The organism is Arthrobacter sp. A2-55, from assembly GCF_025548615.1.
Classification (GTDB): domain Bacteria; phylum Actinomycetota; class Actinomycetes; order Actinomycetales; family Micrococcaceae; genus Specibacter; species Specibacter silviterrae.
This window is the reverse complement of the sequence record NZ_JAJLOZ010000011.1, coordinates 1-56,230: the sequence shown is the minus strand read 5'-3', so window position 1 is coordinate 56,230 and position 56,230 is coordinate 1. Positions and strand designations below refer to the sequence as shown.

At 67.7% G+C, this 56,230-nt stretch carries 50 protein-coding genes (1 of these 50 cut by a window edge); 21 read left to right on the top strand and 29 right to left on the bottom strand.

From position 1 onward, the window contains the following. A protein-coding gene (locus tag LPN03_RS05200; RefSeq protein WP_262453383.1) for a demethylmenaquinone methyltransferase crosses the window boundary here: on the bottom strand, positions 1 to 701 show its 5' portion. 25 nt of this gene lie to the left of the window's left edge; 701 of the gene's 726 nt are visible here — the first part of the coding sequence; the start codon lies at positions 699 to 701; its stop codon lies off the left edge, out of view. A gap of 112 nt (positions 702 to 813) precedes the next feature. On the opposite strand from LPN03_RS05200, the gene LPN03_RS05195 reads away from it, so the two are divergent. The 4 genes from LPN03_RS05195 (at position 814) to LPN03_RS05180 (ending at position 5,021) form a co-directional block, all read left to right on the top strand. Continuing rightward, positions 814 to 2,151 (top strand): isochorismate synthase MenF, encoded by a 1,338-nt coding sequence (locus tag LPN03_RS05195; protein WP_165182071.1) that lies wholly within the window; start codon positions 814 to 816, stop codon positions 2,149 to 2,151. A 156-nt stretch (positions 2,152 to 2,307) separates the two neighbouring features. Next, complete coding sequence (locus LPN03_RS05190) at positions 2,308 to 3,243, top strand: ABC transporter substrate-binding protein (protein ID WP_262453382.1); 936 nt, start codon at positions 2,308 to 2,310, stop codon at positions 3,241 to 3,243. A 51-nt stretch (positions 3,244 to 3,294) separates the two neighbouring features. Then, a complete protein-coding gene (locus tag LPN03_RS05185; RefSeq protein WP_262453381.1) occupies positions 3,295 to 4,221 on the top strand; it encodes an amino acid ABC transporter permease in 927 nt (308 codons plus the stop codon). Further along, positions 4,218 to 5,021 carry an amino acid ABC transporter ATP-binding protein gene (locus tag LPN03_RS05180; protein WP_165182069.1) on the top strand — a complete coding sequence of 268 codons (804 nt, stop codon included), beginning with the start codon at positions 4,218 to 4,220 and terminating at the stop codon, positions 5,019 to 5,021. The genes LPN03_RS05185 and LPN03_RS05180 overlap by 4 nt, the downstream gene beginning before the upstream one ends. Here the strand turns inward: LPN03_RS05180 and menD are convergent. Both menD and LPN03_RS05170 read right to left on the bottom strand, forming a co-directional pair. Beyond that, entirely contained in the window at positions 5,005 to 6,810 is a 1,806-nt protein-coding gene (gene menD, locus LPN03_RS05175; RefSeq protein ID WP_262453394.1) for a 2-succinyl-5-enolpyruvyl-6-hydroxy-3-cyclohexene-1-carboxylic-acid synthase, read from the bottom strand. The genes LPN03_RS05180 and menD overlap by 17 nt on opposite strands. A 41-nt stretch (positions 6,811 to 6,851) precedes the next feature. Next, the gene (locus LPN03_RS05170) at positions 6,852 to 7,817 is read right to left on the bottom strand and encodes an o-succinylbenzoate synthase (RefSeq protein ID WP_262453380.1); all 966 of its coding nucleotides are present in this window, start codon (positions 7,815 to 7,817) and stop codon (positions 6,852 to 6,854) included. A gap of 56 nt (positions 7,818 to 7,873) precedes the next feature. Between LPN03_RS05170 and LPN03_RS05165 the strand changes: the two genes are divergently transcribed. Next, positions 7,874 to 8,761, top strand: coding sequence for a phosphatase PAP2 family protein (locus LPN03_RS05165; protein ID WP_262453379.1), 888 nt, complete (start codon positions 7,874 to 7,876; stop codon positions 8,759 to 8,761). Between the two features lie 11 nt (positions 8,762 to 8,772). On the opposite strand, the gene LPN03_RS05160 is transcribed toward LPN03_RS05165, so the two are convergent. The 3 genes from LPN03_RS05160 to LPN03_RS05150 all read right to left on the bottom strand — a co-directional run bounded on the left by LPN03_RS05160 (position 8,773) and on the right by LPN03_RS05150 (position 11,919). Beyond that, positions 8,773 to 9,909: a serine hydrolase domain-containing protein gene (locus tag LPN03_RS05160; protein ID WP_262453378.1), complete on the bottom strand. Its 1,137-nt coding sequence runs from the start codon at positions 9,907 to 9,909 to the stop codon at positions 8,773 to 8,775. A gap of 85 nt (positions 9,910 to 9,994) precedes the next feature. Continuing rightward, positions 9,995 to 11,191, bottom strand: a complete 1,197-nt coding sequence (locus LPN03_RS05155; protein ID WP_410468563.1) for an MFS transporter — start codon at positions 11,189 to 11,191, stop codon at positions 9,995 to 9,997. After that, positions 11,188 to 11,919, bottom strand: coding sequence for an MBL fold metallo-hydrolase (locus LPN03_RS05150; RefSeq protein ID WP_262453376.1), 732 nt, complete (start codon positions 11,917 to 11,919; stop codon positions 11,188 to 11,190). The genes LPN03_RS05155 and LPN03_RS05150 overlap by 4 nt, the downstream gene beginning before the upstream one ends. Positions 11,920 to 12,025: 106 nt before the next feature. Here LPN03_RS05150 and LPN03_RS05145 point away from each other — a divergent pair, with 106 nt between their 5' ends. Both LPN03_RS05145 and LPN03_RS05140 read left to right on the top strand, forming a co-directional pair. After that, positions 12,026 to 13,729, top strand: a complete 1,704-nt coding sequence (locus LPN03_RS05145; protein WP_262453375.1) for an MFS transporter — start codon at positions 12,026 to 12,028, stop codon at positions 13,727 to 13,729. Beyond that, positions 13,726 to 14,187, top strand: coding sequence for a DUF3817 domain-containing protein (locus LPN03_RS05140; protein ID WP_262453374.1), 462 nt, complete (start codon positions 13,726 to 13,728; stop codon positions 14,185 to 14,187). Before LPN03_RS05145 ends, LPN03_RS05140 begins: the two co-directional genes overlap by 4 nt. Before the next feature lie 41 nt (positions 14,188 to 14,228). Here the strand turns inward: LPN03_RS05140 and LPN03_RS05135 are convergent, their stop codons facing one another. The 4 genes from LPN03_RS05135 to LPN03_RS05120 form a co-directional block, all read right to left on the bottom strand. Continuing rightward, positions 14,229 to 16,253 carry an ABC1 kinase family protein gene (locus LPN03_RS05135; RefSeq protein ID WP_262453373.1) on the bottom strand — a complete coding sequence of 675 codons (2,025 nt, stop codon included), beginning with the start codon at positions 16,251 to 16,253 and terminating at the stop codon, positions 14,229 to 14,231. A gap of 79 nt (positions 16,254 to 16,332) precedes the next feature. Further along, complete coding sequence (locus LPN03_RS05130) at positions 16,333 to 17,763, bottom strand: dihydrolipoamide acetyltransferase family protein (protein ID WP_262453372.1); 1,431 nt, start codon at positions 17,761 to 17,763, stop codon at positions 16,333 to 16,335. Continuing rightward, complete coding sequence (locus LPN03_RS05125) at positions 17,760 to 18,845, bottom strand: alpha-ketoacid dehydrogenase subunit beta (protein ID WP_410468562.1); 1,086 nt, start codon at positions 18,843 to 18,845, stop codon at positions 17,760 to 17,762. The genes LPN03_RS05130 and LPN03_RS05125 overlap by 4 nt, the downstream gene beginning before the upstream one ends. Further along, entirely contained in the window at positions 18,842 to 19,999 is a 1,158-nt protein-coding gene (locus tag LPN03_RS05120) for a thiamine pyrophosphate-dependent dehydrogenase E1 component subunit alpha (protein ID WP_262453371.1), read from the bottom strand. The genes LPN03_RS05125 and LPN03_RS05120 overlap by 4 nt, the downstream gene beginning before the upstream one ends. A 230-nt stretch (positions 20,000 to 20,229) precedes the next feature. On the opposite strand from LPN03_RS05120, the gene LPN03_RS05115 reads away from it, so the two are divergent. The 3 genes from LPN03_RS05115 to LPN03_RS05105 all read left to right on the top strand — a co-directional run bounded on the left by LPN03_RS05115 (position 20,230) and on the right by LPN03_RS05105 (position 23,294). Then, positions 20,230 to 20,682: an Lrp/AsnC family transcriptional regulator gene (locus tag LPN03_RS05115; RefSeq protein WP_262453370.1), complete on the top strand. Its 453-nt coding sequence runs from the start codon at positions 20,230 to 20,232 to the stop codon at positions 20,680 to 20,682. Positions 20,683 to 20,821: 139 nt separating this feature from the next. Further along, positions 20,822 to 22,489, top strand: coding sequence for an APC family permease (locus LPN03_RS05110; protein WP_262453369.1), 1,668 nt, complete (start codon positions 20,822 to 20,824; stop codon positions 22,487 to 22,489). 31 nt (positions 22,490 to 22,520) lie between these two features. After that, the gene (locus tag LPN03_RS05105; protein WP_262453368.1) at positions 22,521 to 23,294 is read left to right on the top strand and encodes an isocitrate lyase/phosphoenolpyruvate mutase family protein; all 774 of its coding nucleotides are present in this window, start codon (positions 22,521 to 22,523) and stop codon (positions 23,292 to 23,294) included. Positions 23,295 to 23,302: 8 nt separating this feature from the next. Here the strand turns inward: LPN03_RS05105 and LPN03_RS05100 are convergent, their stop codons facing one another. Genes LPN03_RS05100 through LPN03_RS05090 form a run of 3 tightly spaced genes read right to left on the bottom strand, consistent with a single transcriptional unit; the run spans position 23,303 to position 26,447 of the window. Further along, positions 23,303 to 24,244, bottom strand: a complete 942-nt coding sequence (locus LPN03_RS05100; RefSeq protein ID WP_165182054.1) for a diacylglycerol/lipid kinase family protein — start codon at positions 24,242 to 24,244, stop codon at positions 23,303 to 23,305. Further along, positions 24,241 to 25,797, bottom strand: coding sequence for a glycerol-3-phosphate dehydrogenase/oxidase (locus tag LPN03_RS05095; protein ID WP_262453367.1), 1,557 nt, complete (start codon positions 25,795 to 25,797; stop codon positions 24,241 to 24,243). The genes LPN03_RS05100 and LPN03_RS05095 overlap by 4 nt, the downstream gene beginning before the upstream one ends. Before the next feature lie 2 nt (positions 25,798 to 25,799). Further along, entirely contained in the window at positions 25,800 to 26,447 is a 648-nt protein-coding gene (locus LPN03_RS05090; RefSeq protein WP_262453366.1) for a TetR/AcrR family transcriptional regulator, read from the bottom strand. 17 nt (positions 26,448 to 26,464) lie between these two features. On the opposite strand from LPN03_RS05090, the gene LPN03_RS05085 reads away from it, so the two are divergent. Both LPN03_RS05085 and LPN03_RS05080 read left to right on the top strand, forming a co-directional pair. Further along, the gene (locus tag LPN03_RS05085; RefSeq protein WP_262453365.1) at positions 26,465 to 28,141 is read left to right on the top strand and encodes an FAD-binding oxidoreductase; all 1,677 of its coding nucleotides are present in this window, start codon (positions 26,465 to 26,467) and stop codon (positions 28,139 to 28,141) included. Then, on the top strand, positions 28,138 to 28,971 hold the full coding sequence (locus LPN03_RS05080) for an SDR family oxidoreductase (protein WP_262453364.1): 834 nt from the start codon (positions 28,138 to 28,140) through the stop codon (positions 28,969 to 28,971). The genes LPN03_RS05085 and LPN03_RS05080 overlap by 4 nt, the downstream gene beginning before the upstream one ends. A 6-nt stretch (positions 28,972 to 28,977) precedes the next feature. Here the strand turns inward: LPN03_RS05080 and LPN03_RS05075 are convergent, their stop codons facing one another. From LPN03_RS05075 to paaA, 6 genes are all read right to left on the bottom strand, one after another. After that, positions 28,978 to 29,760, bottom strand: coding sequence for an enoyl-CoA hydratase/isomerase family protein (locus tag LPN03_RS05075; protein ID WP_262453363.1), 783 nt, complete (start codon positions 29,758 to 29,760; stop codon positions 28,978 to 28,980). Positions 29,761 to 29,935: 175 nt separating this feature from the next. Beyond that, positions 29,936 to 31,147 (bottom strand): 1,2-phenylacetyl-CoA epoxidase subunit PaaE, encoded by a 1,212-nt coding sequence (gene paaE, locus LPN03_RS05070; protein ID WP_165182048.1) that lies wholly within the window; start codon positions 31,145 to 31,147, stop codon positions 29,936 to 29,938. Next, positions 31,147 to 31,707 (bottom strand): 1,2-phenylacetyl-CoA epoxidase subunit PaaD, encoded by a 561-nt coding sequence (gene paaD / locus LPN03_RS05065; RefSeq protein WP_262453362.1) that lies wholly within the window; start codon positions 31,705 to 31,707, stop codon positions 31,147 to 31,149. Before paaD ends, paaE begins: the two co-directional genes overlap by 1 nt. Then, positions 31,704 to 32,558: a 1,2-phenylacetyl-CoA epoxidase subunit PaaC gene (gene paaC, locus LPN03_RS05060; RefSeq protein WP_262453392.1), complete on the bottom strand. Its 855-nt coding sequence runs from the start codon at positions 32,556 to 32,558 to the stop codon at positions 31,704 to 31,706. Before paaC ends, paaD begins: the two co-directional genes overlap by 4 nt. Positions 32,559 to 32,566: 8 nt before the next feature. Next, positions 32,567 to 32,899, bottom strand: coding sequence for a 1,2-phenylacetyl-CoA epoxidase subunit PaaB (gene paaB, locus LPN03_RS05055; protein WP_262453361.1), 333 nt, complete (start codon positions 32,897 to 32,899; stop codon positions 32,567 to 32,569). A 2-nt stretch (positions 32,900 to 32,901) separates the two neighbouring features. Further along, on the bottom strand, positions 32,902 to 33,930 hold the full coding sequence (gene paaA / locus LPN03_RS05050; RefSeq protein ID WP_262453360.1) for a 1,2-phenylacetyl-CoA epoxidase subunit PaaA: 1,029 nt from the start codon (positions 33,928 to 33,930) through the stop codon (positions 32,902 to 32,904). Between the two features lie 159 nt (positions 33,931 to 34,089). Here paaA and paaI point away from each other — a divergent pair, with 159 nt between their 5' ends. From paaI to LPN03_RS05020, 6 genes are all read left to right on the top strand, one after another. Next, positions 34,090 to 34,527 (top strand): hydroxyphenylacetyl-CoA thioesterase PaaI, encoded by a 438-nt coding sequence (gene paaI / locus LPN03_RS05045; RefSeq protein ID WP_262453359.1) that lies wholly within the window; start codon positions 34,090 to 34,092, stop codon positions 34,525 to 34,527. Between the two features lie 14 nt (positions 34,528 to 34,541). Further along, positions 34,542 to 35,876, top strand: a complete 1,335-nt coding sequence (gene paaK, locus LPN03_RS05040) for a phenylacetate--CoA ligase PaaK (RefSeq protein WP_262453358.1) — start codon at positions 34,542 to 34,544, stop codon at positions 35,874 to 35,876. A 35-nt stretch (positions 35,877 to 35,911) separates the two neighbouring features. Next, on the top strand, positions 35,912 to 36,526 hold the full coding sequence (locus LPN03_RS05035; protein ID WP_165182042.1) for a TetR/AcrR family transcriptional regulator: 615 nt from the start codon (positions 35,912 to 35,914) through the stop codon (positions 36,524 to 36,526). A gap of 126 nt (positions 36,527 to 36,652) precedes the next feature. Then, positions 36,653 to 37,636, top strand: coding sequence for a 13E12 repeat family protein (locus LPN03_RS05030; protein ID WP_262453357.1), 984 nt, complete (start codon positions 36,653 to 36,655; stop codon positions 37,634 to 37,636). A gap of 497 nt (positions 37,637 to 38,133) precedes the next feature. Next, a complete protein-coding gene (locus LPN03_RS05025; RefSeq protein WP_262453356.1) occupies positions 38,134 to 38,796 on the top strand; it encodes an HNH endonuclease signature motif containing protein in 663 nt (220 codons plus the stop codon). Between the two features lie 98 nt (positions 38,797 to 38,894). Then, entirely contained in the window at positions 38,895 to 39,659 is a 765-nt protein-coding gene (locus tag LPN03_RS05020) for a DUF427 domain-containing protein (RefSeq protein ID WP_165182040.1), read from the top strand. A gap of 133 nt (positions 39,660 to 39,792) precedes the next feature. Here the strand turns inward: LPN03_RS05020 and paaZ are convergent, their stop codons facing one another. From paaZ to LPN03_RS05000, 4 genes are read right to left on the bottom strand one after another with little or no spacing between them, the layout of a single operon-like run. After that, positions 39,793 to 41,934 carry a phenylacetic acid degradation bifunctional protein PaaZ gene (gene paaZ / locus LPN03_RS05015; RefSeq protein WP_410468561.1) on the bottom strand — a complete coding sequence of 714 codons (2,142 nt, stop codon included), beginning with the start codon at positions 41,932 to 41,934 and terminating at the stop codon, positions 39,793 to 39,795. A 30-nt stretch (positions 41,935 to 41,964) separates the two neighbouring features. Then, the gene (locus LPN03_RS05010; RefSeq protein ID WP_262453354.1) at positions 41,965 to 42,855 is read right to left on the bottom strand and encodes a 3-hydroxyacyl-CoA dehydrogenase family protein; all 891 of its coding nucleotides are present in this window, start codon (positions 42,853 to 42,855) and stop codon (positions 41,965 to 41,967) included. Then, positions 42,852 to 43,649 (bottom strand): enoyl-CoA hydratase/isomerase family protein, encoded by a 798-nt coding sequence (locus tag LPN03_RS05005; protein WP_262453353.1) that lies wholly within the window; start codon positions 43,647 to 43,649, stop codon positions 42,852 to 42,854. Before LPN03_RS05005 ends, LPN03_RS05010 begins: the two co-directional genes overlap by 4 nt. Continuing rightward, entirely contained in the window at positions 43,646 to 44,875 is a 1,230-nt protein-coding gene (locus tag LPN03_RS05000) for a thiolase family protein (RefSeq protein ID WP_262453352.1), read from the bottom strand. The genes LPN03_RS05005 and LPN03_RS05000 overlap by 4 nt, the downstream gene beginning before the upstream one ends. A 178-nt stretch (positions 44,876 to 45,053) precedes the next feature. Between LPN03_RS05000 and LPN03_RS04995 the strand changes: the two genes are divergently transcribed. Further along, complete coding sequence (locus LPN03_RS04995; protein WP_262453351.1) at positions 45,054 to 47,252, top strand: S9 family peptidase; 2,199 nt, start codon at positions 45,054 to 45,056, stop codon at positions 47,250 to 47,252. 6 nt (positions 47,253 to 47,258) lie between these two features. Here LPN03_RS04995 and LPN03_RS04990 read toward each other — a convergent pair whose 3' ends face one another. Genes LPN03_RS04990 through pta form a run of 3 tightly spaced genes read right to left on the bottom strand, consistent with a single transcriptional unit; the run spans position 47,259 to position 51,094 of the window. Continuing rightward, on the bottom strand, positions 47,259 to 47,822 hold the full coding sequence (locus LPN03_RS04990) for a GNAT family N-acetyltransferase (protein WP_262453350.1): 564 nt from the start codon (positions 47,820 to 47,822) through the stop codon (positions 47,259 to 47,261). 9 nt (positions 47,823 to 47,831) lie between these two features. Beyond that, the gene (locus tag LPN03_RS04985; RefSeq protein WP_165182033.1) at positions 47,832 to 48,974 is read right to left on the bottom strand and encodes an acetate/propionate family kinase; all 1,143 of its coding nucleotides are present in this window, start codon (positions 48,972 to 48,974) and stop codon (positions 47,832 to 47,834) included. Beyond that, complete coding sequence (gene pta, locus LPN03_RS04980) at positions 48,974 to 51,094, bottom strand: phosphate acetyltransferase (RefSeq protein ID WP_262453349.1); 2,121 nt, start codon at positions 51,092 to 51,094, stop codon at positions 48,974 to 48,976. The genes LPN03_RS04985 and pta overlap by 1 nt, the downstream gene beginning before the upstream one ends. A 128-nt stretch (positions 51,095 to 51,222) precedes the next feature. Here pta and LPN03_RS04975 point away from each other — a divergent pair, with 128 nt between their 5' ends. Next, positions 51,223 to 51,927, top strand: coding sequence for a nicotinamide mononucleotide transporter (locus LPN03_RS04975; protein WP_262453348.1), 705 nt, complete (start codon positions 51,223 to 51,225; stop codon positions 51,925 to 51,927). A 131-nt stretch (positions 51,928 to 52,058) separates the two neighbouring features. Continuing rightward, on the top strand, positions 52,059 to 52,946 hold the full coding sequence (locus tag LPN03_RS04970) for a serine protein kinase RIO (protein ID WP_262453347.1): 888 nt from the start codon (positions 52,059 to 52,061) through the stop codon (positions 52,944 to 52,946). 13 nt (positions 52,947 to 52,959) lie between these two features. Here the strand turns inward: LPN03_RS04970 and LPN03_RS04965 are convergent, their stop codons facing one another. The 3 genes from LPN03_RS04965 to LPN03_RS04955 all read right to left on the bottom strand — a co-directional run bounded on the left by LPN03_RS04965 (position 52,960) and on the right by LPN03_RS04955 (position 56,143). Further along, on the bottom strand, positions 52,960 to 53,265 hold the full coding sequence (locus LPN03_RS04965; RefSeq protein ID WP_262453346.1) for a hypothetical protein: 306 nt from the start codon (positions 53,263 to 53,265) through the stop codon (positions 52,960 to 52,962). Between the two features lie 10 nt (positions 53,266 to 53,275). After that, positions 53,276 to 54,931 carry an ATP-binding cassette domain-containing protein gene (locus tag LPN03_RS04960; RefSeq protein ID WP_262453345.1) on the bottom strand — a complete coding sequence of 552 codons (1,656 nt, stop codon included), beginning with the start codon at positions 54,929 to 54,931 and terminating at the stop codon, positions 53,276 to 53,278. Positions 54,932 to 55,126: 195 nt separating this feature from the next. Then, on the bottom strand, positions 55,127 to 56,143 hold the full coding sequence (locus LPN03_RS04955; RefSeq protein WP_262453344.1) for an NAD-dependent epimerase/dehydratase family protein: 1,017 nt from the start codon (positions 56,141 to 56,143) through the stop codon (positions 55,127 to 55,129). Between the last annotated feature and the right edge of the window lie 87 nt (positions 56,144 to 56,230).

Sequence of the window (56,230 nt, the reverse complement as noted above, 5' to 3'; positions counted from 1 at the left end):
GGGGCGGCGGAAGGCTTCACAGCGCGGTGCACTGCCACAATGCCGCCACTCAAATTCCTGTAGGCAACAGCGTCCCAGCCGGATTCTGTGAGCCAGGCCGAGAGGTTGTCCTGGTCCGGCCAGGCACGGATGGACTCCGCCAGATACACGTAGGCGTCCGGGTTGGAAGCAGTTTTCCGGGCCACGGCCGGCAGGGCGCGCATCAGGTATTCGGTGTAAACGGTGCGGAACGGGGCAAAGGTGGGGTGGGAGAATTCTGCCACCACCAGCTTGCCGCCCGGCTTGGTGACGCGCAGCATCTCCCGCAGCGCCTTCTTCGGGTCGATGACGTTGCGCAGGCCAAAGGAAATGGTGCTGGCGTCAAAGGAGTTGTCCGCGAAGGGCAGGCTGGTGGCGTCGCCGGCAATGAAGTCAATGTCCGGGCGGCGGCGCTTGCCCACCCTGAGCATGCCCACGGAGAAGTCGCAGGCCACCACATGAATGCCGGCGTCGGCGTACGGTTCGCTGGAGGTTCCGGTTCCCGCCGCGAGATCCAGCACGCGCTGGCCGGCCGATGCGCCGACGGCGTCAAAGACTATCCGGCGCCAGCGGCGCGTCTGCCCCATCGACAGGATGTCGTTGACAATGTCGTATTTGGGGGCCACGTCGTCAAACATGGCTGCCACTTCTGCCGGACGCTTCTCAAGGGATGCACGGTTCACCCCCTAAGTGTCTCAAACTTTGCCCGTGTTCGTGCATCGGGCCTGGGTACCTGTGGGCCATCCCACGGCCCGCCAACGCCGGGCTGCCCCAAGCGAGTAATCTTGATCCATCATGACTGCATCCCCCGGCACGCCCGCGCTGCGCACCCTGACCACGGCCCTGGACGCCGCTGCACTGGGTGAATATTCCGCCACCTCTCCCGCCGAACTGCTCCGCACCGACGCGTTTTGCTGGCTGCGACGCGGTGAGGGCCTGCTCGGTTTTGGCGAAATTGCCAGCTTTTCCGGCACGGGCCCGGAACGCTTTGCCGACGCCGAAGAGTGGTGGAAGCAGGTGCTCGCCCAAGCCCAGGTCCAGGACCCCGTCCGCATCCCAGGCACAGGGGCCCTGGCTTTCGGCTCCTTTGCCTTCTCCAAAACCAGCTCCCACCCATCCGTACTGGTCATCCCGGCACTGGTGGTGGGATTCCGCGACGGCACGGCCTGGCTCACCCAGCTGACGGTTGACGGCACCGCGCCCACCTCCGCTTCCGCACACGCGCTGCTGTGTGCGGCACTGGCGTCCGGCGAGTCCGCCTTCCAAGCCACAGGCACGACGCCGGAGGGCGCCTCCGCCGGTTCGCTCACCTCAGGCGCGCTCAGCGAGGAGGAGTGGAAGGAATCCGTCACCGCGGGTGTCAGGGCCATTGCCGAAGGCGGCCTGGACAAGGTGGTTTTGGCCCGCGATGTGGTGGCCACGTTCGCCGAACCGCTGCGGCGTGTCTCAATCCTGCAACGATTGACGGCACTGTACGGGGAATGCTGGACGTACGGGGTGCGCGGGCTGGTGGGCGCCACGCCGGAAATTTTGATCAAGGTGGACGGCACCACGGCCCAGGCCCGGGTGTTGGCCGGCACCCTGGACCGGGAGGACGAGCCGGCCGGCTCCGTGGACTTCGCCGCCACCGTTTTGGGCGGCTCCGACAAGCAGCGGCAGGAGCATGATTTTGCCGTCCGGTCCCTGACCCGGCAACTGGCCCCGTTCGCCACCGACCTGTCCTTCCCGGCTGTTCCGTTCATCCTTGAACTGCCAAACGTGTGGCACCTGGCCTCCGACGTGACGGCCGAGCTGGCAGGCATTGACGGCCACCTGCCCACGTCCCTGGCCCTCGTGGAGGCCCTGCACCCCACGGCAGCCGTGTGCGGCACCCCCCGGGACAACGCCGGGAAGTTGATTCTGGAACTGGAGAAAATGGACCGCGGCCCCTACGCCGGTCCCGTTGGCTGGCTGGATGGTGCCGGCAATGGCGAGTGGGGAATCGCCCTGCGCGGAGCAGTGCTGGAATCGCCCCACCAGGCACGGCTCTACGCCGGAGCGGGCATTGTGGAGGCGTCAGACCCCGAGGCCGAATTGGCGGAGACATGGGCGAAGTTCCGTCCCATGCTCCAAGCCCTGGGACTGCACGGCTAACAGAGTCCGGAATTACAGACAGCGTCCTTCCCCGACCCCTTGCAAAGCGGCCGAAAAAGTTGTTCAATAGTGAAACATCGTTTACCGTGATGCAAATCACAGGGCGCTACACTAGATTCCATCGCTCTGCTCCAGCCAAGAAACAAAGGGTAAAACATGCAAATTTCAACTAGGCTGACCGTTCGCCTGGCTACTGTCGCCGCCGTCGCCGCATTGGCGATGACAGGCTGCACCACCGCATCCCAGGACGGAGGCTCAGGGTCCTCCAACGGCGCGTCCGCCCCGGCAACCTTTGACCCCAGCACCGTGGCCAAGGATGATGCACTTATTGCCCTGCTCCCGGCAGCCCTGAAGGACAAGGCCACCATTGACGTTGGCTCCGACACGTCCTATGAGCCGGCCGAATTCCTGGACAAGGACGGCCAAACCCCCATCGGCTACGACGTCGACCTGGCCAAGGCCATCGCCGCCACGCTGGGCAAGAAGGCCGTGGTCCACACAGCCGACTTCTCCTCCATCCTGCCAAAGCTCGGCACTGTGTACGATCTGGGAATTTCCTCCTTCACGATCAACCCGGAGCGTTCCAAGGCCGTGAACTTCGTCAGCTACTTCAACGCCGGCGTGCTGTGGGCGGTTCAGAAGGGCAACCCCAAGGGCATCACCATGGACAACCTCTGCGGCAAGAAGGTGGGCGTCCAGACGGGAACGGTTGAGGAAGATCCCGACGTCAAGGACCGCTCGGCCAAGTGCGTGGCGGCCGGCAAGCCCGCCATCACCATTGTTTCGCTGAAGAACCAGACGGATGTCACCACCCGCCTGGTGGGCGGCACCATCGACGCCATGAGCGCCGACTCCCCCATCATCAAGAATGCCCTGGCCAAGACCAACGGGCAGCTTGAGACCTTGGGTGCCGTTTATGACTCCGCACAGCAGGGCATTGCCATTGCCAAGACGGACACAGTGTTCGCCGGAGTCGTTGAAAAGGTCATGAACAAGCTGATCCAGGACGGCACATACACCAAGATCCTCACGAACTGGAACAACACGGACGGCGCCCTGCCCAAGGCCGTGCTGAACCCGACGGCGGGCTAACCGTTGAGCCGTCTCCTCACGCGCCGGCCTTCCCATCACGCGGGTGTCGACGTGGAACTGATTGATGCAGTTCCCGTTCGCCACCCGTGGCGGTGGGTTGGGGCCGCCGTCATCCTGCTGGTGTTGGTGCTGGTCATCCAGTCGATGACCACCAACCCCAAGTTCTACTGGGGCACCTTCCGGACCTACCTCTTCGACGTGCTGGTGATCCAGGGCGTGGGGTGGACCCTGATCCTGACGGTCACCTCCATGGTCATTGCCATTGTGCTGGCCATCCTCCTGGCGTTCATGCGCCAGTCGGACAATCCCTTGTTCAGGTACGTTTCCTGGGTCTGGGTCTGGTTCTTCCGCGGCACTCCCGTTTACACCCAGCTCCTCTTTTGGGGCTCCGTGGGCGCCTTGTATCCAAAGATCATTGTGGGGGTCCCTTTCGGACCTGAGCTGTTTTCCTGGGACACGGCCACTGTCATCAACGCCACCGTTGCCGCCATCGTGGGCCTGGGCCTGAATGAATCGGCATACCTCGCGGAGATCTTCCGTGCCGGGCTCAAGTCCGTGGACAACGGCCAGATGGAAGCTGCCGAGGCGCTGGGCATGCGCCGCTCAAAGGTCATGTGGCGGATCATCCTGCCACAGGCCATGCGGGTCATCATCCCGCCCACGGGCAATGAAACCATCGGCATGCTCAAGACCACCTCGCTGGTCTTGGCTGTCCCGTTCACCCTGGACCTGACGTTCGTCACCAACGCATTGGCGAGCAGGACGTTCCTGCCCATCCCGCTGCTGATGGTGGCCGCATTCTGGTACCTCGTCATCACCTCGGTGCTGATGGTGGGCCAGTACTACATTGAGCGCCACTTCGGCAAGGGCGTGGACAACGTCACAAAGGCACCCGTCAAGGCCACGGCGGCCGTGGCCGCAGCGCACGCAAAACCGGTGGAAACGTCCGGTGGAACCACGGAAGGCGGCCAGTCATGACCGAGACCGCACCATTGAAAGAGCAGGCCACGGCCCGGACCAAGCCGCTCGTGGAAATCCAGGGCGTGCACAAGCTCTTCGGCGACCACCATGTCCTCAAGGGCATTGACATGACCGTCCGGCAGGGCGAAGTCTCCGTCATCATCGGTCCGTCCGGTTCCGGCAAGTCGACGCTGCTGCGCTGCATCAACCTGTTGGAGACCATCAGCGCCGGCCGGATCTACGTCCATGACGACCTCATCGGCTACCACGAGGTCAACGGCAAATTGCACGACCTGAACGCCAAGCAAATCGCGGCCCAGCGCCGGGAAATTGGCATGGTGTTCCAGCGCTTCAACTTGTTCCCGCACAAGACCGCGCTGCAGAACGTGATTGAGGCACCCACGCAGGTCAAGCGCCAGTCCAAGTCGGCGGCAAAGTTGAAAGCGCTGGAACTGTTGGAGATGGTGGGCCTGTCCGACCGCGCCAACTTCTACCCGTCACAGCTTTCCGGCGGCCAGCAGCAGCGCGTTGCCATTGCCCGGGCCCTGGCCATGGAGCCGGAACTGATGCTCTTCGACGAGCCCACTTCCGCCCTTGACCCGGAGCTGGTCGGTGACGTCCTGGAGGTCATGAAGAACCTGGCCAAGTCCGGCATGACGATGATCGTGGTCACCCACGAGATCGGCTTTGCCCGCGAAGTGGGCGACACCCTGACGTTCATGGACGGCGGGGTGGTGGTGGAGAGCGGCAATCCGCGCGACATCATCGCCAACCCGCAGCACCACCGGACCCAGGAATTCCTCAGCCGCGTCCTTTAGCCGCCCCGCGGTTCAGGGCTGCACGGATGTTTTCGTGCAGCCCGCGCAGGCCCTCCCGGGTGGCCGCGACCTCAATGAGGCTGCGGCCGCGCACGGGAGGGGCCAGCGCGGCGGCGAGCTCCGCCGCCGTGCGCACAAGCGTGTGGCGCCACCCGAAGGCTCCGGCCAGCGCCCCCAGCTCCGCCGTGTGGGGCGTGCCAAAGAAGCGCTCGACGGCGGCCGCATAGTTGGGTGCCGCAGCCAGCCTCCCGTGTTCCAGGACGGAGAAGATGCCGCCGCCGCCGTCGTTCAGGACGATGAGCTGGATGTCCGGCTCCTGCTCCCCCGCACCCAACAGCAGCGCACCGGCGTCGTGCAAGAACGTGACATCGCCCAGCAGCACCCGGGTGGGCGATCCCGAGGCCAGGGCTATGCCCATGGCGGTGGCAATGGTGCCGTCGATCCCGGCCAGGCCGCGGTTGGCATGGACACCGGGCTGGGCGTCAGCGTCCAGCCCGGGGCGTCCCGCCAAATCCACGTCGCGAATGGGGTTTGACGAGCCCAGCATGAGGTTGCCGGCCCGGCCCAGGCCGGCGTCGCCCCGCACGGAATCTTCCTGGGCCCGGGCCCAGACGGCGCGGGCCACGGCAGGACCGGACAGCGTTCCAGGGTGGGCCGAGTCCAGCGCTGAATCCAAGGCAGGGTCCAAGGCTGAGTCCAGGGCGCTTTCCGCCCCGGCTGCCTCATCCTGCCAGGCCGCCAGCCAGCCGTCCGGGCCGCAGCCGGCAAAACCTACCAATTGGCCCCATTGCGTGAGCACCAGTTCCGGGCGGCGGCCGGCCTCAAACCAGGCCACCGGGCGGGGAACATAGAGCGCCCGCTCCAGGTCCGGCCGGGCCAGCAGCTGGGCAACGGGCCTGGACAGCGTGGGGCGGCCAAACACCACCACGCGTTCAATCGGCGCCGCGGAATCCGGGCCGAAGTGGTCCAGCAGCAGCCGGTACGGGCCGATGGCATTGGGGCCGAATCGGGCGTTTGAGGAGGGCTCGGCCAGCAGCGGCAGGCCCAGGGTGCGGGCAAAGTGTTCCGCCCCCGGACCGGCCCCGTGCCCGGCCAGGACCACGGTGCGGTGCCTGGCGGCGGGCAGGGCGATGGCCGGAAAGACTTCCACTGATCGAGCCTGGAGCCCCGTTGATCGAGCCTGTCGAGATCCAGGGGTTTCGCCAGGCTCAACCAGCGGCGCAGGATCAACCACCGGCGCCAAATGTTCCCATTCGGAACCGTCAAGGGCGGGCGTCAGCGGGTCGCGGAAGGCCAAATTTACCTGGGCGGGTCCGGCCGGAATGCCCTCCAGGCGTCCCTTGGCCGCACTGAGCGCCGTGTCGATGGCGCTGGTGGGGTCAACCCCGGCGGCAACGTCAGTGGCAAAGCGCACATGCTCGCCAAAAAGGTCCAGTTGAACTGTGGTTTGGTTGGCACCGGTGCCCCGCAGTTCCTCGGGGCGGTCGGCCGAAAGCACCAGCAGCGGCGTGCCGGAATGGTTGGCCTCCATGACGGCGGGCATCAGGTTCCCCACGGCCGTGCCGGAGGTGGTCAGCACGGCGGCCGGCGCCCCGGAGCCCTGCGCCAATCCGAGTGCCGTGAACCCTGCAACGCGCTCGTCAATCCGGACATAGGCGGTGAGCCGACCGTCCGCTTCGGCCTCGGCGAGCGCATATACGAGGGGCGCACTGCGGGATCCGGGGGCCACCACCACGTGGCGCACCCCGCCGCGTTCCAGTGCATCCACCACGTACCGGGCAGCGTCCATTGAATTCAGTAACGTCACGCCACCACTCTAGCCATGCCGGGCTACAGCAGGGCAAAGCAGCGGCGGAGGCGGGCCAGCCACCAGTCGCGGCGTTCGGGCGCGGCGGCGAAGCGCTCCAGGAGGGACGGGTCCGCGGCGACATCGCGCACCGAGATGCCACCAGACGCGGCAACCAGGCTGTCGGCGGCCACGTCGGCGGCCATCAGGGAGACAGTGCCGAGGCCGCAGGCGTACGGGAGGTCCGGCAGGGACGCTGCCAGCGCCAGTCCGGCGCGGATGCCCACGGAGGAGTCCAGGGCGGAACTGACCACGGCCGGGAGCCCGGCCTCCGCCACGATGTCCAGCGCACGGCGCACGCCGCCCAGGGGCGCCGCCTTGACCACCAGGAGGTCGGCCGCCCCGGCGCGGGCCACGGCAAGCGGGTCGGCGGCCTTCCTGACGCTCTCATCCGCCGCAATCAGCACCGAGCCTTCCATGGCGCGGCGCACCGCGGCCAGTTCAGGCACGGTGGCCACCGGCTGCTCGGCGTATTCCAGCCCGAACACGGACATCGCCGCCAGCGCCTGCACGGCCTGGTCCACGTCCCAGCCGCCATTCGCGTCAACGCGGATCCGCGCATGCGGCAGCTGCTGCCTCACGGATGCCACGCGCGCCATGTCATCACGCAATGACTGGCCGGCCTCAGCCACCTTGACCTTCACGGTGTGCACGGCGTCAAAGGCGCCGAGCACGTTCGCTACCTCGTCGGCGGAGACGGCCGGGACCGTGGCATTGACGGGTATCCAGCCGCGCACCGGGGCGGGGTACCCGTCCCAGCCCGCTTCCACGGCCGATGCCAGCCACCTGGCCGATTCGCCGTCGTCGTACTCCAGAAAGGGGCCAAACTCGGCCCAGCCCGCGGGCCCCTCAAGCAGCAGCACCTCACGCTCCAGCACGCCTCGGAACTTCACCCGCATGGGCAGCGTGACGACATGGGCGCAGGCGAGCAGTTCTTCCAGGGACGGCATGTGAACACTGTAGCGCCGCCAGCTTCCTCCCAAGAATCCATGGGATCCTAGTCTGGATGAACACCCACCACGGAAGCCACCTCTCCCTCCGCGCGCCCCTGTCCGCAGCCCCCTTCATGGTGGCCGCCCTCATGTGCCTGGCTGGATTGGTGGCAACGTACGGTTTCTTTGTCAAGAGCACCACGGGGCAGTACATTGACGAATCCGCGCTGGTGGAGGCCGCCGTGGCCCGCCGGATCATTGGGGTGCCCACGTCCCAGATCCTGGATTACCTGCCCGTCACCTCGGTGGTGATTGCCGCCGTCGTGGTTCTTTTCGTCACCCTGGCGCGCCGCCGCTGGAAGGCCGCCGGGATTGCCCTGGTTGCCATGGGCGCGGCGAACCTGAGCACCCAGCTGATCAAGGTGTGGCTGCCGAACCGGCCGGACGTGGGGGTGACAACGCTGGCCCTGAATTCGCTCCCTTCCGGGCACAGCACGCTGGCGGCCAGTGCTGCCGCGGCCGTGTTTCTGGTGGTGTCCCCGCGCTGGCGCCCGGCCGCAGCATTTGTGGGCGGCAGCTACGCGATCATTGCCGGCGTGTCCACGCTGATCAACCAGTGGCACCGCCCTGCCGACGTGCTGGCCGCCTTCTTCGTGGTCTCGGTCTGGACGCTGGCGGCCGCCGTGCTGGTGCTGCGTTCAGGCACGAAGTGGAATGTGTGGCTGGGTTCGGGCCAACACTGGGCGTCGAGCCTGTGGTGGAGCGCCGCGGCAGGTGCCCTCGCGCTGCTTGCCGCGCTGGCCACGGGACTGATTCTGCACTCCGTGGTTCCCGATCCCGCCGCCAGCACCACCAGTTTCTTCCTGGCCGGGGTGGGGCAGATTGTGTGCGTGGGCTACGGCCTGGCCCTGGCCGCCACGCTGTTCCTGACCTTCCAGGTTCGACGCCGGCCTTCCCGTTAGGTTGTCAGGGCCTAGCTTCCCAGGGCCGCAGCCAGGGGCTCCCAGAAGTAATTGAAGTTATCCTGCGGTCCGCCCATGGCGCGCTGGGTGAACAGCACGCCAATGAAGTCCGCCGACGGGTTGACGTAAGCAGCGGTGCCGGTGCCGGTGCCGCCCGTCCAGCCGTAGCCGCCGGGTGCCGTCCACGGATCGCGGCCGTCCGTGGTGACGGCCACCTGCCAGCCCCAGGAGGTGCCCGGGCCCGCCACTTCCTCCATGCCTACGCGCTGCGCATCGGTGAGCTGGTCGCCGGTCATGGCGCGTCGCTGTTCGTCCGGCAGCAGCGTGCCGTCCGCCAGCGCGGCCAGGAACGCCAGGTAGTCGGGCACGGTGGAGACCAGCCCGCCGCCGAGGGACTCAAATGCCGGTTCCCGCGCGAAGGCGCCGTCCGGAGGGTCCAGGACCTCCAGGCCTGCGCGGCCGGGGCGGTAGGCGGTGGGCAGTTCGTCCGGGTCCGCGAAGAAGGCCGTGTCCTTCAGGCCCAGCGGGCCGGTGATGCGTTCGGTGAGAATTTGGTGCAGCGGGGCCTGGCCCGCGCGGGCCAGCAGCACGGAAAGGATGTCACTGCCCGTGTGGTATTTCCACCTCTCCCCCGGCTGGTGCTCCAGGGGAAGCCGGGCAACGCGGTGCATGAATTCACCGGGCTCCAGGTCAGGCGGAATGGCCCCGGTGAGGATCCCCGATTCTGCGATGGCGCGGGCCAGTGGCGTGTCTGCGAAGACGGCGCCCAGTCCGTGGGTCAGGGTCAGCAGGTGGCGGACGGTGATGTCGTGCGTGGCGGCAACCGTGCTGTCGAGCGGGGCATCGGGGCGGGTAAGCACGCGGGGGTAGGCCAGCTCCGGCAGCCACACGTCCGTGGGGTCATCGGGTGCCAGTGTGCCATCGGCAATCATGGACGCGGCGATGGCCCCGGCCACGGGTTTGCTCAGCGAGGCAATGCGAAACGGCGTGTCAGTGCGCATGTGCTCCGGCCGTCCCAGCGTGCGCACGCCGCTTGCAAAGTACTCCGTGGTCCCCTGGTGCCGGATGCCTGCCACCATTCCGGGCGCCCAACCCTCCTCCACCTTGTCCCGCAGGGCCTGCCACACCGCTTCGAATTGTGCGCTCATGGTTCCATGATTCGCGGCCCGGGCCGGGGCGTCAACAGCTTTTTGAGGTTGGGCGGCGGTCTTCCTGCAGGCTTCGGGCGGCGGCTCAGCGGGCCACGGGTTTGTTGCGTGGAATCCAGTAACCCAGCACGGCCGCCGCAGCCAGCCCCAGCAATCCCGTGGCGGCGATGCCGAAGGACAGCGTCACGGCTGCCGTCAGCCCGGCGAGGATGGCGGGGCCGCTGGACCCTCCGGAATCTGACAGGAAACGCCAGATTCCCAGGAATTGGGCGCGGCCGTTGCGCGGGGAGTAGTCGGCCCCCATGGTCATGATGAGCCCCGACCCTATGCCGTTGCCGAAGCCGATGAGCATGGCAACCAGCAGCAGTGAAACGGCGCCCGTGGTCAGCGGCATGAGCAGCAGGGAGACACCCATGAGGACCATGGACGGGACGGCCACGGCAATGCGGCCCTTTTTGTCCATGACCCTCCCCGCCGGGTAAAACACCAGCATGTCGACGGCGCCGGACAGTCCGTAGATCAGGGACGTCACGGCCGGGTTGAGCCCCAGGTTGTCCGCCCAGAGGGGCACCACCACCTGGCGGGAGGAACGGACGGAACTGACCAGCAACACCCCTATCCCCACGGTCAGGAACACCTTGCGGTGCGTGGCGAGCAGGTACTTCAAGGTGGGTTGGGGCCCCTTGGGTGCCGCACCATCCCCGCTGACCAGGTCCGGCAGGCCCCAGGCCACCGCCCCGGCCCCGGCCACGCAGACGGCTGCCACCCAGTACGCGCCGGTCAGGCCCACCAGGTGGATGACCAGCGCTCCGATGAACGGGCCGGCAAACAGCCCTATCCTGCCCACCCCGCCGAGAGTGGACATGGCCCGGGCGCGCAGCGTGGGCGGCACTGCCTCCGTCAGGTAGCTCTGGCGGGCCAGGTTGAACACGGCAGCGGCAGCACCGATCAGGAACACGCCCAGGCCAAAGAACCAGAGATTGCCGGAGAAGACGCACAGCAGCATGGCCAGCAGGCTCAGCAGGGCGGCCCCCACCATGCCTCGGCGTTCGCCATACCTGGCCGTGATGATGGACGCCGGGATGTTGCTGACCAGCGAGCCTATGCCGATCAGCGACACCACCAGGGCGGCACCGGCCAGGGATGCGCCCATGTCCCTGGCGCTCAGCGGGATGACGGGCAGGATGGCACCCTCGCCGATGCCAAACAACAACGATGGCCCAAACGCCGGAATGGCGATGGACCACAGGCTGAAGTCACCGGGATTTGCTGATTTGCTCACTGCCCCCACTCTAGACCCGGGCGGGCGGGACCCGGCCCGGCCTCCATGGAGTCAGCCATGTGCGCCGCAAATGCCGCCGTGACCGGTTTCCCGTGCCCGGGGACCATCTGCGGATACTCCGCACCCATGCCGGAAAGGGTCCGCAACACCCGTATCCACCCTGCCCGGTCCGCATCCCCAAATTGTGGTTCTGCACCTTCCTCCAGCACGTCCCCGGCAAAGAGCACCCCCTCCACACCCACCATGAGGTCCCCGCCGGTGTGGGCCGGGCCCATCGTGAAGAGGGTTGCGGACACCCCGCCCAGTTCCAGCACCGCGGGATCAGCGCCCACCAGGCGGGTGGGCGGCACCAACTCCGTCAGCGGGCCCTCCCCGGCCGCCATTCCAGGCTCGACGCCGGCCGCCTCCTGCCGCTGCGCCTCCCCCGTCGCAGCCATGCCACGCGCGGCGGCGGCGTGCGCCCAAAACTGGGTGGCGCCGTCGTTCTTGAATACGGCGTTGCCGAAGAAGTGGTCCCAATGGGCGTGGGTGTTCACCACCACCAGCGGCAGCGGCGTCACGCGGCGGACGGCGGCGAGCAGCTCGGCGCCGTGGCGGGGGCCGCAGCCGGTGTCGATCACCAGTGCGCGCCGAAGCCCCACCACAAGGCCCGTGTTGACCAGCGCCCGGTCGGCGGTGGCCGCGGTGACAAGGATGCCGCCGCGCAGTTCCTGCCATTCCTGTCCCATGGGCCCTCCCGTGTTGATGGTCCAAGCCTAGGGCCGGCGGGCAGCGGGGCGCTGAATCAACCGTTTGATTGATGCTGACATTCCGTCACCAAACTAGCCTTAAAGCATGGAAAAGCAGGGTGGCGTGACAACAACGGGCAAGCGGACCCGGAACAAATGGGCGGGACTGGGCGTCCTGGCCGGCGGCCTGTCCATGATCGTCATCGACGGCACCATCGTGGGCGTGTCCCTGCCCACGATCATCAGCGATCTGCACCTGGACCTGAATGACGCACAGTGGGTCAACAGCCTGTACTCGGTGGTGCTGGCAGCACTGCTGCTGACCAGCGGCCGTCTAGGCGACAAGTTTGGCAGGCGGAAGCTGTTCATCATCGGCGTGGTCCTGTTCATGGCCGGCAGCATCCTGGCCGCTCTCTCACACGGGGCCGCCGGGCTGATCCTCAGCCGCCTGGTCCAGGGTGTGGGCGGCGCGGCCGTGCTGCCCGCGACGCTTTCCAGCGTCAATTCGACCTTCTTTGGCAAGGACAGAACCACGGCGTTTGCCGTGTGGGGCGCCGTCATCTCCGGCATGGCCGCCATAGGCCCGCTGCTGGGCGGGTGGCTGACGTCGTCGTTCGCGTGGCAGTGGATCTTCATCGTCAACGTGCCGCTGGGCCTGCTGGTCCTGGCCGGAGCCGTGCTGTTCGTGCCGGAAACCCAATCGCCCGGGGACCGTGCCGGAATGGACGTGCCCGGCCTGCTGCTCAGCGCCGTCGGCTTCGGACTGCTGGTCTTCGCATTGATCGAGGGGCCAACTCTGGGCTGGTGGAATGCCGGCGCCGCCCGGGACCTCGGCCCCATCCATTGGCCGGCGGACGCAGCGATCTCCATCGTGCCGCTGGCCCTGGCCACCGGCCTCGTTGCGCTGGCAGGCTTCATCCTGTGGGAACGGCACCGCGCCGCGGCCCAACGCTCCGCCATCCTTGACTTGTCGCTGTTCAAGGTCGGGACATTCTCCTGGGGCAACGCCGTGGCCGCCATGGTGGCGATCGGCGAGTTCGGCCTGCTGCTGGTCCTGCCCCTGTACCTCATCAACATCCTGGGGCTGGGCACCCTGGAGGCGGGCTTCGTGCTCGCGGCCATGGCGCTCGGGGCGTTTTTCTCCGGCGCCTCCGCCCGCCACCTCGCGGCGCGGATGGGCCCGCCCAATGTTGTCATCCTCGGCCTGGCGCTGGAAACTGCCGGCCTGCTGGTCCTTGGTTTGTCCATCACGGCCACAACCTCAATCTGGCTCATCGCGGCGCTGCTGGTGGTCTACGGGCTGGGCCTGGGGCTGGCCTCGGCACAGCTCACGGGCACCGTCCTGGCCGACATCCCCACCAGCGTCTCCGGCCAGGGCTCGGCCACGCAAAGCACGGTCCGCCAGCTCGGCGCCGCCCTCGGCTCAGCCATCATGGGCAGCCTGCTGGCACATTTCGCCTTCACCCGCGCCGGCGGCCTGTTGGGCGGTGTCGCCGGACTGCCGGAGGGGCAGGCCACCACCCTGGCCGGCCAGTTGCGCGACTCAGCCGGCGGCGTGGTCCCCCAGCTTGCACGGCTCGGCAGCCACGGCCCGCTGGGCGCGGCCGGCCCTACCGCTGTGGACGCCCTCTCGAGCGGCTTCGCCCAGGCTGTCGGCGCCTCCGTGCTCGGCGCAGCCGCCTTCCTGTTCATCGGCCTGGTAGGCTCCGTGTTCGTTGCCCGCGCGGCACGGACGGCCGCCGCCCGCCCCGAACTTCCCCCACACCTTGCCCCACACAACCCACAACCCGAAATGGACCACACCGCGTGAGCCCCCGCACTTTTTACCGATCCCTCGCCACCGCAGAAGCCATCACCTGGACCCTGCTGATCGCCGGCATGGTGGCCAAGTACGGCTTCACGGCGGGCCCGCTGCCTGTGGCCGTTGCCGGCACCATCCACGGAATTGTCTTTGTCGCCTACATCCTCTGCGCGGTGATGGTCGGAACCAACCAGCACTGGTCCAAGCGGAAGATCGCCGCTGCCATGGCCACGGCGTTCCTGCCCTACGCCACGATCCCCTTTGACCGGCACCTGGAAAGGCACGGCAGGCTCGACGGCGGTTGGCGCACCGCCGCGACGGCGGACCCCCGCGACCACACCCTGCGCAGCAAGGCGCTGCGCGTGCTGCTCAACCGGCCCGTGCTGCTGGTGCCCGGCTTTGCCGTGGTTGTGGCCGCCATCGTCACGGCACTGCTGGTGGTGGGGCCTCCGGGCGGCCGCAGCTGACCCTTCGCCGTTCACGCCTCACGGGCCGGTGCGCGCCAGACTCAGCCGCCGCCGTCGCGCTTGAACACCAGCATCAGGGCGCGCATGCCCAGCACAAAGCCGCCAAAGAGCAGGGCAAAGCCAAACACCTGGTACAGCCGGACCTGGCCCGTCAGCAGCGGGCCGCCGTTGCTGGTGATCAGCATGATGGCACCAACCACGGCGGCGCCGGCCAGGACCGCCACGACCAGCTGCTGGAACAGCCCCGTGAGATAGCGGCGGTCGGCGGGGTGGGCAAGCACGCGCACATTCATGGAAAAACGGCCGTGTTCCAGGTCCTCGCTGATCTTGTTGACGCGGCGCGGAAGGCGGTTGAGCATCGGCAGCAGCGACATCAGCTGCTGCTCGATTTCGTCCTTGGCGCTGCCAAAGGTGACCTTTGCCGAAACCAGCCGGCTGCCTTCGGCCCGGGCGGCCGCCACCAGGTCCATGCCGGGATCGATCAGCAGCAGGGTGCCCTCGACGGCGGCCAGGGCACGGAAAGCTGCGCCGATTTGGGCGGGGACGGTGAACCTGTGCGCAATGACCAGGCCAAACAGCAGCCCAAACATTTGCTGGCTGCCGCCGGCCCGGAAGCCCTGCCTGAAGCGGGTGAGCAGGGCACCCAGCTCACGTTCAACTTTCCTCACGTCCAGGTCCTCGGGCCTGTCCAGGAGCTCAACAAGGGCGTCGGTGGCCGCCGCGGCGTCGTTCTTGTCGATGGCGTACAGCATCATGGCCAGGGCGGACGCGGTGGCCGGGTCGAGGCGGCCGACGGCACCAAAGTCGAGCAGGCCCAGCGTCCCCTCGGGGGAGATGAAGATGTTGCCGGCGTGCAGGTCCGCGTGGAAGACCCCGTCGGTGATGATTTGCTGCAGTGTGGCGCCGAGCAGGGTCGCGGCCAGCTCGCTGCGCCTTGCGGCGGGGAGGGAAGTCAACAAGGCACCGGCTGAGCCGACGGGCAGCCCGGGCAGCCGGTCCATGACCAGCAGCCTCTCCCCGGAAATCTCCGCGTGGGGGTGTGGGACAGTGACTTTAAACGAGCCGGCATTAAGCGAGTGCTCGATGCTGCGCATGTTCTCCAGCTCGACCGTGTAGTCCAGTTCCTCTTCGAGCGAGCCGGCAAAGCCCTTGGCGAGCGCGTGCACGCCCAGGGACTTCCCCCACGGTGTGGTCTTGTTCAGCCATGCGGCAAGCCTGATGATGATGTCCGAGTCAAGGTCGACCTGTTCCAGGGCGCCGGGGCGCTGGACCTTGATGACCACCGGTGTGCCGTCCAACAACACGGCCGGGTGGACCTGGGCCACGGATGCCGCCGCCAAGGGTGTGGTGTCCACCTCCGCGAACACCTCGGACAGGGGACGCCCGAGCCGTTCGGCGATGGCCGCCTCGATCGATTCCCACGGCTCCGGTGTGGCCTTGGTCTGCAGCGTTTCCAGCTCACGGATGTAAACCCCGGGCAGCAGGTCCCGCCGGGTGGAGAGCATCTGGCCCAGCTTGACGAAGGTGACGCCGGCCTCGTTGAGCGCGTCACGCAGGGCCCTGGCCGTCTTCGCATCCCGTTCCACAGCGTCGCCCCGGCCAAATCCGCGCAGCCTCGAGCCGAGGCCGTGCCTGACGGCGATGGAGATGATTTCGCTGTACCGCCGGGCGCGCCGCCGCCGCGCCTTCCACCCCGTGAAGACCGCGGCGGGCCCGGGCAGGGATCCCGTGGGGAACCCTGCCTCGATGAACACGAGCGCGGCCACGCCCAGCGCAAAGATCCAGCCAACGGCCAGTACCAGGAAAATGGCCGCCACCGGGGCCGTTACGTTCAGGCCGTTTGTGTTTTGGCCTGTTGCGGCACGGAAGAGATACTGCACGGTGACGCCCATCGCGGCGCTCATGACAAACCCGACGGCAATGGACCGCGGCCATCCGATGGGAACGCCCACCACGCGGCGAACCACGGTGGCGGCGAGCCAGGACTGCAGCAACAGGAATAACAGGCCGGCAATGGCCAGCAGGACAACTACCGCAATGTCCAGGATGGCCATCAGCGACGGCACTCGGGGCGATGGGGGCGGACAGCGGTCATGGTGGCTCCCTACGGCGTCGAAATGATGTCTTCACTGTAGCGCCAAGGCCCTACAGATCCGCGAGCGCCCCCGCCGGGTTTTCCATGGAGTCGGCGATGAAGCGCAGGAAGCCTGCGGCCACTGCCCCGTCACAGACGCGGTGGTCAAAGGCGAGGGTCAGCTCGGTCAGCTTGCGCACGCACAGCTGCCCGTCCACCACCCACGGCTTGTCCGTGATGCGCCCGATTCCCAGCATGGCGGCTTCCGGGTAGTTGATGATGGCGGCCGAACCGTCCACGCCAAACACGCCGTAGTTGTTGATGGTGAAGGTGCCCCCGGACAGTTCCGCCGGGCCGGCCTTGCCCTCGCGTGCCTTGCCGGTCACGGCCCTGATGGCCGAATCCAGTTCACGGGCACTGCGGCCCTGGGCGCCGCGGAGCACCGGCACCATCAGGCCGCGGTCGGTCTGCGCGGCGAAGCCAAGGTTGATGCCGTCAAATTCGACAACTGTGTCCGTGCCGTTCTCGCTGACCAGTTGCGTGTTCAGCTGGGGGAAACGTGCCAGGCCCGCCGTGGCAAACCGCGCCACGAAGGCCAGCAGGCTGGGCGCGGAGCCGTCCTTGGCCTTCAGCCCGGCCCGCAGTTCCACGAGCGCCGTGGCGTCCACATCCACCCATACGGTGGCTTCCGGAATCTCCCGGCGGCTGCGGGCCAGCGCGGTGGCGGCAGCCTTTTTCACGCCTGTCAGGGCGGTGCGCGAGAGCACTTGCAACCCGGTCCGGGAATCCACGGCAAGCCCAGCGGCAGGTACCTCAAGCGGTGCGGGAGCGGCAGGCGCCTCAAGCGGTGCGGAGGCAGCAGGCGCCGAAGCGGCAGGCGCCGAAGCAAGGGCCAGAGCCGCCTCCACGTCGCGGCGCCGGATCAGCCCGTCCGCCCCGCTGCCCTGAATCTCGGCCAGGGACAGGCCCGAATCGTGGGCCATCTTCCGCACCAGGGGCGACACCACCAGGGGGGCCGTGGCGCGCGCCGTCGGCACGGTGGCAGCAGCGCTCCCAACCGCCGCGCGCTGGTTGATCCTGTGCAGCCGGGAGGGCCGTGTGCGCCCGGCACCGCCATGCCCCGACGTTCCGTAGCCGATCAGGACGTTTCCTGACCCGCCCACATTCTCGGCCACAGGTGCCGGGGCCTGAGGTGTCGAAGCGTCGAGTGCCGCTGGCGCCCCGGCTGCTGGTGCCCCGACTGCGGGCGCCGGGGCTGCACCCGGGAGAGCCACCGAAATCAGCGGCTTGCCCACCACCAGGGTGTCCCCTTCGGCGCCGTGCAGCGTGTCCACGACGCCTTCGAACGGCGAGGGGACCTCGACCACTGACTTCGCGGTCTCAACTTCGGCAATGGGCTGGTCAACGTGGACGGTGTCGCCCACGGCCACCAGCCAGGTGACCAGTTCAGCTTCAACCAGCCCCTCGCCGAGGTCCGGCAGCATGAAGACCTGCAGGCTCATGATTCCTCCCACTGGAGTTCCTCGACGGTGTCCAGGATCCTGTCCACGCCGGGCAGGTAGTACTTTTCCAGCCGGGGTGCCGGGAACGGGATGTCGAAGCCGGTGACCCTCAGCACGGGCGCGGCCAGCGAGTGGAAGCAGCGTTCCTGGATGCGGGCCACAATCTCGGAGGCCATGGATGCAAAGCCCGGGGCTTCCGCGATGACCACGGCCCGCCCGGTGGAGCGGACGGCGGCGCAGGCGGTTTCGTCGTCGAACGGCACCAGGGAGCGCACGTCCACCACCTGCAGGGAGCGGCCTTCGGCGGCAGCCGTTTCAGCGGCGGCGAGCGCTGCCGCCATGGACGGGCCGTAGGCAATGAGCGTGGCGTCGGAGCCTTCGCGGGCGATGACTGCACGGCCAATGGTGCTGGGGGCCGTGCTGCCGGCGCCGTACCGGGCGCGCAGGGCATCCACGTCCACGGTGTCCTTGGAGAAGTACAGCTTCTTGGGCTCCAGGAAGATGACGGGGTCCGGTGAGGCGATGGCGTCCCGGAGCATGGTGTAGGCATCCGTGACGGTCGACGGCGTCAGGACCGTCAGGCCGGGCGTGTGGACGTAGTAGGCCTCGGAGGAATCGCAGTGGTGCTCCACTCCGCCAATGCCGCCCGCGTAGGGGATGCGAATGACGATGGGAAGGCGGACCTTTCCCTTGGTGCGGTTACCCATCTTGGCCACGTGGCTGGTGATCTGCTCAAACGCCGGGTAGGCAAAGGCATCGAACTGCATCTCGACCACAGGCTTCATGCCGTTGATGGCCATGCCCGTGGCCATCCCGATGATCCCGGATTCTGCCAGCGGGGTGTCAAAGCAGCGGTCCTCGCCGAAACGCCGGGTCAGCCCGTCGGTCACCCGGAACACGCCGCCCAGCGTGCCCACGTCCTCGCCAAACACCAGCACGGAAGGGTCCACGGCCATGGAGTCGGCCATGGCCAGGGTCAGCGCCTTGGCAAAGGTGAGGGTTTGCACGCCGGAGAGTTCCGGCTCGGCGGCAGGGCTTGCGGTGCCGGATTGGGGCTGGGGCTTGTGCGCCATGGTGGTCATCGAAGCGCTCCTTCCAGGGACTGGCCGGCGGAGAGCTCGTCCACCAGCAGGCGGGCCTGCTCACGCAGCTGCGGAGTCGGCTCGGAGTAGACAAAGGAAAACAGTTCCGCCGGGTCCGGGACGGTTTCGGTGTTCAGGCCGTCGCGCAGGGTCTTGGCGACGGCTTCGGCGTCTGCGGCGAAACGTTCGGAGTCGGCGGGCGCCAGGTGCCCGGCGTCGTGCAGGTACTTTTGCAGCCGCAGCAGGGGATCCTTCGGGACCCACTGGGCCACTTCCGCTGCGGTGCGGTAGCGGGTGGCGTCGTCGGCGTTGGTGTGCGACTCCATCCGGTAGGTGTGCGCCTCCACGAGCGAGGGCCCGCCGCCATTGCGGGCGCGTTCGACGGCGTGCCCCACCACAGCGAGCAGGGCCGCGAGGTCGTTGCCGTCCACGCGCTCCCCGGGCATGCCGTAGCCAACGGCCTTGTGGGCCAGCGAGGGCGCCACGGACTGGCGGATGAGGGGCACGGAGATGGCGTACTGGTTGTTTTGGATCAGGAACACGACGGGCACGTGGAACACTGCGGCGAAGTTCAGGGCTTCGTGGAAGTCGCCCTCACTGCTGGCGCCGTCGCCGCACAGGGTCAGTACCACCGTGTCCTCGCCGCGCAGCTTGGCGGCATGGGCCACGCCCACGGCGTGCAGCAACTGGGTGGCAAGGGGCGTGGTGGGCAGGCCTGTGTTGTATTGGTGCGGGTCAAAGCCGCTGTGCCAGTCCCCGCGCAGGGATTCGAAGGCTTCCATGGGATCCACCCCGCGGCCCAGGATGGCCACGGTGTCGCGGTAGGTGGGAAAGAGCCAGTCGCTGCCGCGCAGGGACATGTCGGCGGCCACCTGGCACGCTTCCTGCCCGGTGGAGGAGGGATACACCGCCATCCGCCCCTGCCGGACCAGCGCGTTCGCTTGTTCATTCACGCGCCGCCCCATGACCAGGCGGCCGTAGCCCTCCACCAGCGTTGCCGGCCCGGGCAGCGGGTAGGGCTCCTTGTAGCCGTCGTTGCCAGTGGCGCTGCCGTCGGCCGCAATCAGCTGGACCGGCTCCTCAGAGGGCAGCAGATAGCCTTCGGCGCGGCCGGCGTTGCCGGGGTATTCCATAAATTCCGGGTGGTTCGTCATTGAATTCCCACTCCTTCCGGGAGGTGCGCTTAGGCAAAGATGTTCCGTTATTCAAGTATGGATTCCTGGATCGTTTTGTATCCACAAGGCCGCCAAACTCTGGAATAATGCGATCAATTGCCGTATTCTGAAAGACAAAACAGCACTGTGATGTGCATTACCTGCCACTGTTGTCTTATGGCGGGCACCCGCCCCGGCGCGCACCCCACTTCACCCACCCAAGGAGCCCCATGCCGGAGAACGCCCCGGTCCCCCTCGATGACGTGGACAGGAAGATCATTGCCGAGCTCACCCGTGACGGCCGCCTGTCCGTGACCACGGTGGCGGAGAACGTGCACATCTCCCGCGCCCACGCCTATGCGCGTATTTCCCGGCTTACGTCCACCGGGGTGCTGACCAAGTTCACTGCCCTGGTGGACCCCGTCAAGGCAGGGCTGAAGTCCTCGGCCTACGTAACCCTGAAGGTCAGCCAGCATTCCTGGCGCGAACTCAAGGAGGAACTGCGCGCCATCCCCGAAGTGCAGCACATTGCCCTGGTGGGTGGGGACTTCGACGTGATCCTGCTGGTGCGGGCCGAGGACAACACGGGCCTGCGCCGGGTGATCTTTGACCAGCTCCAGTCCATGGCCGGCGTGCAGGACACCCAGACCTTCCTCATCTTTGAGGACCTGGACGCGCGGTAGGCGGGCCGCGCGGGGCCCCCACTCATTAGTACACGCGCGCGATTAGACCATGAATATGCCATGAATCACATTTTTCCCATTGACCTTTATTCCGCCCGAGCGCATTCTGGTTCGGGGACACTGAGAATGGGAGCAAGCCATGGCAACTCTGAAGACACCTGTTCCACCAACCCGCGCCAGGCCGGGCCTAAAACGTGAGATCGGATTCATCGGGCTCCTGTGGGCCTCCACCGGCTCCATCATCGGCTCGGGATGGCTATTCGGGGCCAAGGACGCCCTGCAGATTGCGGGCCCCGCCGCCATGATTTCCTGGGTCATTGGCGGCGTTTGCATTTTAATCCTGGCCCTTCCGCACGCGGAGCTTGGTGGCATGTATCCCGTGTCCGGCGGCACGGCTCGCTTCCCGCACTACGCCTTTGGCGGCGCCGTCGGGGCATCGTTTGGCTGGTTCTCCTGGGTGCAGGCGGCCACCGTGGCGCCCATTGAGGTCCAGGCCATGATCAACTACGCCGGGCACTATTCCTTTGCGAAGTCCTGGCTGGTCATTAAGCAGACCGCAGCCGGTCCGCAACCAACCTTGACCGGCAACGGCCTCACGGTCGCCATCCTCCTCATGGCGTTCGTGACCGCCATCAACTTCCTGAGCATCAAGAAATTGGCCACCGTCAACAGTGCCGCGACCTGGTGGAAGGTTGGCGTGCCGCTGCTGACCATCTTCATGCTGGCGGTGTTCAATTTCCACCCCGGCAACATCACGGCCGCCAACGGTTTTGACCCGGACGGCGTCAAGGGCATCCTGTCCGCCGTCTCCACCGGCGGCATCGTCTTTGCGCTGTTGGGATTTGAGCAGGCGGACCAGCTGGCCGGGGAAAGCAAGAACCCGAAACGGGACATTCCCCGGGCAGTCATCGGTTCCACCATCATCGGCGTGATCATCTACCTGCTGGTCCAGTTTGCGTTCCTGGTGGCACTGCCCGCCTCCCAGATCGGCACCACCTGGACCAACGGCCTGTACACCGCCATGACGGGTCCATTTGCCGACATCGCCACCTTGGTGGGCTTTGGCTGGCTGGCCTCCATCCTCTACATTGACGCCCTCATCTCCCCCGGTGGGACCGCACTGATTTACGTCACGGCGTCGTCCCGGGTTTCCTATGGGCTCAGCCGCAACGGCTACGTGCCGGTGGTCTTTGAGAAGACGAACAAGGCGGGGGTCCCCTGGGTGGGGCTGATTGCCGCATTCGTCATTGGCTGCGTCTGCTTCCTGCCGTTCCCCACCTGGCAGTCGATTGTCGGGCTGATCACCAGTGCCAGCGTGCTGATGTACGCCGGCGCACCCCTGGCCCTGGGAGTTTTCCGGAGCCGGTTGCCGAACGAGGACCGGCCCTACCGGCTGCCGGCTGCCACCGTCATGTCGCCCCTGGCCTTCATCGTGGCGAACCTGCTGATCCTGTGGACCGGCTGGAACACGGACTGGAAGCTGGGCGTCGCCATCCTTATCGGCTACGTCATCCTGGTCGGCAACAGGGTGTTCGGGCTGAACCCCACCAAGCCGCAAATGGACTGGAGGGCCGCCCAATGGCTGCCCGTCTACCTGGTGAGCATGGGCCTGATCGTGTACCTGAGCGACTTCGGCCCGCTGGCCCACCCATGGTTCCCGCTGTACTGGGACATCGTGGCCACGGCCGTCTTCAGCGCCATCATTTACATCTGGGCAGTGCACGTGGCATTGACCACGGAGGAGATCAACAACATGGTCAACACCGTGGTTGTGGAGGAGGAGGACACCGTCCCCCACACCCCCTGACGCCGCACCCAATGAGGGCTAGGCTCGATCCATGAGCACAGCAAGCAAAGCCACCGAACTCCTCCGGCTCCACCAGGCCCCGGAAATCCTGCAACTGGCCAATGTGTGGGACGTGATCAGCACCAGGGTGATCTCGGACCTGCCCGGCACCAAGGCCCTGGCCACCGCCAGCCATTCCATCGCGGCCTCCTACGGTTATGAGGATGGCGAGCACATTCCCGTCGCCACCATGATCGAGGCCGTGGGCCGCATAGCCGCCGCAACGGAACTGCCCGTCACGGCGGACCTGGAACGCGGTTACGGCAACCCCGCTGAGACCATCCGCAGGGCCATCGGCGTGGGCATTGTGGGTGCCAATATCGAGGACCAAATGATCCCGCTGCCCCAGGCGGTCGCCCGCATGGAGCAGGCCGCCCGGGCCGGCTCCGCCGAGGGGATCGACTTTGTCCTCAACGCCCGCACCGATGCTTTCCTGCGTGGCGCCGACCGCGATCCGAGGGAGGTCCTGGAGGCCGCCGTCGAACGCGGCCGCGCCTACCTTGAGGTCGGCGCCAGCTGCATCTTTGTCCCCGGCAAGCTCGACGAACCCACGGTGAAGTCACTGGTGGCCGGGATCGGGCGCGGCAAGGTGAGCGTCATCAACGTCCCCGGCTCACTCACGCCGTCCAAGCTTCAGGAACTGGGCGTGGCAAGGATTTCCTACGGCCCGTGGATCCAGCGGGTGGCCCTGACCGCCATTGCCGACGCCGCCACGCAGCTGATGAACGACGGCGTCCTGCCGGAGGGAACCCGCCCGCTGAACTGACGCCACGCCTAGCCAAGGACAGGCGAGCCCGGCGGAACCAGCACCTTGACGGCGCGGGGCGCCAGTTCGACGACGGCCGGCAGGGCCGCCACCTTCTCGCCGTCGGCATAGATGGCCAGGGGCCGGTTGGCGCTGATCTCCACCCGCTGGCCGCGCACGAAGCTGACGTTCGGCTGGCGCAGGTGGCTGCCCCGGTAGGACCGCACAAACGTGGCTGCGACGCCCAGGGCCGACGCCCGGCCCAGGGAAACCACGTCGAGCAGGCCGTCGTCGGCTAGGGCCCGGGGGCAGATGCCCAGCCCGCCGCCATACTGGCCCACGTTTCCGACGGCGACAAACCAGCCCGGGAACGTTGTCTCGATGCCGTCCACGGCCAGCGTGAACGTCACATCCTTCCAGTCGAGCAGGGCCTTAATCCCGCCATAGAGGTAGACGAATGGGCCCAGGTTCAGCCGGGCGCTGTTGCCGTACTCGTTGGCAAGACCGTCAAAGCCCACATTGGCCACCCCGAAATACGGGCGCCCGTTGACCAGCCCGAGGTCGAGCTCGCGGACCACCAGGCTGCCCATGCCCCGGACCGCCTTGACGGGGTCAAGGTCCAGGCCCAGCCGGCGGACTGTGTCGTTGCCCCGGCCGCCTGCCAGGGGAAGGACGACGGCGGCCGATTCGCATGCGCCCGCCGCGGCCGCACCGAGGAAGCCGTCCCCGCCAAGCACGGCCACCAGGCTGCCGGGGGCGGCCGCCCGCGCCTGGGCCGTGGCATCCGCCAGGCTCCGGGTGACGGACACCGTGGGGGCCCATCCCGCGGCCCGCAGTGCAGCTGCCGTCCGGTCCAGGTGCCGCAGCCCGCGGCCATGTCCGGACGTCGGATTGACCAGCAGCAGCGCACCCCCTCCCGACGGAAGGCCGCCGGAGACCGCGCCTGGGACCGCGCCGGCTGCGGCGCTCACTGTGCAGCCCCGAAAGTGCCTGCGCGGGCCAGAATTTCCGCGGCCCGCCCGCGCGCCTTGGCGGCTTCCGCGGGCACAAAGGAAAGCCGCGTGCGCCGCTCCAGCAGGTCCTCCACGCTGCTTGCGCCCTCAGCAAGGATGCCAAACAATAGTTCGGCGCCCGTAGTGTCGCAGCCGGAAAACAATGGCTCCGCCAGCAGCGGATCCAGCCGTTGGAATTCCTGGACACTGGCGGCTTCAGTGCCGTATTTCTCCACCAGCCTGGCCGGGGCGTCCACGGCTGCCAGCTCCGGCGCAAGGGCAGCCCCCACCAAAGGCAGCGTCCTGGTGCGGGACGGGGCGAAGACGCCCAGCCTCGCCGACGCCGCATCCACCGCGTCCTGGGCCATGCGCCGGTACGTGGTCAGCTTCCCGCCCACCACCGTGATGGGCGCACCCGGAACGTTCAGGACCAGGTGCCGGCGCGAGATGTCGGCGGTGCCGCCATCTCCATGGCCGTGCGCCCCTTCCGCGAGGGGCCGCAACCCCGCAAAGGAACCCACCACGTCGCCGCGCGACAGCGGCACGGCCAAGGTGGTGTTGACAATGTCCAGGAGGAAGCCGACGTCGCGCTCGGGAACCGCAGGGTGGTGCCCATCCGCACCACGGTCCTCCTCATCCGTAATCCCGATGTACACCAGGCCACCGGGCTGCGGCAGGACGAATACATAGCGGCCAAAGTGCCCCGGCACCGGCACGGTGTGTGCAGCCTGCGGGTAGCCCAGCCGCTCCGCGCCGACCACCAGGTGCGTGCCCCGGCTGGGGGTCACCGACAACTCCGGCTCAAAGCCGGCCGCCCACACGCCCGTCGCGTTGACCACCACGCGCGCATTGACCGTGACGCCGGCACCCGTCCGGGTGTCCACGGCATGGACCGCCGTGGCCGTCAGGGCGCTGGCGTTCACGTCCCGCAGCACATGCGCCCCGAGCCCGGCCGCCGTCCGGATCACGCCAAACACCAGCCGTGCATCGTCAACCACCTGTCCGTCCCAGTACAGAATCCCGCGGCGCACCAACTCCATGTCAAGGGCGGGAGCCAGCGCCGCCACGTCCCGGCGGGCCAGCAGCCGGGGCCGCGGCAGCACAGCGGAGCCCAGCCCCGAGAACCGGCGGAGCACGTCATAGAGGACCGTTCCGAACGCCTCCGCGGCAGGCTCCCAGGCAGGATTGCCGCGGGTGACCGGAATGACGAACCCCAGCCGGCGGACCAGGTGCGGGGCGATCCGCTCCATGAGCCAGCGCCGCTCCACGGCGGATTCCCAGGCCACGCCGAAGTTCATCGACGCCAGGTAGCGCATGCCCCCGTGGATAAGCTTTGAGCTGTAGCCGCTGGTGCCGGAGGCGAAGTCCCCGCCTTCCACCAGCGCCACGCTCAGGCCGCGGCTCACGGCATCCAGCGCCACGCCGGCGCCGGTGATGCCGCCGCCCACCACGGCCACGTCCACCGGGTGCCCGGCCAGATGGTCCAGGGAACTCCGGCGCGTGGTGTCATTGATCCACGTGGGGTTGGCCACGGTCACTCCCCTCCGGCCCGAACGGCGCCGTCAGCCGTGGCGCCCGACGGCGTCAGGAACCGTTCCAGCATCTTTCCCAGTTCAGCGACGGTGCCCTCGAACGAGCCCGACTTCAGCAAAACCCGGGAGGAGAGCGCCACGCCCTGGACAGCCAGCAGCACCGTGGTGGCTGTGCCGGCCGAGGCCTCAATGCTGCCGTCGGCGGCGCCGGCGTCCAGCAGTGCCTGCAGCCTGTCCAGGACAATCTGCTGGCTGGCGCCGAAGCGGTCGGTCACGTAGGGGATCAGGAATTCGGGGTCGCGCTCGGCTATGGAGGCGATCAGCTCCGAGGTGGCGAACACCCGCACGCTTTCCACCGCGAAGTGCACCAGCTGGCGGCGGGCAGTGCCTGAGGCCGGGTGGCCCGCCGCCGGGTGGCCCGCCACCGGGCGGCCCGCCACCCCTGCGTAGCGGCGAAACTCCTCGGTGAGCGCGGCCAGCACCGCGTTGTCCACCGAGCCCATCCGCCGGTAAAACGTCATGCGGGAGATGCCCGCCCTCTCGGCAATGTCATTCGCAGTGGTCCGCCGGACGCCGTGGACCACCACGGCCTCCCGCGTGGCCGCCAGCAGCCTGTCATCAGCCGGCGTGCTGGTACGTTGTGACTTCATGTGTCACACTGTATCTCATGGTGACCCACCTCACAGAGGAAATCCCCCAGTCGGTCTGGTACGGCTGGGGCGACCCTTCCCGCGCCCGGCCGCTGAGCGCCTCCGCCCTCGAGTTCCTGCGCCGCACGCTGGGGCTGGCAAGCGTCGAGGCCAATCACCCGCCCACGGCCCTCGCCGATGTCCGACTGTCCGCACCCGCACTGGATGAATCCGTGCTGGCGGAATTGCGCGACATTGTGGGGCCCGGGCACGTGTCGACGGAGGCGGCGGAACGCATCCTCCACGCTGGCGGCAAGAGCACCCAGGACCTGCTGCGGCGCCGCAGCGGGGATGCCCTCGGCGCCCCGGACGCCGTCGTCTACCCGGGCGGCAGCGAGGAAGTGGGCGCCGTCCTGGCCCTGTGCGTGAAGCGCAAAGTGGCGGTGGTGCCATTTGGCGGCGGGACCTCCGTGGTGGGCGGGGTGGAACCGCTGCGCGGGCAGTTTTCCGGCACCCTCACCCTGGACCTGCGGCGCCTGGACCGGCTGCTCCACGTGGACCCGGCCTCCCGCACCGCCACCTTCGAGGCCGGGATCCGCGGCCCGGCCATCGAGGCCGCGCTGGCCCCGCACGGCTTCACGCTGGGGCACTTTCCGCAAAGCCACCAGGAGGCCACGCTGGGCGGCTACGTGGCCACGCGGTCCGCCGGACAGGCCTCCACCGGCTACGGACGCCTGGACCAGCTGGTCAAGGCCGCCCACCTCGAAACGCCCGCGGGCCCGTTCGACGCCGGCTCCCTGGCGCCGGGATCGGCCGCCGGGCCCAAACTGCTCGACGTGGTGCTGGGCAGCGAAGGCACACTGGGTGTGATTACGCAGGCCACCGTCAAGGTGGTCCCCGCACCGCAGGCCAAGGTGTACGGCGCATGGTCCTTCCCCACCTTTGAGGCAGGGGCGGAGGCCCTGCGCAAGCTCCGGCAGGACGGCGCCCGGGGCGACATGCCGCAGGTGTGCCGGCTCAGCGATACGGATGAAACTGCGTCGACCTGCAGGCTGGGCGGGGCGAAGACCGGCGCACTGTCCCGCTGCCTCGCCGTCCGCGGCCAGAAGACGCCGGCGCTGGCACTGTTTGTGTGGGAAGGTGATGCGGGCCGGGCACGCGCCCGCAAGCGGCGCAGTGCCCGGATCCTGCGGCAGGCCGGCGGCATTGCCCTGGGGCCGCTGCCCGGGAAGTCATGGGAACACGGGCGGTTCAGCGGGCCGTACCTGCGCGACGAGCTGCTGACCCGGGGCGTCTACGTGGAGACGCTGGAGACTGCCGCCACCTGGGGGCGCCTCGAAAACACTTACCGCAGCGTTCGGGGTGCCATCCTCGGCGCGCTCCAGGCCAGGGGCGCCGCCGCGTACGTCCAGACGCACATCTCGCACGTCTATTCCGACGGCGCCTCCCTCTACTTCACCTTCCTCGCCGGGCTGGAGGAGGACGGGCTGGCCCAAAACGCCCGCGTCAAGGCGGCGGCCAGCAACGCCATCGTTGCCGCGGGCGCCACCATCACCCACCACCACGCCGTCGGCCTGGACCACGCACCCTACCTCCGCGCTGAAATCGGGGACCTGGGCGTCCAGGTGCTGCGCAGCATCAAGGACACCCTGGACCCCGAAGGCATCATGAACCCCGGCAAGCTCATCCCCTCTCCGTCGTCAGGAACCCCATGACCGAGACCCTCGCATCCCTCGCTGGAACCACCGTCCTCATCACCGGCGCCGCCATGGGCATGGGGAAGATGTACGCCCAGCTCGCCGTAGCGGACCGTGCCGCCCATGTGGTGCTGTGGGACATCAACGGTGAACTGCTGGAGGCGGCCGCGGCGGAGCTTGCCGGCCGCGGCTCCGAGATCCACTCATATGTGGTGGATGTGGGCAAGCTTGAGGCGATCGAGGCTGCCGCAGAAAGAGTGCGCACGGAAGTCGGCACGCCGGACATCCTCATCAACAACGCCGGAATAGTGCGGGGCAAGTACTTCTGGGAACACGACCAGCGTGCGGACATTGCCGCCACGATGGCCATCAACACGCTGGCCCTGATGCACATCACCCGCGAGTTCCTGCCCGCCATGATCGCGGGCGGGCGGCCCTCGCGCATAGTCAACGTGGCCTCCGCCGCAGGGCTGCTCGCCAACCCGCGCATGAGTGTCTACTCGTCCTCCAAGTGGGCCGTGATCGGCTGGAGCGATTCGCTCCGGCTGGAACTGGCGCAGACCGGCCACCGCCACATCAGGGTGACCACCTTCTGCCCGTCCTACATCAAGACCGGCATGTTTGAAGGCGCCCGCGGGCCGCTGCTGACCCCGCTCTTGGAGCCTGCGGACGTGACGAAGCGCGTGTGGCAGGCCATGAAGGAGGGCACTCCCATCCTCATGATGCCGTGGACCGTCAAGCTGAGCACGGCCCTGCGCGGCGTGCTGCCCCTGGCCGCCTGGGACCTGGTGGCCGGGCGCGCCTTCGGCGTCTACAAGTCCATGGAGCACTTCACGGGACGGAAGTAGGGGCGGCTACTTCCCGGTGAAGCCCGGCTTGCGCTTGGCAGTGAAGGCGGCGAAACCTTCGGCGTAGTCTGCTGTTTTGGACAGTTCGGCCTGCGCCGCATTTTCAAGCACGACGGCGTCCCACAGTCCCAGCCTGCGGTCGCGGATTTGTGCCACGAGGGTTTTGCTGGCAATGAATGCCCGGGTGGGCCCGCCGGCCGCCTTGGCCGCCGCCGCCCGGGTGAATTCCAGCAGTTCCTCCGCCGGCTTCGCCCGGCTGAACAGCCCGGACGCCACCGCCTCGGCACCGCTGATGAGCTCGGCCGTGTAGATCAGGTCCAGCGCGCGGTGGGTGCCGAGCCTTTCGGTGAACAGCCAGTGGCCGCCGGAATCCAGCGTGGCGCCAAGGTTCGCAAAGGGCGATCCGATCTTTGCGTTCTCTGCCACGTACACCACGTCCGTGGCAACCAGCAGGCCCAGCCCCACCCCCAGGCAGGCGCCGTGCGCGGCGGCAAACGTGGGGGCGGGGAATGCTGCCATCTTCTTCATGAGCGGGGCCAGGAGCCCGTCGAGGTAGCCGCTGACGTCATCGGTGGCTGCCTCCACGCCTGCAATGTCGCGCCCGGCGCAAAACGCCCGGCCCTCACCCCTCAGGAGCAGCGCCCGCACGGCGCCTGTTGCTGCGCCTTCCGCCGCCTCGTCATAGGCAGCCGACAGCTCCCCCAGCGCGGCCTCGTTGAGCGAGTTCAGCTTCTCCGGCGCGTTCAGGACAATCTCGGCCACTCCGCCGGCAATGGAAAGCTCAATCACGGTTGCTCCTCGGTTGGTGGCGATGATTCCTCGTTGTCGGCGGCGGCCCGGCGGTTTGCCGGCGCTTAGACACGACCGGAGGTGGCGCTCCGTTCGCAGAGCTCACTTCGCGCCACGCCGGCCGCGATGCGCGCCTACACAAACCGCCGGCTCCGCCGCCCGCGGCGCGGGGCCGTCAGCCGTCGTAGTCAACGGTGACCTCGGGGGTGGTGGGGCGAGACTGGCAGGTGAGGACGTAGCCGTTGGCGACTTCGTCGGGCTCGAGGGCGTAGTTTTCCTCCATGTCCACCGTGCCGCTCACCAGCTTGGCCCGGCAGGTGCCGCAGACGCCGCCGGCACAGGCGAAGGGAACGTCGGGGCGTACGCGCAGGGCGGCGTTGAGGATGGATTCGCGGGCGTGGGTGGGGCTGAGGATGTCCGCCGTGAGGCCGTCGAGGGTGAAGGTGATCTTGTACGTTTCCTCGGATTCATCCACCAGGACCGGCCGGCCGGCCTGGCCTTCGGGCCGGTCGGGGCGGCCCGTGGTGAACAGTTCAAAGCGGACCCTGTCGCGGGGCACGCCGCGCGCTTCCAGCACGTCCCGGCACAGCTGCACCAGTTCGAAGGGCCCGCACAGGAACCATTCGTCGACGTCGTCGGCGTGGATGGCGGTGCCCAGCAGTGCCTGAAGCTTCTCCGCGTCGAGGCGCCCGCTCATCAGGGGGGCAATGCGCTGTTCGCGGGAGAGCACGTGGTGCAGGGCGAAGCGCTGCGGGTACCTGTCCTTCAGGTCCGCCAGTTCCTCCAGGAACATGACGTCCATGGTGGCCTTGTTGGCGTAGACCAGGTCGAAGCGGGTGTCCGGGTTGCCGCGCAAAAGGGACTTGGCCAGGGCCATGACGGGCGTGATGCCGGAGCCGGCCGCAATGGCCACGTACGTTCCGGCCGTGGGCGCCAGGGTTTCCGGGTGGTTCATGCTGTTGAGCACATTGGAGACGCCCGCCTCTGACCCCGCCCGGCTGCCATGCTTGGAGATGAACGCGCCCATGGGGCTCATGACGTCCATGACCGCGCCGGCAGCCAGGGACGCGTTGGCCCAGGTGGAGAATTCACCGCCAATGTCGCGCTTGATGGCCACGCGCACTTCGGAGCTGCCGTCCTCAAATTGCTCGGGCACGGCGCAGATGGAGTAGCTGCGGCGCACCTCGCGGTCCACGCCGTCGGGGCCGGGCATCTGCACGCGCAGGGCCACATACTGGCCCGGCAGGTAGTCGTACCAGCCGGCCAGCTTGGCTGGCACGTCAAAGGCGACCTCGATGGCGTCGTCCGTGAGCCTGCGGACGGCCTTGACCGTCAACGCGTGGAAGGAGGCCCGGCGCCGGGCGGTGGCGTCTGCGGGAACTGTCATTAGAGCACCTTGAAGTAGTCAAACGGTTCCTTGCAGTCCTGGCAGACGTACAGCGCCTTGCAGGAGGTGGAGCCGAAGCGGGTAAGTTCGCGGGTGTTGAGCGATTGGCATTGCGGGCACTTGACCTGGAGGGCCAGCCGGACGGGGCCGCTGTGGCCGCCGGCGCGCGAGTGCCCGCTGGGCGGGGCAATGCCGTATGCCTCCAGCTTGGCCCGGCCCGTTTCGCTCATCCAGTCGGTGGTCCACGCCGGGGACAGCACCATGAGCACGTCAACCTTTGCGTAGCCTTCCCGGCTGAATTCTGCCGTCAGGTCGTCGCGGATGGCCTCCATGGCGGGGCAGCCGGAATAGGTGGGCGTGATGGTGACCTGCACGGCAGGCTTGGGTGCGCTAAGCTGCGGGGCAGCGTCACCCGGGGCCCCGGCGTCGTACACCTCAACGCTGCGCAGGATGCCCAGGTCGGCGATGGTCAGGACGGGGATTTCGGGGTCGCATACCCGAGCGGCAACCTCCCAGGCCTGCTGCTGCGCCGTCCTTGTTTCGGTCTGCACGGCACTCACCAGCTGGCCCCGGGGAATTCGCGCGCCAGCACCTGCATCTCCGCCAGGATGAAGCCCAGGTATTCGGAGTGGCGGCCGTGGCGGCCCCCGCCCGTGGCCATGGGGTGGCCCGACACGTCCAGCCCGGCCTCGGCCAGGACTGCGCCGGTGCCCCGGTCAAATTCTTCCTTCAACGATGACGGCACGACGCCGGCGTCCCCGACTTTGGCGGTCAGCGGATCGTCCTCGAAGAGCTCGCCGACAAACGGCCACATGAGCTTCAGCCCCTCATCCATGCGGCGCCGGGACTCCTCCGTGCCACCGGCCAGGCGCAGCACCCACTGGGTGCTGTGGTCCAGGTGGTAGTCAACTTCCTTGACCGCCTTGGCGGCGATGGCTGCCAGCATGGGGTCGCTGGACTTGGCCAGTTCACGGTACAGCGGGAACTGGTAGCTGGCTGCAATGAACTGCCGGGCAATGGTGGCGGCAAAATCGCCGTTGGGCTGCTCAAAAAGGTGCGCGGAGCGGAATTCGGGTTCGCGGCGAAAATAGGCAAGATCGTCCTCGGACTTGCCCCAGGCGCTGCCCGCATACGTGAGGAAGGAGCGGGCGTGGCCCAGCTGGTCCAGGGCGATGTTGCCCAGGGCCACGTCCTCCTCAAGCTCCGGCGCACGGGAGATCCAGTGGCCCAGGCGCTGGGCCAGGATCAGGGCGTCGTCGCCCAGGCGCAGCGCATACTCGGCCACGTCCGCGCCGGGCCTGGCCGTGCCTTGCTTGGCCGCGAGCGCAATGTCCTCGGGGCGCAGGGCAAAGCCGGGCGTGATGCGCGTGGCGGAGGCGGAGGAATCCCCGAGAGAGGCCCCTCCGTGCATGTCGGCCGTCACAGGTGCTTCACCCCTTCGCTCTTCGTGTAATACGTGGCGTGGCGGTAGTCCTTGCCCTGGGGCGATTCAAAGAAGGCCCCCTTGGAGTCCGGGTCGGAGGCGGCGATGGCGTCCGAGGGAACCACCCAGATGGACACACCCTCGTTGCGGCGGGTGTAGAGGTCGCGGGCGTTGCGCAGCGCCATGGAGGCGTCCGGGGCATGGAGGGATCCGGCGTGGACGTGGCTGAGCCCGCGGCTGGAACGGACAAAGACTTCCCACAGGGGCCAGCGGTGGGCACCTGCCCCGGCAGCCGCCGTCGTGCCTTCAGTTGGGGTTGCTTCACTCATGGTCAGGCTGCTGCTTTCTGTTCGGCGGCCTGCTTGGCCAGCTGCTTGTCGTGGTAGGCGGCGGCCGCCTCGCGGACCCAGGCGCCGTCCTCATGGGCGGAGCGGCGGCGTTCCAGGCGCTGGGCGTTGCACGGGCCCCGGCCGGCCAGCACCTCCTTGAATTCCTCCCAGTCCAGGGGGCCGTATTCCCACTTTTTGGTGTCCTCGTTGAAGCGGATCTCACTGTCCGGCAGGGTCAGGCCCAGGACCTTGACCTGCTCGGCCAGCATGCCCACGAAGCGGGAGCGGAGCTCGTCATTGCTGAAGCGCTTGATGTTCCAGGCCATGGACTGCCTGGAGTTGGGCGAATCGTCATCCGGCGGGCCGAACATCATCAGCGACGGGGCATACCAGCGGTTCACGGCATCCTGCGCCATGGCCTTTTGCTCCGGCGTGCCGTGGGCCAGTTCCAGCAGGATCTCGAAGCCCTGGCGCTGGTGGAAGGACTCCTCCTTGCACACGCGCACCATGGCCCGGCCGTACGGGCCGTAGGAGGCGCGGCACAGCGGCACCTGGTTGCAGATTGCGGCGCCGTCCACCATCCAGCCGATGGCGCCCATGTCCGCCCAGGTCACGGTGGGGTAGTTGAAGATGGAGGAATAGCGGGCCTTGCCGGCCACCAGGGCGTCCATCATGTCATCGCGCGTGGTGCCGAGCGTTTCCGCGGCGGAGTAGAGGTACAGCCCGTGGCCGGCCTCGTCCTGGACCTTGGCCATGAGGATTGATTTGCGCTTCAGGCTCGGGGCCCGGGTGATCCAGTTGGCCTCCGGCTGCATGCCGATGATTTCCGAGTGGGCGTGCTGGGAGATTTGGCGCACCAGTGAGCGGCGGTAGGCCTCCGGCATCCAGTCCTTGGGCTCCACCCGGGAGTCCTTGGCAATGATGGCGTCAAAGTTCGCCTGGCCCGCGGCGTCATTCGAGGCTGGGGCGTCCGGTGCATTGGGTGCGTTGGTGGGGGCGGGCTGGCCCGCCGGCTGCACGATCCGTGCCATGGAAACTCCTCTAGTGTGGTGCCATCATTATTTACCGACCGTTCGTTCAGAATATAGTGTGACGGGCGCCTCGTCAATCACACCGGGCCCGGATTGACAGAACGGGTGCGGAGGGTATTACCTAATGAACATTCGGTAAGAAAAAGTGAGGAGCAACACATGGCGTCCAGCGAGGCCGGGGCCCAGCACCCGATCCTGTCGAACGACTACGCGTCCGAGTGGCTGGGCATTGAGGTCCTCGGGTTCGGCGACGGCCACGCCACCATTGCCATGACGCTGCGGCCGGAGATGATGAACGGCTTTGGCATCACGCACGGCGGCATGATTTTTGCCTTCGCCGACTCCGCCTTTGCCCTGGCCTGCAACTCCGCCCAGGGTGACAGCAGCCACGTGACGGTGGCGTCCGGCGTCGACGTCAATTTCCTGGCGCCAACGCGCGCCGGCCAGCGGATCACCGCCGTCGCCAACCGCCGCCAGCAGCAGGGCCGCAGCGGGCTGTATGACGTGCAGGTCACTGCCGAAAACGGCGGCTCCCCCACCGTGGTGGCCGAATTCCGCGGGCGCAGCCGGACCATTCCCAATAGACACACGAATTGAAAGGTCCGTCATCGATGACCGACACCACCAAGACCGACCCCTCGCAGCTGGATGCAGCGGAACTCATGGGCCGCGAGGAGCTGGAGTCCCTCCAACTCAGCCGGCTTCAGCACACCCTGGCCTACGCCTACGACCGGGTGCCCATGTACAAGCGCAAGTTTGACGAGGCCGGCGTCCACCCCTCCGATCTCCGTGAACTGCCTGACCTCGCCAAGTTTCCGTACACCACCAAGGAAGATCTCCGGCTGGAGTACCCGTTTGGCATGTTCGCCGTGCCGCAGAGCGAGGTGGTGCGCATCCACGCCAGCTCCGGCACCACGGGCCGGCCCACGGTGGTGGGGTACACCCAAAACGACCTCAATGTTTGGGCGTCCCTGGTGGCCCGGTCCATGCGGGCTTCCGGCGTGCGGCCCGGCATGAAGGTCCACAACGCCTACGGCTACGGGCTGTTCACGGGCGGCCTGGGCGCGCACTACGGCGCGGAGGCGCTGGGCACCACCGTGATTCCCATGTCCGGCGGGCAGACGGAAAAGCAGATCCAGCTGATCCTGGACTTTGAGCCGGACGCCATCATGTGCACCCCCACCTACCTGCTGACCATCATGGACGCGATGACCCACCGGGGAATCGACCCGCGCAGCACTTCGCTGAAATTTGCCGTCTGCGGCGCCGAACCGTGGACCGAGGAAATGCGGCACGAGCTGGAAGTCGGCATGGACCTGGACGCCTGCGACATTTACGGGCTGTCCGAGGTCATGGGGCCTGGCGTGGCCGGCGAATCGGTGGAAACCAAGGACGGCAACCACATCTGGGAGGACCACTTCCGCCCGGAAATCATCGACCCCTTCGACCACACCACTGTCCTGCCCGACGGTCACAAGGGCGAGCTCGTGTTCACCTCCCTCACCAAGGAGGCGCTGCCGATCATCCGCTACCGCACCAAGGACCTCTCCAGCCTGCTGCCCGGCACGGCCCGGCCCTCCATGCGCCGCATGTCCCGCATTTCCGGGCGCAGCGACGACATGATCATCCTGCGCGGCGTGAACATGTTCCCCTCCCAGATCGAGGAAATCGCCCTGCGCATTCCGGCGCTTAGCCCGCATTTTCAGCTGGAACTGACCCGCACAGGCCGGATGGATGAGATGACGATCCACATTGAGCCGCGTGAAAACACCACCCCCTCGGACCGTGCGGCCGCCGCCGCCGAACTGAAGTCCCAAATCAAGATCCATGTGGGGTCCTCCTGCGTGATCGACGTGGTTGAACCCGGCTCGTTGGAACGCTCCAACGGCAAGCTCCGCCGGATCTACGACAACCGCCCCAAGGCCGGGCCCAGGGCAGGTGATTGAGCCCCAGCCGAAGTCCCCGTGAGAAACTAGGAACCATGCCCAACTCCGCCCCTGCCACCGCCACGTCCTCCTCGAAGCGCGGCCGCCCCGGCTACGACCAGCAGTCAGTGCTCCGGATTGCCGTGGATGTGTTCAACAAACATGGCTATGACGCCACGTCGATGGGCTTGCTGGCGGAGCACCTGGGCATCTCCAAGTCCGCCATTTACCACCATGTCCCGTCCAAGGAGGAACTGCTGCGGCTGGCCTTGGAGGAGGCCATGGGCGGCCTGGAGGGCGTCCTGAAGCTCGACGGCGCCATGTCCGGCCCGCCCGACTCCCGCCTTGAGTTTGTGCTCCGGGGGACCATCGGGGTGCTGGTGGACCGGCTTCCCTTTGTGACCCTGCTGCTGCGCCTGCGCGGCAACACCGAGATGGAACGCGACGCCCTGGCCCGGCGCCGCGTTTTCGACCGCACCATCACGGGGCTGGTCGCCACTGCCCAGCTGGAAGGCTCCTTGCGCACCGACATCGCCCCCGGCACCATCACACGGCTGCTGTTTGGCACCATCAACTCCATCGTGGAGTGGTACAAGCCCGGGGGCCCGCTCTCGGCTGAAAAGCTGGCCGACGACGTCATCACCATGTCCTTCCAAGGGCTGCACAAGTAGCCGTCTGCGGCGGCGAACCGGCGATTTTTCGGGGATCATCCCTCCACAGGTGGAGCAGGTTGTGGAGTTTTCCACATATTCGAATTTCTCTCGAACAGTGTCAGTGCTTCCGCGTAGTGTGGAGGCATGGAAGCAACGGCAAGGACGCCGGGAGAGCCCGGTTCCGCACAGCATGGGAGCGCGGCTGGTGAACACATTCACCAGCTTTTGGGCCTTGCCAACGCCCTAGTGCGGGCCGCCTCAGCAGCACAGGCACCGTCTTCACCGCTTGTTGCTTCGCCGCCTGTTTCCCCACCCCTCATTTCCTCGCCCTTGGGGCTTGAGCTTGGGACCCTCACGGATGCCGAGGCCGTCGCCTGGGCCCAACAGCTGGAGCAGCTCAACCGGCACCTGCAAGGCCTCCTGGTCCAGGCCGCCGGGGAGTTGTCGAACCGCATGGATGACGGCCGTTACGAAGAATCCGGATCCCGGACCCCCGGCGAATTCCTGAGCGATTCCCTCAGGCTCAGCCGCGCCGAATCTGCCCGCCGCCTCCGGCTGGCCAGTCGTTTCCTGCCCACCACCGACGCCCTCACGAAGGTCACGGCGGAGGCCACTCAGCCGGTGCTGGGCTCGGCCTTGTTCTCCGGGCGGGTTTCAGCTGAACAGGCCGTCATGATTTCCGGTTTTGTTGATGCGGCGTCACGCCTTGCCGCTGAGGGGACCGTTCCCGAAAACAAGGTGCGCGAACTGGAACAAAATCTCACCGGGCATGCGGATGTTGAGCCGCCTGAATTCCTCCGCCGCCTGGGCGCGCATGCCATGGCACTCCTTGACCCGGACGGGCAAAAGCCGTCCGAGTCGGAGCTCTTGGCCAAGCAGGGCATCTTCTTCCGCCGTCAATGGCGCGGAATGGTCCGCATCGACGGGCATTTAACCATCCGCCAGTATGAGCACCTCATGGCTGGCATCGGTTGGGCCACGAGTCCCAGGGTGAAAGATGTCGAGGGGCAGATGCCGAACAGGCGGATGACAAACGGGCGAATGACAAACGGGCGAATGACGATGAGGCGGGCTTGGAACAGCAAGCCAATCCGGCCGGGCCCGGTCCGGACCAGCTGGAGTTCTTGACAGAACTGCTGAACGTGGGCCGTGCCGGGCAGACCACGCAATCCCCGCGGACACAGCAGGCACCTCAAGAACAGCAATCCCCGCCACCACAGCAATCTCCATCAGTACCGCAGGAACCTCAAGCACAGCAATCCCCACCAGTCCTCCTGGATCCGAGGCAGCCCTTGTGGACGCCGTCCACAGGGGACGACGGCAGCACCTGGATTAAGCCGCCTTCTGTCGCCATCAGCCCATGGGCATCGCCCGGTTGGCCTCAGCCACTGGTAGCCCAAGACCTTCCGGCCCCGCCTCCGGGAGCCCCACCGCATGCCATCCCGCCCCGCTTTTTCGGCGACAAGTGGTTCTGGATCCCGGACCTCCTCGACTGCGGCCCTGGCAACGGCTGGGCCAGGCCATCCCAGGCCGCCGAAGTCCCCTGGACCTTGGGGCCCGCACCGGACTGGCCACCGCAGCCTGAAGGTGACGGCGCAGAGCCGTGGCCGCGCCTGGTTGACGGCGTGTTGGTGCCCGAGCCCGGCTCCGACGCGGAGCTGGAGGGGCTCAACCCCATCGACCCCAAAAGCACCGACCCGGCCGTCCAGGACAGGCGCACCCGGGGCCAAAGACTTCTCGACGGGCTGATCAATTGCGTCCGCTTGGCCGCCCGCACTGACAAGCTGCCCCTGAACGGTGGGCTGAAGTCCCAGCTCTACCTCTCCACAAGCCAGGAAGACCTCGACCAACAGGCTGCTGCCGGCACGGTCCTTGTGCCGTACAGCGGCAGGGTCCCCCTGGCCCTGTTCGAGGAAGACTTATGCGATGCCGACGTCACCCAACTTTTGCGCGACAGCAACGGCGGCATTTTGGATGTTGGCCGCACGCAGCGGCTGTTCACCTTCGCACAACGAAAGATCCTGGCCGCCCGGGACATGGGCTGCGCCTATCCGGACTGCATGGCGCCGCCGCAGTGGGCGGAAGCCCATCACATCCGCCCCTGGAAGGACGGTGGGGCGACAAGCGTGGACAATGGCGTCCTCTGCTGCAGCCTTCACCACCACTATCTCCACGAGCGTGGCTGGACCGTCAGGCTCGTCGGTGGCACCGCCTGGTTCACCCCGCCCTACTGTGACGACATCACGCGAACGGAGCGACGCAACACATACCACCGCGGCATGTCGTGACTCAGGCCCCGGGCGGTGGACGCCGGTCGGGGGGCGCCGGGGACGGTACCCGCGGCAACTGGATTGACGGCCAGCCCGGCACGGCGCACGCTGGAGGCATGGCCACCAAGATATCAGCCTCACTCTGGGCACTCCTGCCGGAGCTTCGCTACGAACCCACCGCCAAACACATCCGCGCACTGCTGGGCGGGGTCCCCGTGCTGGACACCCGCAGCGCCGTGGTGCTTTGGGAACCACGGCGGGTGGTGCCGTGCTACGCGGTGCCGGCGAACGACGTCGTGGGTGTCCTGAGCCCTGCCCCGCCCACGCCGCCGTCACCGGATCTGCCCCCTGTACTGCACCCCGGCATTCCCTTTGGCCAGCACAGCGCCCCGGGAACGGCACTGGACGTCTCGTCCGGCGGACAGACCGCGGCGGGAGGCGCATTTGAGCTGGACGACCCGGACCTCGCCGGCTACGTGGCATTTGACCCCACTGCATTCAGCTGGCTGGAGGAGGACGACTCCGTGCAGGCCCACCCGCGCGACCCCTTCCACCGCATCGACATCCGGCACAGCACCCGGCACGTGAGGGTCAGCAGCGGCGGCGTGGCGCTGGCTGAATCCACCACACCGGCCCTCGTGTTTGAGACAGGCATGGCGGAGCGGATTTATGTGCCGCCGTCGGACGTGAACTGGGACCAGCTGATCCCCACCGATTCCGTAACGCTGTGTCCCTACAAGGGGGTGGCCAGCTACTGGCGGCTGGCGGGCGGGTCCGGGGAGGATGTGGCCTGGAGCTACCAGAAGCCGTTGCCACCCGCCGCGGAAATCGCCGGCTACGTCTGCTTCTATGACCACCTCGTGGACGTCACGGAGCTATAGACAGACGCGTGTAATCCCGACAGTGGCGGAGCCGGCATTTTTTGTAGGTGACGTAAAGGAGACGCCAAAGGCCGCCCGCGGCCGACGCGTCGGATAGTCACCGGAAAAATGCCGGGCCGCCACAGGGTCTTGCCTACTTGTACAGCGTGTCCTCTTTCTCCACGAGCGTCAGCACGTCGTAAGTGGCCACGATCTCGCCGTTTTGATTGTGCAGGATCGCGTCCCAGCAGACCTCGCCATATTCGTCGGTGACGCGGGGGGTGATTTTCTTGGCCGTCAGGGTCACGCGGATCGAGTCGCCGGCCGCCACGGGTGTGATGAAGCGCAGGTTTTCCAGCCCGTAGTTGGCCAGCACGGGGCCCGGCGCGGGTTCCACGAACAGCCCGGCCGCCCAGGACACCAGCAGGTAGCCGTGGGCCACGATGCCCGGGAAAAACGGATTCTTTTCTGCGGCAACCGCATCCGTGTGGGCGTAAAAGGTGTCGCCCGTGGTGTCGGCGAACGCCGTGATGTCCTCCAGCGTGACCTGCCGCAGCCCGGAGGCGAATGCGTCGCCAATGTGCAGCTCGGCCAGGGATTTGCGGAACGGATGGACGGCACCGGCCACGGCACCGAACTCCGGATCGCCGGCAGCCACCCGGTCAGCTCCCGTGTGCCACACACCTGTCACGGCCGTGAGCATGTTGGGCGAGCCCTGGATGGCGGTGCGCTGCATGTGGTGCTTGACGGAGCGGATGCCGCCCAGTTCCTCGCCGCCGCCGGCACGCCCCGGCCCGCCGTGCACCAGGTGGGGCACGGGCGAGCCGTGGCCGGTTGACGTGCGGGCGTCCTCGCGGTTAAGGACCAGTACGCGGCCGTGGTGGGCTGCAATGCCTGTGACCAATTGCCGGGCGACCTCAGGATCGTTGGTGCACACGGTGGCAACGAGGGACCCGGCCCCCATTGCAGCGAGCCGGACGGCCTCGGTGACGTCGACACCCTGCTCTGCGCCGCCGTCGTGCGTGTCATAGCCCAGCACGCTGGTGACTGGGCCAAAGGCCTCCAGGGTGTGGACGGCCGGGGACTCGGGGTCGGCCCAGCCCAGGACCACGGGGGACATGAATGCACCGTCAGCGACAGCGGCCACGGACCCGTCCGCGAGGGTCACCCGGGGTGCGTCCAGGGTGCCGAAGGCGAGTTCGCCGCCGGCCGCGAGCATGGTCTCGACGGCGGAGCGGACGTCCGCCAGCTGCTCCAGCGAGGCGAGGGCCCCCATGGTCACGCCGGCGGCGCGGGGATCGCCCACCACCACACGCTCGGTGATCCGCGAGCCAATCGCGTCAATGACCGCCTGGCGCAGCTCATTGGGGACGATGGTGCGCCGGATGGACGTGCACTTCTGCCCGGCCTTGACCGTCATTTCGGTGACCACGGACTTGACGAAGGCATCGAATTCCGGCGTGCCGGGGACGGCGTCGGGGCCCAGGATGGCGGCGTTGAGCGAATCGGTCTCGGAGGTGAAGCGGACGCCGCCATGGGCCACATTGGGGTGGTTCTTCAGCAGGTTGGCGGTGCTGGCGGAGCCGGTGAAGGAGACCATGTCCCGGTAGTCCAGACGGTCCAGCAGGTCCCGGGCGGAGCCGGAAATCAGCTGCAGGGAGCCGGCGGGCAGGATCCCGGATTCAACGATGGCGCGCACCGCCGCCTCCGCCAGGTAGCCGCTGGGGGTGGCCGGCTTGACGATGGTGGGCACGCCGGCAATGAAGGCGGGGGCGAACTTTTCCAGCATGCCCCAGACAGGGAAGTTGAAGGCGTTGATCTGCACGGCCACCCCGGGGATGCGGGTGTAGATGTGCTCGCCGATGAAGGAGCCGTCCTTGCTGAGCACCTCCACCGGCCCGTCCACAATGACGTTGGCGTTCGGCAGTTCACGCCGGCCCTTGGAGGAGAACGTGAACAGCACGCCAATGCCGCCGTCGATGTCCACCATGGAGTCGATCTTCGTGGCGCCGGTCCGGGCGGAAATTGCGTAAAGGTCCTCGCGGCGGCCGTTGAGGAACTGCGCCAGCTCGCGCAGCTTCAGGGCCCGCTCGTGGATGGTCAGCCCGCCCAGCGAGGCCTGCCCCACGGTCCTGCCGTGTTCGACGGCGGCGGCCAGGTCCAGCCCTTCGGCCGAAACCCGGGCGAGGACCTCCCCCGTGCTGGCGTCGCGCGCATCGGTGCCCCCGGCGCCGTCGTCCGGAGTCCACCAGGCATCCTGGATGTAGCTCGGAACCGTTTCAATAGCTGTCTTCATGTCCATCCGTTTCCCTCGAATCCGCGGGGCCTATGCCCAGTTGAAAAATCCCTTGCCGGTTTTGCGGCCCAGCTCGCCGCGGGCCACCTTGTCCCGGAGCAGCTGCGGCGGTGCAAAGCGCTCCCCCAGCGTTTCCGCCAGGTATTCGGCAATTTCCAGCCGCACGTCCAGGCCCACAACATCGGTGGTGCGCAACGGGCCAGTGGCGTGTTTGTAGCCAAGCACCATGGCGTTGTCGATGTCCTCGGCACTCGCCACGCCCTCCTCCACCATGCGGATGGCCTCCAGCGCCAGCATCACGCCCAGGCGGGACGAGGCGAACCCCGGTGCGTCGTTAACCACGACGGCGGTCTTGCCGAGCGCTTCCACCCAGCCTTTCGCCGTGGTCACCAGGGCGGGGCTGGTCTGCTTGGCAATGACAACCTCGATCAGCGTGGAAGCCGGGACCGGGTTGAAGAAGTGCAGGCCGATGAAGTTTCCGGGCCGTTCCAGCTCGGCGCCTAGCCCGCTCATGGAAAGCGATGAGGTGTTGGACGCCAGGAACGCCGTGGGCGCCAGGTGCTTTTCCACGTTTTGCAGGGAGGCCACCTTCAGCTCCCAGATTTCCGGGACGGCCTCCACAACCAGCGCGCAGGCGGCAAAGTCGGCATAGTCGGTGGACACTGAAAGCCGGTCCAGGAACGCCTCCGCGCTGCCGACCAGGCCGCGCTCCACGGATTTTGCCACGGAGGCTTCCACGCGGGTACGGGCGCCTGCGGCAGCGTCGCCGTCGCGCTCCACCACCAGCACTTCGCAGCCGGCCATCAGGAAGGCGTGGGCAATGCCGGCGCCCATGCGCCCGCCGCCCAGGACCCCCACAAAGTGAGGGAGGGTTGGGGAAAACACGCCGGAAGGTGAGGGAGCGTCGGGGGTGGGGGTCATTTCTTCCTCTTGTCCAAAAATGCCTGCATACGGGCGAATTTGGCGGGCGACTCAAAGAGTTCCGCCTGCTCGCGGTTGTCTATGTCGGGATGGGCTTCGCGCGGGGCGTGGAACACGCGTTTGGTGGCCTGCACGGCCAAAGGGTCCTGCAGCCCGATCCGGTCCGCCAGTGCGTGGGCGGCCGGCAGCAGTTCGGCGGATTCCACGAGTTCGGTGACCAGCCCCACGGCCAGGCAGCCCTCCCCGGTGAGGATGCGCCCGGCCAGCAGCATCTGCTTGGCCACGGGCTCGCCCACCAGTTCCTTCAGCCGCCACGTGGCACCGGCCGCCGCCATGATGCCCAGCGATGTTTCGGGTTGGCCCATGCGCAGCGCGCGGGTGCCGATGCGGAAGTCGGCGGCGTAGGCCAGCTCGGCGCCGCCGCCCAGTGCATACCCGTCCAGGGCCGCGATGACGGGCATGGGGAGCTTGGCGATTCGGTCGAACAGGCCGGAGTTGATGCCAGCCAGGGCGTCGTCGCGGCGGCGTTCGCGCAGTTCGGCAATGTCCGCCCCGGAGGCGAAGATCCCCTTGGTCCCGGCGGCCTCGTCGCCCGGTATCCCGGACAGGACCAGCACTTTGGGATGGGCCTCCAGGTGGGTGCAGACAGCGTGCAGCTCGGCCACCATCTGCGCGTCAATGGCGTTTCGCACCGCTGGCCGGTTGAGCTGGACAGCCACGCGGTCTTCCGCCTCGGTGACCAAAAGCGTGGCAAACGCGGCGGGATCGAGGAGGGGCTCGGCGTCGTGCGTCATGACAGGCCTTCCACCAGCAGCGCGGCACCCTGGCCCACGCCCACGCACATGGTGGCCAGGCCCAGTCCGCCGGGGGCTTCGCGTTCCAGCCGTCCCAACAGGGTGATGACAATGCGGGAGCCGGAGGAGCCCAGCGGGTGGCCGAGGGCGATGGCGCCGCCGTCGTTGTTGACGGTGCCGGTGTCCAGCCCCAGCTCGCGCATGCAGGCCAGCGACTGGGAGGCGAACGCCTCGTTGAGTTCGACGGCGGCCAGCTGGCTGATTCCCGTGCCCTGCCGCTCGAGGACCTTGCGGGTTGCCGCGACGGGCCCCATGCCCATGATTTCCGGGGCCAGGCCGGCTGAGGCGCCGTCGATGATGCGGGCGCGCGGGGTGAGGCCGTACTTTTGGATGGCAGCTTCGGAGGCGACGATGATGGCGGAGGCGCCGTCGTTGAGGCTGGAGGCATTGCCCGCCGTGACCACGGTACCTCCCTTGACCACGGGGCGCAGCCCGGCCAGCACGTCGGCGGTGGTGCCGGGGCGCGGGCCCTCGTCGGTGTCGACCACGGTGTCGCCCTTGCGGCCGCGGACCGTCACGGGCACAATTTCGTCCCGGAACCGGCCGGCCGCAATGGCCGCCAGTGCCAGCTCGTGGGAGCGGACAGCAAAGGCGTCGCAGTCCTCGCGGGAGGTCCCGTACACGCGGGCCACTTCCTCGGCTGTTTCCGACATGGAGAACGTCATCTTGCCGTCGCGGGACAGCTCCCCGGAAAGGAAGTTGGGGTTGCTGAAGCGCCAGCCGATGGAGGTGTCAAAGGTGGCGCCGGGCTTGGCGAACGCCTTCTCCGGCTTGGCCATGACCCAGGGCGCCCGGGACATCGATTCGACGCCGCCGGCCACCACAATGTCCGCCGCCCCTGCCTTGACCATGTGGCTGGCCATCGTGATGGCGCTCATGCCGGAGGCGCACAGCCGGTTGACGGTGATGCCTGGGACGGTGTCGGGAAAGCCGGCCAGCAGCCAGGCCATGCGGGCCACGTTGCGGTTTTCCTCGCCGGCGCCGTTGGCGTTGCCGAAAATGACCTCGTCGACGTCGGCCGGGTCGATTCCGGTCCGGGTGATGAGTTCCTTGATGGTCAGGGCGGCGAGGTCGTCGGGCCGGACGGCGGCGAGGGCGCCACCGTAGCGGCCCACGGGCGTCCGGACGCCGTCCACCAAAAATGCCTGTGGTGATGCTGTGGCCATGAAAGTACCCTTCGAACGTGCTCTGCGGCGTGGCAATTGCTTCCGCCAGGGACCCGGCCGCCAAATTACCGACCGTTCGTTCTATAAATATTCCATGTGATGGGGCGCACGGTCAACCCGCGCTCCGCTGTGGGCATACACCCGTGCCGCGCCGGGCAGTGGTCTATACAGTGGATCCATGACCCTTCCCGATGCCGCAGCCACCCCGTCCGCAACCGAAGCTGCCGCAGCTCCCGTCGCCAAAAGGGTGCCGGTGGAGCGCACCCACCACGGCGACACCTTCACGGACAATTACGAGTGGCTGCGCGAGAAGGACAACCCGGAAGTGGTGGCGCACCTCAACGCGGAGCAGGCATTCACCGACGCCGTCACGGCCGGCCAGGAACAGCTGCGCACGGACATCTTCAACGAGATCAAGAACCGCACCCAGGAAACGGACCTGTCCGTGCCGAGCCGCAAGGACGGCTGGTGGTACTACGCCCGCATGGTGGAGGGCAGCGCCTACTCGATCCAGTGCCGGGTGAAGGCCAGCGGCGACGGCAGTGCCGTCGAGGACTGGACGCCGCCCGTGGTGGAGCCCGGCGTGGACGTCCCGGGCGAGGCCATCCTGCTCGACGGCAACGCCGAGGCCGAGGGGCAGCCGTTCTTCTCGCTGGGCGGTGCCGCCGTGACCCGTGACGGAAATTTGTACGCTTTTGCCGTGGACAACGCCGGCGACGAGCTGTTCACCGTCCGGATCAAGGACCTGCGCACCGGCGAGCTGCTGCCGGACACCATCGACAAGGCGTTTTACGGCCTGGCCTTCTCCCCCGACGGCACCACGCTCTTCTACATGGTGGCCGACGACTCCTGGCGCCCCTACCAGGTGAAAACCCACGTCCTGGGCACGCCGGTCTCCGAAGACAAGGTCCTGTACCAGGAGGACGACGTCGCCATGTGGACGGGGTTCGGCCTCTCCGCCGACCGCCGCCACCTGGCCGTGAGCATCGGCTGCTCCGAGTTCAGCGAAACCCGCCTGCTGGACTTCGCCGCCCCCGAAAAGGGCCTGCAGACGCTCATCCCGCGCAGCGAGCACGTCCTGTACGACGCCGAACCGTTCCTGTGGGAGGGTGTCGAAAAGGTCCTGCTGACCCATGACCGCGACGCCGCCAATTCCATGATTTCCCTGGTGGACGCCGCGGAGTTCGCCAAGCCCCTGGCGGATCAGGACTGGACCACCGTCATTGCCCATGACGAGACCGTGCGCATCAACGGCGCCACCGTCACAGCCACCCACATGGTGGTGTCGCTGCGCCAGGACACCATTGAGCGCGTCCAGGTGACCCGCCTGGACGGACTGGGAACCGCGGCCCAGGCGGCCGGCGTCGAGCCTGTCTTTGAGGAGGAACTGTATACGGCCTCGATGGGCGGGAGCGAGTTTGAGTCCCCCGTGATCCGGCTGGTCTACACCTCCGATTTCACGCCGCCGCGCGTTTACGACTATGTGTTGCCGGTGGGCACGGCGGGCGGCGAACTGCTGCTGCGCAAGGAAACCCCCGTGCTGGGCGGTTACCGGCCCGAAAATTATGTGGCCACGCGCGAGTGGGCCGTGGCCGGCGACGGCACGCGGGTGCCGCTGTCCGTGCTGCGGCGCGCAGACCTGGCCCGGGACGGGTCAAACGCCGGCGTGGTGTACGGCTACGGTTCCTACGAAGTCAGCATGGACCCCGGCTTTGGCGTGCCCCGGCTGTCCCTTCTGGACCGCGGCGTGGTCTTTGTCATTGCGCACGTGCGCGGCGGCGGCGAGATGGGCAGGCACTGGTACGAGGACGGCAAGAAGCTGAACAAGAAGAACACCTTCACCGACTTCGTGGCGGCCACGGACTGGCTGGCGGGATCCGGCTGGGTGGACCCGGCACGGATCGGTGCCATGGGCGGCTCGGCCGGCGGGCTGCTGATGGGCGCCGTGGCGAACCTGGCCCCGGAGAAGTACGCGGCCATCGTGGCGCAGGTGCCGTTCGTGGACGCCCTGACCACCATCCTGGACCCGGAGCTGCCGCTGTCCGCCCTGGAATGGGAGGAATGGGGCAACCCCATCACGGACCCGGAGGTGTACAAGTACATGAAGGGGTACACCCCATATGAGAACGTGCGCCCAGTGGCCTACCCGAAGATTGCCGCCGTGACGAGCTTCAACGACACCCGGGTGCTGTACGTGGAGCCGGCCAAGTGGGTCCAGGAACTGCGTTCCACTTCCACGGGGACCGAGCCCATTGTGCTCAAGATCGAGATGGACGGCGGCCACGGCGGCGCGTCCGGCCGGTACGAGGGCTGGAAGACGCGCGCCTGGGACTACGCATTCCTGGCCGACGCGATCGGGGCCACGGAGCTGCGGTAACCCGCCCTACGACCGCACCACGGAGTAAATGGCCTCGGACGTCCATTCGCCCTTGAGGTACATGTTGTCGCGCAGCACGCCCTCCCGGCGCATGCCGAGCCGCTCGCAAATGGCAGCGGATGCGGAATTGCGGGCGTCCAGGCGGGCCTCGACGCGGTGGAATCCCAGCGTGTCCATGGCCAGGTCCAGCACGGCCCGGGCACCCTCCGTGGCGTAGCCCTGCCCCCTCGCCTCGGGTGCCAGCGTCCAGCCGATTTCCCCCAACAGTTCCGGCCCCACGCCGTTGTCCGGCTTGCCGCCGGAGTTCCATTTCAGCGCCAGCTCCCCCAACAGGCCCGGCTGCCCCGCGCGTTCCACGGCAAAGGTGGCCCAGTCCCCCGGACCGGCAAACGGGTCCTCGATGTACTTGGCAATGCGCGCCATGCACTGCACATAGCTGCGCGGCCCGCCCAGGAGGTAGCGGGCGGTCTCGGGCAGGCGCTGGTAGGCGTAGTAGGGCTCCAGGTCGGCCGGCGTGAATTGGCGCAGGACCAGGCGTTCGGTGGTGAGCGGGTACGGAATTTCAACCATGCAAAGAGCCTACCGCTGCTCCGTTCCGAGCACGACGGCGGCCGTCGCCTCCGCGATGGCGCGCTCCTCATCCGTGGGGACCACCAGGACGGGGAAAGCCGATTCGGGGGTGCTGACCACCCGCGGCGAGCCGGACCGCTCAAGGTTGGCAACGGCGTCGAGCTTCAGGCCCAAGGCGCCCAGCCGGTCCACCACCAGGGCACGGAACGCCGCCGAGTTCTCGCCAATCCCGGCCGTAAACACCAGCGCCTGCGCGCCGCCCACGGCAACATGGTAGCCGCCAATGTACTTCGCCAGCCGGTAGGAGGTGATGTCCAGGGCCAGCCGGGCGTGCGCATCCCCGGCCTCGGCAGCCTCCACGATGGCCCGCATGTCGTTGTTGCCGGCCAGCGCCTTGAGCCCGGAATCGCGGTTGAGCAGGGTGTCAATCTCATCGGCAGACAGGCCCTGGCGCTGCAGGAAAATCAGGATGGACGGGTCCAGGTCGCCGCTGCGCGTGCCCATCACCAGCCCTTCGAGGGGCGTGAATCCCATTGAGGTGTCCACGCTGGCCCCGCCCCGGACGGCGGTCAGCGAGACCCCGTTGCCCAGGTGGGCCACCACAGCATTGAAGTCCGGGACCGGAATGCCCAGCAGCTCCGCGGCCCGGCCCATGACAAATTCGTGCGAGGTTCCATGGAAGCCGTACCGCCGGATCCCGTACTGCCGGTAGAGCGAGTCCGGCACGGCGTAGCGCCACGCGTACTCGGGCAGGGTCCGGTGAAACGCGGTGTCAAAGACGGCCACCTGGGGCAGCGCCGGCCACTTCGCCGTGATGGCGCGGATGCCCAGCACGTTGGCCGGGTTGTGCAGTGGCGCCAGCGGGTTCAGCCGCTCAATGGACCGGGTGATTTCATTGTTGATGAGCACAGGCTCGCTGAATCGCTCCCCGCCGTGCACCACCCGATGGCCGACGGCGTCCAGCGGCTTCTGCGCCAGGATTCCTTCCAGCCCCGCCGCCACCTGGTCCATGGCCACGCCGTGGTTGGCGGGGCCGCCGCCACCCTCGCCGATGCGCTCGATCAGCCCGCTCGCCTGGATCTCATCGGTGGTGGTGTCACGCACCTGGTACTTGAGGGAGGACGAGCCGGAATTGATGACGAGCACGCGCATTAGGGTTCCTTGCGTTCGGTGGTTTCGGTGCGTTCGGTGGTTGGGCTTGCCGAAACCTGGGCCTGGATGGCGGTGATGGCCACCGTGTTCACAATGTCCTCCACGGTGCAGCCGCGGGAGAGGTCGTTGATGGGCTTGTTCAGCCCCTGCAGCACGGGCCCCACGGCAACGGCGCCGGAGGACTGTTGCACTGCCTTGTACGTGTTGTTGCCCGTGTTCAGGTCCGGGAAAATGAACACGGTTGCCTGCCCGGCCACCTCCGACGCCGGCATCTTGGAGGCGGCAATCGAGGCGTCCACGGCGGCGTCGTACTGGATGGGGCCCTCCACGGCCAGGTCGGGACGGGCGCTGCGCACCAGCTCGGTGGCGCGGCGCACCTGCTCGACGGCCGATCCGGCACCGGAGCCCCCCGTGGAGTACGAGAGCATGGCGATGCGCGGCTCCACCCCAAACTGTGCGGCAGTTGCCGCCGAGGCAATGGCAATGTCCGCCAGCTGTTCCTCATTGGGTTCGGGGTTCACCGCGCAGTCGCCGTAGACCAGCACCCGGTCCGCCAGCAGCATCAGGAACACGGAGGAGACAATGCTGACGCCGGGGCGGGTCTTCACAAATTCCAGCGCCGGCCGGATGGTGTTGGCCGTGGTGTGGGCGGCGCCGGAGACCATGCCGTCCACTTCGCCCCGCTGGACCATCATGGTGCCAAAGTAGGAGCCGTCCGCCATGACTTCCCGGGCACGGGCCAGGTCCACGCCCTTGTGCGCCCGCAGGCGCTGGTACTCCACGGCAAACTCCTCGCGCAGCGGTGACGTTTCCGGGTCCACCACGGCAATGCCGCCCAATTCCACGCCGTGGGCCGCGGCGAGCTCCTCGATGGCTGACCTCTTGCCCAGCAGCGTCAGCTCGCAGACATCGCGGCGGAACAGGATCTCCCCTGCCCTGAGCACGCGGACATCACCGCCTTCAGGCAGCACAATGTGCTTGCGTTCGCTGCGGGCCCGCTCAATGAGCTCGTGCAGGAACCGCAGGGGTGTCATGGTGGCCGGCCGCGGCAGGGAGACACGCTCCAAAAGTTCGGCCTCGTCCACGTTGCGGGCCCAGGCGCCCATGGCGGCGGCAACCTTGCGGCGCTGGCCGGAGTGGATCTCGCTGCGCACCCCGCTGACGGTGCGGGCGGTGCTGTACGTGTCGTCGTCGTGCGCGAAAACAGGGAACGGGGCATGGGCCAGGAAAGGCAGCACGTGCGGGTCCGGGGGAAGCCCGCCGGTGAGGATCATGCCGCTTGGGACAGGAAATTCAGGGGAGAAGGCGGAGGCCAGGGACGCCACCATGACGTCAGCCCGGTCCCCCGGGACAATCACCAGGTCGTTGGGCTCCAGCAGGTTCAGGAAATTCCCCACTGTCATGGCGGCCACCTTGATGGCGTGCACGTCCCGCTCCAGCTCGGAACTCCCGGCAATCTGGCGCAGGCCCAGGTTGGCGGCCACCTCCGCCACGGTGGGACGGGAAATCTCCTCGATCTCGGGAATGACGTAAACGGGGCGGTGGCTGGCCCCGGGGCGCACGGCGGCCTTGATGGCCTCCACTTTGTCCGGTTCAGCCCGGTTGACCATCATGGCCAGCAGCGAACAGTTTTCGGCGACCAGTTCCTTGCGGGCCACATCCACGGCGTCGGCAGTCTCCTCCGCCGTCAGCCCGCGGGCACCAATCACGGCCAGGACAGGCAGGCCCAGGTTGTTTGCCAGGCGGGCGTTGAGGTCAAATTCGACGGCGGCGTCCTGGCCGGTGAGGTCCGTGCCCTCAACGATGACCACGTCGGCGTTCTTGGCGATCTGGCTGTAAATTTCCACGCAGCGGGCGTCAATTTCCTCGCGGCGGCCGGCCGCCAACAGCGCCCGGGCCTCTGCGCCGGTCATGGCGCTGCGGCACACGCCGGCGTCGAGCTTGTACATGCGGCGCAGCAGCGCCACCGTGGGGTCCGCTTCGGCGTCGGGGGCCGAGGTGATGGGGCGGAAGAAGCCGATCCTGTCCGCATGCCGGTGCAGGGCATCGGCCAGGCCCAGCGACACAAGTGTCTTGCCGGATCCGGGTGTGGTGGCACTGACATATATTCCACGGGCCATGGCTGTGAACCGCCTTTCGAGCGTCTGATTCCATCCAAGCACGGTGCGCACCGCTGCGGGCCATATTGCGGCAGGGATCACCGTGGGGACCTCGCCGGAAGTCGCCGGAGCCCACATAGAGTGGGGTGATGGATATCCTGTTCGGCCCCATTTTCAACCCGCTGCAGGCATTTTCCTTGGTGCTGAAAATCCTCGGGGTACTCATTATGTGCGCGTCAGTGGCATTTTTGGCGCGGCGCAACGAGGTGGGTTGGTGGCTCGCCATGGGATCATTTGCGCTGGAAATTCCGGGGGCAATGCTCACGCTGCCCTATGCCCTCTTTGGCTCTGCCCCGGAGCTGCTCGCCTATGGCGTATCGGTGTCCCTGACATCGCTGGTGGGCGTTGGCGCCAGCATTTACGGGCTGTCCCGGTTCTGGCGGGCACCCGCCAATGGGCCCCTGGTCCGCAGAATCGCGTTGCGGACTTTCCGCCCCCGTGATCTGGTGGCGCCCGCACTTGTCGCGCTGCTGTACGCCGTCTGCTACGTCCTTCCGCTGGTGGTGCTGGAGCGGGTTCTGGCGGCGTCCCGCAGCCTGGCCGGCCTCCCCTTGGCGCAGCTCCTGCTCTCCGGGTTCTGCATCGGGCTCCTTGTGGGCGGCCTCGCGGGGCTGGCGCGGCGCTCGCGCTGGGCGTGGTTGCTGGTCGCGGTGTCGTCCCTCGTCTCACTGCTGGGAGTTGCAGCAGCTACGCAGGGCTCCGTGCTGGTTTTTCTCTTCATGGCCCAGGCCGTGCTGGCCTTGTATGGCTTTGTGGTGTGGGGGCGGTTCCGGGCCGTGTCAGGAAGTCGTTGACAGGACCGGCTGTGCCGTGGTCAGATGGCCGTGGAATATTCGAATCGACTCCAAGGAGGACCCAATGATTGCTCGCGCAGCCTTCCGCGCCCAAAACATTCGCTTGTCCTTCCACAGGAGTCGATTCACCCATGAAGTATTCTGCTGACCAACAGCACTTCGAAAAAACCTCAAACACCACCCGTCGGCGTTCCCGCGAAGCCATGCTCCGCGCCTCAAACTGGAACGTCCTGGACGATTCCCTCGCCGACAACCAGCGCTGGTCCACCTGGCCCGGTTTGGAAAAACTTATGCGGGGCCCGCAGCCCTACCCGGACTGGCTCATCGAGGATGCCGCCGCCGTCGACACCGAGCTGGGCGTCCTGAAAACGGGCAAGGAGGCGGACGTCTTTCTTGTCGAACGCGCCGCGGATTCCCGGGGCGTGCTTTTGGCGGCCAAACGCTACCGCTCCGCCGAGCAAAGGCTATTTCGCCGCGCCGATGCCTACACCGAGGGCAGGTCCGTGCGGCGCTCACGGGACGCCCGGGCCCTCAAAACCGGCAGCAGCTATGGCCGTGAGGTGGAGGCGGGCCGCTGGGCCGACGCCGAGTGGAGCTACCTTCGCATGGCCTTCGAAGCTGGCATAGCTGTGCCATATCCGGTCCAGATTTGCGGCACGGAGATCATGATGGAGTTCATCGAGGACCCGGAAAATCCGGTGGTGGGAGCACCGCGCCTGCAGTCTGTCAATCCCGGTCCGGAACGTTTGCAGTCCTACTGGGAGCAGTTGGTGGTCGCCATGACGGCATTTGCCCGGATGGGCTTTGCCCACGGCGACCTGTCCCCCTACAACCTGCTGGCCGCAGGCGACCGCCTGGTGGTCATCGACCTGCCGCAGCTGGTGGACCTGGCCGGCAACCTGCAGGGCGCTGAGCTGCTGGCCCGGGACTGCCGCAACATGTGCGCCTGGTTCACCTCCCGCGGGCTGGAGGTCGACGACGGCGAACTGCTGGGTGGGCTGCTCGCTTCCGCCTGGTGAGGGCGTTTTCGAATCAGTCGGAACCCGGGGCCGACCGGATCTTCCCGGGGCCGAACGGCAGCCAGGGTGCCGAATACACCAGCGGCGCCGACGCTCCGGGCTCCGCCACGAATTCCACCTCGCCAAACTTCCAGAGCCTGTTGAACAGGAAGATTGTGACGACGGCGGCACCGTCCCCGGGTACTTTCCAGTTCCGGGTGCCCCACTGGGCGGGCTGCCCCACGCCATTGACGACGACGGTCGGCTTGGGCCCCAGCCCGTGCCAGGGTTTGCGCAGGGTCAGCTGGAATCGGCGGGTGGTTCCTGTTCGTTCGATCACACACCCCAGCCTATAGAGGGGTTGGCCGCTGCAGCTCCCACTCCCGGTCCGGCTTCAATTCCCTGAGGAAGGCGCTGTCATGGCTGGAAACAACCAGTGCACCCTGGAAGTCGGCCAGTGCGGAGACCAGTTGCTCGATGGAGGCCAGGTCCAGGTTGTTCGTGGGCTCGTCCAGAAACAACAATTGCGGGACCGGCTGCGCCAGCAGGATCCTGGCCAGGGCCACTCGGAAGCGTTCGCCCCCGGACAGCTCCCCCACGGCCTGGTCCACCAGCGTGCCGCGGAAGTGAAAGCGCGCCAGCTGCTCGCGAACCACCCCCAGCGCGGCGCCCGGGGCCGCGGCCCGCACATTTTCAATGACTGAAAGCGAGTCGTCGAGCCCCTCCCACCTGTCATCCTCCACACCAATGCGCTGGCGCAAATACCCCACCGGCACGGAGGCATGGGGGCGGAGGGCGTCCAGCAGCGTCGTCTTGCCCACACCGTTGGGCCCCGTCAGCGCCACCCTCTCCGGCCCCCGAAGCGTGAGGCGGGCCTGGGGCGCAAGGGGCGTGCCGCCGTCGTACATCTCGCCGAGGGCAACCGCGGCGGCGGGCGCGTCCAGCACCGTCCGGCCCACAGGCACCGCGGTTCCCGGCAGCCCGATCCTGATGCGGGAATCGGGCTGGAGGGCGTCGCGGGCGGCAGCGAGCGCCGCTGCGGCGTCGGATTCGCGGCTGCCCATGGTGCCGCGCAGCTTGCCGGCCGACTCCTGGGCACGCTTGCGCAGCTCGTTGGCAAGGATTTTGGGCATGGACTCGGCCGCCTTTCGGCCCTGCCGGGCGCTGCGGGCAATCTTGGTCTCGGCCTCAATGCGCTGGCGCTTTTCCAGTGCGAACCGGGCGCCGGCGTCTCGGACCATGCGCTCGGCGGTTTCCTGCTCCGCCCCGCGCTGCGCCGCGTACGCGTCCCAGTTGCCGCCGTGCCTGATGAGCTGCACCCGCTCCCCCGACCACGCGCGGCTGCGGACGGGCCGGAGCTCGGCGATGGCGTCCACGCGCTGCAGCAGTTCCCTGTCATGCGTGGCCACGAGCAGGGTACCGCGCCAATTTTCCACCGCCTGGTAGAGCCGGTGGCGGGCGGCACGGTCCAGGTTGTTTGTTGGTTCGTCCAGGAGGGTGATGGGCCGGGCGGCAAGCTCAAGCCCTGCGAGCGCGGCGATCATGGCCTCGCCGCCGGACAGCGTGCCCACGGTGTGGTCCAGGAATTCCGGGCCCGACGCAGGGAGGCCGTAGCCGGCCAGCAGCGCAACGGCGCGTTCCTCAATGTCCCAGTCGTCCCCCACCACCTCCAGGTTCCAGGCCATGCCCTCCACCCGTCCGGCCAGCACAGCGGCCAGGGCGCGGCGCTTGTCGGCCAGGCCCAGCAGCTCGGCCACGGGCTGGTCCGTGCGCAGCGTCAGCTTTTGGGGCAGGTAACTGACGGCCGACGACGTTTCCACCGTGCCGCCGTCGGCCGCCAGTTCCCTGGCGATCAGGCGCAGGAGGGCGGTTTTGCCTGTCCCGTTGGGGCCGACCAGGCCGGTGCGGCCTTCCGTGAAAGTGGTGGTGAGGTCGGTGAAGACCGGGGTGCCGTCGGGCCAGGAAAAAGTGGCGTGGGACAGCGTAATGGGGTGGGTGTTCTGCATGGTTCTCCCTGGGCATGGATGCGCCGGAAGCCGCACGCTTTCCTGTGGCAGGGGCGTGCGTCGCTGCGGCGCGGATTAGGCGAAGGCGACCATGATCTTCAAGGGAGTTTCCTCACGGAGGGGATAAGAACTTTTCCAGTGTTGCACGGGGCGGGCAGGAGTTGTCAAGGGCCTTCAATCGATTCATGCAACGCCTCAGCTCCCGGGGGCAGGCCTGCGGCGCGCAATGAGCTCCGCTTCGCCCTCCCCGCTCAGCCCCGAGGAAAGCTGGCGCCCGGCCCACGGCTCCTCCGCTGAAATGATGTCCCGGAACATCTCCACGAGGGGCCTGCGCACCAGCCCCATGTCCAGCGCCCGGGCGTCCGATCGCCGGGCGAATCCCGCGTAGTCGTCAACCGAGGGGAGCACCAGCGGAAGGGACCGCGGCCCGCTCCAGGGGGAGACGCCGTCGTCCGCCATGGCGGAGAGCCGGTACGGAACGATCTGCGGGTTGGTGTTGGCCGCCTCGCGCGCCGCGATGAGCGCATCGGTCAGCGGCACCGAAGCCCCCACTGCGTTGACCGGGCCCGTCCGCCCGGCCAGCCCGGCATGAAGCAGGAAGGCCGCCAGGTCCCGGACGTCGACGAGCTGGACGTGCTGCCGGTACCCGCCGCCGTCCTGGTACGGCGCCAGGACCGGCTCACGGCGGTCCGCCACACGCAGCGGCCAGTAGCTGCTGCGCGCGGTGGGGTCCCCCGGACCGCCGACCAGCCCGGGCCGGACCAGCAGCGCGTTGCCGCCGCGATTTGCCGTGGTCAATTGCTCGCACCCCGACTTGGCCTCGCCGTACAGTTCGGGGGCGTACGCCTCTCCGGGCTGGAGCGGGGCGAGCAAGGGGGCGTCCTCCCGCTGCCCAGGGGCGGACTGGTCCGCATACACCGAGCAGGACGACACGAAAACCCAGTTGCGGGTGCGGGGTGAAAGCGCTTCAAGGGCGCCCCGGGCATGGGCGGGAACCCGGGTCAGTTCCACCGCCAGGTCCCACTTCTGCGCGGCCACGTGCCGGTAGGCATCAGGCTTGTCCCTGTCAACCACGACGGCGGCGGCCCCTTCCGGGAAAGCGCCGGCTTCCCCGCGGGCCAGGCAGGTGACGTGGTGGCCGGCGTCCACGGCCAGCCGGGCGATGGTGCTGCCCAGCCATGCCGTGCCGCCGAGGATCAGGATGTTTGCCATGCTGTCCACCCAACCCTGCGCCGGTTTTGCCTGCAAGGGATTTCACGCTCAGCGCAGGTGAGGGAGGGATTGGGAAAAGTGCCCGGA

Coding starts and splice junctions, on each gene's coding strand:
- LPN03_RS05195 (WP_165182071.1), top strand. CDS start 814: ATGACTGCATCCCCCGGCACGCCCGCGCTGCGCACCCTGACCACGGCC.
- LPN03_RS05190 (WP_262453382.1), top strand. CDS start 2,308: ATGCAAATTTCAACTAGGCTGACCGTTCGCCTGGCTACTGTCGCCGCC.
- LPN03_RS05180 (WP_165182069.1), top strand. CDS start 4,218: ATGACCGAGACCGCACCATTGAAAGAGCAGGCCACGGCCCGGACCAAG.
- menD (WP_262453394.1), bottom strand. CDS start 6,810: ATGGACGCTGCCCGGTACGTGGTGGATGCACTGGAACGCGGCGGGGTG.
- LPN03_RS05170 (WP_262453380.1), bottom strand. CDS start 7,817: ATGCCGTCCCTGGAAGAACTGCTCGCCTGCGCCCATGTCGTCACGCTG.
- LPN03_RS05165 (WP_262453379.1), top strand. CDS start 7,874: ATGAACACCCACCACGGAAGCCACCTCTCCCTCCGCGCGCCCCTGTCC.
- LPN03_RS05160 (WP_262453378.1), bottom strand. CDS start 9,909: ATGAGCGCACAATTCGAAGCGGTGTGGCAGGCCCTGCGGGACAAGGTG.
- LPN03_RS05150 (WP_262453376.1), bottom strand. CDS start 11,919: ATGGGACAGGAATGGCAGGAACTGCGCGGCGGCATCCTTGTCACCGCG.
- LPN03_RS05145 (WP_262453375.1), top strand. CDS start 12,026: ATGGAAAAGCAGGGTGGCGTGACAACAACGGGCAAGCGGACCCGGAAC.
- LPN03_RS05130 (WP_262453372.1), bottom strand. CDS start 17,763: ATGAGCCTGCAGGTCTTCATGCTGCCGGACCTCGGCGAGGGGCTGGTT.
- LPN03_RS05125 (WP_410468562.1), bottom strand. CDS start 18,845: ATGACCACCATGGCGCACAAGCCCCAGCCCCAATCCGGCACCGCAAGC.
- LPN03_RS05120 (WP_262453371.1), bottom strand. CDS start 19,999: ATGACGAACCACCCGGAATTTATGGAATACCCCGGCAACGCCGGCCGC.
- LPN03_RS05115 (WP_262453370.1), top strand. CDS start 20,230: ATGCCGGAGAACGCCCCGGTCCCCCTCGATGACGTGGACAGGAAGATC.
- LPN03_RS05110 (WP_262453369.1), top strand. CDS start 20,822: ATGGCAACTCTGAAGACACCTGTTCCACCAACCCGCGCCAGGCCGGGC.
- LPN03_RS05105 (WP_262453368.1), top strand. CDS start 22,521: ATGAGCACAGCAAGCAAAGCCACCGAACTCCTCCGGCTCCACCAGGCC.
- LPN03_RS05090 (WP_262453366.1), bottom strand. CDS start 26,447: ATGAAGTCACAACGTACCAGCACGCCGGCTGATGACAGGCTGCTGGCG.
- LPN03_RS05085 (WP_262453365.1), top strand. CDS start 26,465: ATGGTGACCCACCTCACAGAGGAAATCCCCCAGTCGGTCTGGTACGGC.
- LPN03_RS05080 (WP_262453364.1), top strand. CDS start 28,138: ATGACCGAGACCCTCGCATCCCTCGCTGGAACCACCGTCCTCATCACC.
- paaE (WP_165182048.1), bottom strand. CDS start 31,147: ATGACAGTTCCCGCAGACGCCACCGCCCGGCGCCGGGCCTCCTTCCAC.
- paaC (WP_262453392.1), bottom strand. CDS start 32,558: ATGCACGGAGGGGCCTCTCTCGGGGATTCCTCCGCCTCCGCCACGCGC.
- paaB (WP_262453361.1), bottom strand. CDS start 32,899: ATGAGTGAAGCAACCCCAACTGAAGGCACGACGGCGGCTGCCGGGGCA.
- paaA (WP_262453360.1), bottom strand. CDS start 33,930: ATGGCACGGATCGTGCAGCCGGCGGGCCAGCCCGCCCCCACCAACGCA.
- paaI (WP_262453359.1), top strand. CDS start 34,090: ATGGCGTCCAGCGAGGCCGGGGCCCAGCACCCGATCCTGTCGAACGAC.
- paaK (WP_262453358.1), top strand. CDS start 34,542: ATGACCGACACCACCAAGACCGACCCCTCGCAGCTGGATGCAGCGGAA.
- LPN03_RS05035 (WP_165182042.1), top strand. CDS start 35,912: ATGCCCAACTCCGCCCCTGCCACCGCCACGTCCTCCTCGAAGCGCGGC.
- LPN03_RS05030 (WP_262453357.1), top strand. CDS start 36,653: ATGGAAGCAACGGCAAGGACGCCGGGAGAGCCCGGTTCCGCACAGCAT.
- LPN03_RS05020 (WP_165182040.1), top strand. CDS start 38,895: ATGGCCACCAAGATATCAGCCTCACTCTGGGCACTCCTGCCGGAGCTT.
- paaZ (WP_410468561.1), bottom strand. CDS start 41,934: ATGAAGACAGCTATTGAAACGGTTCCGAGCTACATCCAGGATGCCTGG.
- LPN03_RS05010 (WP_262453354.1), bottom strand. CDS start 42,855: ATGACCCCCACCCCCGACGCTCCCTCACCTTCCGGCGTGTTTTCCCCA.
- LPN03_RS05005 (WP_262453353.1), bottom strand. CDS start 43,649: ATGACGCACGACGCCGAGCCCCTCCTCGATCCCGCCGCGTTTGCCACG.
- LPN03_RS05000 (WP_262453352.1), bottom strand. CDS start 44,875: ATGGCCACAGCATCACCACAGGCATTTTTGGTGGACGGCGTCCGGACG.
- LPN03_RS04995 (WP_262453351.1), top strand. CDS start 45,054: ATGACCCTTCCCGATGCCGCAGCCACCCCGTCCGCAACCGAAGCTGCC.
- LPN03_RS04990 (WP_262453350.1), bottom strand. CDS start 47,822: ATGGTTGAAATTCCGTACCCGCTCACCACCGAACGCCTGGTCCTGCGC.
- LPN03_RS04985 (WP_165182033.1), bottom strand. CDS start 48,974: ATGCGCGTGCTCGTCATCAATTCCGGCTCGTCCTCCCTCAAGTACCAG.
- pta (WP_262453349.1), bottom strand. CDS start 51,094: ATGGCCCGTGGAATATATGTCAGTGCCACCACACCCGGATCCGGCAAG.
- LPN03_RS04975 (WP_262453348.1), top strand. CDS start 51,223: ATGGATATCCTGTTCGGCCCCATTTTCAACCCGCTGCAGGCATTTTCC.
- LPN03_RS04970 (WP_262453347.1), top strand. CDS start 52,059: ATGAAGTATTCTGCTGACCAACAGCACTTCGAAAAAACCTCAAACACC.
- LPN03_RS04960 (WP_262453345.1), bottom strand. CDS start 54,931: ATGCAGAACACCCACCCCATTACGCTGTCCCACGCCACTTTTTCCTGG.
- LPN03_RS04955 (WP_262453344.1), bottom strand. CDS start 56,143: ATGGCAAACATCCTGATCCTCGGCGGCACGGCATGGCTGGGCAGCACC.